This window comes from Georgenia sp. Z1491 (assembly GCF_049856175.1).
Classification (GTDB): domain Bacteria; phylum Actinomycetota; class Actinomycetes; order Actinomycetales; family Actinomycetaceae; genus JB111.
The window spans coordinates 1-40,614 of the sequence record NZ_JBNDNA010000021.1; the positions used below are offsets into that span (position 1 = coordinate 1).

The 40,614-nt window shown below is 72.9% G+C and carries 40 protein-coding genes, 2 tRNA genes and 1 pseudogene; 23 read left to right on the forward strand and 20 right to left on the reverse strand.

All coding sequences use genetic code 11. The annotated features are described in order from the left end of the window. From ACPYO4_RS15100 to ACPYO4_RS15110, 3 genes and pseudogenes are all read right to left on the reverse strand, one after another. Nucleotides 1–607, reverse strand: a pseudogene (locus tag ACPYO4_RS15100) (DUF3427 domain-containing protein); the annotation flags it as partial. A gap of 224 nt (nucleotides 608–831) precedes the next feature. Further along, complete coding sequence (locus ACPYO4_RS15105; protein ID WP_425710079.1) at nucleotides 832–1,533, reverse strand: response regulator; 702 nt, start codon at nucleotides 1,531–1,533, stop codon at nucleotides 832–834. After that, entirely contained in the window at nucleotides 1,530–3,218 is a 1,689-nt protein-coding gene (locus tag ACPYO4_RS15110; RefSeq protein WP_425710080.1) for an ATP-binding protein, read from the reverse strand. The genes ACPYO4_RS15105 and ACPYO4_RS15110 overlap by 4 nt, the downstream gene beginning before the upstream one ends. 165 nt (nucleotides 3,219–3,383) lie before the next feature. On the opposite strand from ACPYO4_RS15110, the gene ACPYO4_RS15115 reads away from it, so the two are divergent. From ACPYO4_RS15115 to ACPYO4_RS15130, 4 genes are read left to right on the forward strand one after another with little or no spacing between them, the layout of a single operon-like run. Further along, nucleotides 3,384–4,406 carry a Bug family tripartite tricarboxylate transporter substrate binding protein gene (locus ACPYO4_RS15115; protein ID WP_425710081.1) on the forward strand — a complete coding sequence of 341 codons (1,023 nt, stop codon included), beginning with the start codon at nucleotides 3,384–3,386 and terminating at the stop codon, nucleotides 4,404–4,406. A 1-nt stretch (nucleotide 4,407) separates the two neighbouring features. Then, nucleotides 4,408–4,956: a tripartite tricarboxylate transporter TctB family protein gene (locus tag ACPYO4_RS15120; RefSeq protein ID WP_425710082.1), complete on the forward strand. Its 549-nt coding sequence runs from the start codon at nucleotides 4,408–4,410 to the stop codon at nucleotides 4,954–4,956. Continuing rightward, a complete protein-coding gene (locus tag ACPYO4_RS15125) occupies nucleotides 4,949–6,568 on the forward strand; it encodes a tripartite tricarboxylate transporter permease (protein ID WP_425710083.1) in 1,620 nt (539 codons plus the stop codon). The genes ACPYO4_RS15120 and ACPYO4_RS15125 overlap by 8 nt, the downstream gene beginning before the upstream one ends. Beyond that, nucleotides 6,565–6,963: a universal stress protein gene (locus ACPYO4_RS15130; RefSeq protein WP_425710084.1), complete on the forward strand. Its 399-nt coding sequence runs from the start codon at nucleotides 6,565–6,567 to the stop codon at nucleotides 6,961–6,963. The genes ACPYO4_RS15125 and ACPYO4_RS15130 overlap by 4 nt, the downstream gene beginning before the upstream one ends. Before the next feature lie 98 nt (nucleotides 6,964–7,061). On the opposite strand, the gene ACPYO4_RS15135 is transcribed toward ACPYO4_RS15130, so the two are convergent. Together ACPYO4_RS15135 and ACPYO4_RS15140 are read right to left on the reverse strand one after the other, a co-directional pair. After that, entirely contained in the window at nucleotides 7,062–7,538 is a 477-nt protein-coding gene (locus ACPYO4_RS15135; protein WP_425710085.1) for an SIMPL domain-containing protein, read from the reverse strand. 10 nt (nucleotides 7,539–7,548) lie between these two features. Next, nucleotides 7,549–8,382: an NAD(P)H-binding protein gene (locus ACPYO4_RS15140; protein WP_425710086.1), complete on the reverse strand. Its 834-nt coding sequence runs from the start codon at nucleotides 8,380–8,382 to the stop codon at nucleotides 7,549–7,551. 80 nt (nucleotides 8,383–8,462) lie between these two features. Here ACPYO4_RS15140 and ACPYO4_RS15145 point away from each other — a divergent pair, with 80 nt between their 5' ends. Together ACPYO4_RS15145 and ACPYO4_RS15150 are read left to right on the forward strand one after the other, a co-directional pair. Next, nucleotides 8,463–8,693, forward strand: coding sequence for a FitA-like ribbon-helix-helix domain-containing protein (locus ACPYO4_RS15145; protein ID WP_425710087.1), 231 nt, complete (start codon nucleotides 8,463–8,465; stop codon nucleotides 8,691–8,693). Further along, nucleotides 8,690–9,076, forward strand: a complete 387-nt coding sequence (locus ACPYO4_RS15150) for a type II toxin-antitoxin system VapC family toxin (RefSeq protein WP_425710088.1) — start codon at nucleotides 8,690–8,692, stop codon at nucleotides 9,074–9,076. The genes ACPYO4_RS15145 and ACPYO4_RS15150 overlap by 4 nt, the downstream gene beginning before the upstream one ends. 33 nt (nucleotides 9,077–9,109) lie before the next feature. Here ACPYO4_RS15150 and ACPYO4_RS15155 read toward each other — a convergent pair whose 3' ends face one another. From ACPYO4_RS15155 to pgm, 7 genes are all read right to left on the reverse strand, one after another. Further along, the gene (locus ACPYO4_RS15155) at nucleotides 9,110–9,814 is read right to left on the reverse strand and encodes an MBL fold metallo-hydrolase (RefSeq protein ID WP_425710089.1); all 705 of its coding nucleotides are present in this window, start codon (nucleotides 9,812–9,814) and stop codon (nucleotides 9,110–9,112) included. Continuing rightward, complete coding sequence (locus ACPYO4_RS15160; protein ID WP_425710090.1) at nucleotides 9,811–10,932, reverse strand: S-(hydroxymethyl)mycothiol dehydrogenase; 1,122 nt, start codon at nucleotides 10,930–10,932, stop codon at nucleotides 9,811–9,813. Before ACPYO4_RS15160 ends, ACPYO4_RS15155 begins: the two co-directional genes overlap by 4 nt. Nucleotides 10,933–11,021: 89 nt before the next feature. Beyond that, nucleotides 11,022–12,233 carry an L-2-hydroxyglutarate oxidase gene (gene lhgO, locus ACPYO4_RS15165; protein WP_425710091.1) on the reverse strand — a complete coding sequence of 404 codons (1,212 nt, stop codon included), beginning with the start codon at nucleotides 12,231–12,233 and terminating at the stop codon, nucleotides 11,022–11,024. Between the two features lie 4 nt (nucleotides 12,234–12,237). After that, the gene (locus ACPYO4_RS15170) at nucleotides 12,238–12,657 is read right to left on the reverse strand and encodes a DUF1801 domain-containing protein (protein ID WP_425710092.1); all 420 of its coding nucleotides are present in this window, start codon (nucleotides 12,655–12,657) and stop codon (nucleotides 12,238–12,240) included. A gap of 65 nt (nucleotides 12,658–12,722) precedes the next feature. Next, the gene (locus ACPYO4_RS15175; protein ID WP_425710093.1) at nucleotides 12,723–13,976 is read right to left on the reverse strand and encodes an App1 family protein; all 1,254 of its coding nucleotides are present in this window, start codon (nucleotides 13,974–13,976) and stop codon (nucleotides 12,723–12,725) included. A gap of 98 nt (nucleotides 13,977–14,074) precedes the next feature. Then, nucleotides 14,075–14,326: a DUF6458 family protein gene (locus tag ACPYO4_RS15180; protein ID WP_425710094.1), complete on the reverse strand. Its 252-nt coding sequence runs from the start codon at nucleotides 14,324–14,326 to the stop codon at nucleotides 14,075–14,077. Nucleotides 14,327–14,443: 117 nt separating this feature from the next. Then, the gene (gene pgm / locus ACPYO4_RS15185) at nucleotides 14,444–16,126 is read right to left on the reverse strand and encodes a phosphoglucomutase (alpha-D-glucose-1,6-bisphosphate-dependent) (protein WP_425710095.1); all 1,683 of its coding nucleotides are present in this window, start codon (nucleotides 16,124–16,126) and stop codon (nucleotides 14,444–14,446) included. Nucleotides 16,127–16,247: 121 nt separating this feature from the next. On the opposite strand from pgm, the gene ACPYO4_RS15190 reads away from it, so the two are divergent. Together ACPYO4_RS15190 and ACPYO4_RS15195 are read left to right on the forward strand one after the other, a co-directional pair. Next, the gene (locus ACPYO4_RS15190) at nucleotides 16,248–16,730 is read left to right on the forward strand and encodes a hypothetical protein (RefSeq protein ID WP_425710096.1); all 483 of its coding nucleotides are present in this window, start codon (nucleotides 16,248–16,250) and stop codon (nucleotides 16,728–16,730) included. A 143-nt stretch (nucleotides 16,731–16,873) separates the two neighbouring features. Then, nucleotides 16,874–17,623, forward strand: a complete 750-nt coding sequence (locus ACPYO4_RS15195) for a hypothetical protein (RefSeq protein ID WP_425710097.1) — start codon at nucleotides 16,874–16,876, stop codon at nucleotides 17,621–17,623. A 25-nt stretch (nucleotides 17,624–17,648) separates the two neighbouring features. On the opposite strand, the gene ACPYO4_RS15200 is transcribed toward ACPYO4_RS15195, so the two are convergent. Beyond that, nucleotides 17,649–18,941, reverse strand: coding sequence for an MFS transporter (locus ACPYO4_RS15200; protein ID WP_425710098.1), 1,293 nt, complete (start codon nucleotides 18,939–18,941; stop codon nucleotides 17,649–17,651). Between the two features lie 54 nt (nucleotides 18,942–18,995). Here ACPYO4_RS15200 and ACPYO4_RS15205 point away from each other — a divergent pair, with 54 nt between their 5' ends. The 5 genes from ACPYO4_RS15205 to ACPYO4_RS15225 all read left to right on the forward strand — a co-directional run bounded on the left by ACPYO4_RS15205 (nucleotide 18,996) and on the right by ACPYO4_RS15225 (nucleotide 23,218). Continuing rightward, the gene (locus tag ACPYO4_RS15205; protein ID WP_425710099.1) at nucleotides 18,996–19,748 is read left to right on the forward strand and encodes an AraC family transcriptional regulator; all 753 of its coding nucleotides are present in this window, start codon (nucleotides 18,996–18,998) and stop codon (nucleotides 19,746–19,748) included. A 76-nt stretch (nucleotides 19,749–19,824) separates the two neighbouring features. Then, complete coding sequence (locus tag ACPYO4_RS15210; protein ID WP_425710100.1) at nucleotides 19,825–20,172, forward strand: rhodanese-like domain-containing protein; 348 nt, start codon at nucleotides 19,825–19,827, stop codon at nucleotides 20,170–20,172. Between the two features lie 56 nt (nucleotides 20,173–20,228). Continuing rightward, a complete protein-coding gene (locus tag ACPYO4_RS15215) occupies nucleotides 20,229–21,104 on the forward strand; it encodes a DUF5926 family protein (RefSeq protein WP_425710101.1) in 876 nt (291 codons plus the stop codon). A 159-nt stretch (nucleotides 21,105–21,263) separates the two neighbouring features. Further along, nucleotides 21,264–22,235 carry a glycosyltransferase gene (locus ACPYO4_RS15220; protein ID WP_425710102.1) on the forward strand — a complete coding sequence of 324 codons (972 nt, stop codon included), beginning with the start codon at nucleotides 21,264–21,266 and terminating at the stop codon, nucleotides 22,233–22,235. A gap of 116 nt (nucleotides 22,236–22,351) precedes the next feature. Further along, the gene (locus tag ACPYO4_RS15225; RefSeq protein ID WP_425710103.1) at nucleotides 22,352–23,218 is read left to right on the forward strand and encodes a sulfite exporter TauE/SafE family protein; all 867 of its coding nucleotides are present in this window, start codon (nucleotides 22,352–22,354) and stop codon (nucleotides 23,216–23,218) included. 56 nt (nucleotides 23,219–23,274) lie between these two features. Here ACPYO4_RS15225 and ACPYO4_RS15230 read toward each other — a convergent pair whose 3' ends face one another. Then, entirely contained in the window at nucleotides 23,275–25,629 is a 2,355-nt protein-coding gene (locus ACPYO4_RS15230; protein ID WP_425710104.1) for a hypothetical protein, read from the reverse strand. Between the two features lie 119 nt (nucleotides 25,630–25,748). Between ACPYO4_RS15230 and pheA the strand changes: the two genes are divergently transcribed. Beyond that, complete coding sequence (gene pheA, locus ACPYO4_RS15235; protein WP_425710105.1) at nucleotides 25,749–26,678, forward strand: prephenate dehydratase; 930 nt, start codon at nucleotides 25,749–25,751, stop codon at nucleotides 26,676–26,678. A gap of 75 nt (nucleotides 26,679–26,753) precedes the next feature. Here pheA and ACPYO4_RS15240 read toward each other — a convergent pair whose 3' ends face one another. After that, nucleotides 26,754–27,575, reverse strand: a complete 822-nt coding sequence (locus tag ACPYO4_RS15240; protein ID WP_425710106.1) for a ParA family protein — start codon at nucleotides 27,573–27,575, stop codon at nucleotides 26,754–26,756. A gap of 160 nt (nucleotides 27,576–27,735) precedes the next feature. Between ACPYO4_RS15240 and ACPYO4_RS15245 the strand changes: the two genes are divergently transcribed. After that, on the forward strand, nucleotides 27,736–28,143 hold the full coding sequence (locus ACPYO4_RS15245; RefSeq protein WP_425710107.1) for a TOBE domain-containing protein: 408 nt from the start codon (nucleotides 27,736–27,738) through the stop codon (nucleotides 28,141–28,143). A 24-nt stretch (nucleotides 28,144–28,167) separates the two neighbouring features. On the opposite strand, the gene ACPYO4_RS15250 is transcribed toward ACPYO4_RS15245, so the two are convergent. Continuing rightward, nucleotides 28,168–29,418 carry a diacylglycerol/lipid kinase family protein gene (locus tag ACPYO4_RS15250; RefSeq protein WP_425710108.1) on the reverse strand — a complete coding sequence of 417 codons (1,251 nt, stop codon included), beginning with the start codon at nucleotides 29,416–29,418 and terminating at the stop codon, nucleotides 28,168–28,170. 85 nt (nucleotides 29,419–29,503) lie between these two features. Continuing rightward, nucleotides 29,504–29,818, reverse strand: a complete 315-nt coding sequence (locus tag ACPYO4_RS15255; protein ID WP_425710109.1) for a YbjQ family protein — start codon at nucleotides 29,816–29,818, stop codon at nucleotides 29,504–29,506. A gap of 137 nt (nucleotides 29,819–29,955) precedes the next feature. Between ACPYO4_RS15255 and serS the strand changes: the two genes are divergently transcribed. The 6 genes from serS (at nucleotide 29,956) to ACPYO4_RS15285 (ending at nucleotide 38,160) form a co-directional block, all read left to right on the forward strand. Beyond that, a complete protein-coding gene (gene serS / locus ACPYO4_RS15260) occupies nucleotides 29,956–31,230 on the forward strand; it encodes a serine--tRNA ligase (protein WP_425710110.1) in 1,275 nt (424 codons plus the stop codon). After that, on the forward strand, nucleotides 31,227–32,552 hold the full coding sequence (locus tag ACPYO4_RS15265) for an HAD hydrolase family protein (protein ID WP_425710111.1): 1,326 nt from the start codon (nucleotides 31,227–31,229) through the stop codon (nucleotides 32,550–32,552). The genes serS and ACPYO4_RS15265 overlap by 4 nt, the downstream gene beginning before the upstream one ends. A 230-nt stretch (nucleotides 32,553–32,782) precedes the next feature. Further along, the gene (locus tag ACPYO4_RS15270; protein ID WP_425710112.1) at nucleotides 32,783–34,180 is read left to right on the forward strand and encodes an ABC transporter substrate-binding protein; all 1,398 of its coding nucleotides are present in this window, start codon (nucleotides 32,783–32,785) and stop codon (nucleotides 34,178–34,180) included. 4 nt (nucleotides 34,181–34,184) lie between these two features. Beyond that, nucleotides 34,185–35,546 (forward strand): ABC transporter permease subunit, encoded by a 1,362-nt coding sequence (locus ACPYO4_RS15275; protein ID WP_425710113.1) that lies wholly within the window; start codon nucleotides 34,185–34,187, stop codon nucleotides 35,544–35,546. Beyond that, nucleotides 35,543–36,550 (forward strand): carbohydrate ABC transporter permease, encoded by a 1,008-nt coding sequence (locus ACPYO4_RS15280; protein ID WP_425710114.1) that lies wholly within the window; start codon nucleotides 35,543–35,545, stop codon nucleotides 36,548–36,550. The genes ACPYO4_RS15275 and ACPYO4_RS15280 overlap by 4 nt, the downstream gene beginning before the upstream one ends. A 149-nt stretch (nucleotides 36,551–36,699) precedes the next feature. Beyond that, complete coding sequence (locus tag ACPYO4_RS15285) at nucleotides 36,700–38,160, forward strand: ABC transporter substrate-binding protein (RefSeq protein ID WP_425710115.1); 1,461 nt, start codon at nucleotides 36,700–36,702, stop codon at nucleotides 38,158–38,160. A gap of 93 nt (nucleotides 38,161–38,253) precedes the next feature. On the opposite strand, the gene ACPYO4_RS15290 is transcribed toward ACPYO4_RS15285, so the two are convergent. Next, nucleotides 38,254–39,222, reverse strand: a complete 969-nt coding sequence (locus tag ACPYO4_RS15290; protein ID WP_425710116.1) for an NAD(P)H-quinone oxidoreductase — start codon at nucleotides 39,220–39,222, stop codon at nucleotides 38,254–38,256. A gap of 113 nt (nucleotides 39,223–39,335) precedes the next feature. On the opposite strand from ACPYO4_RS15290, the gene ACPYO4_RS15295 reads away from it, so the two are divergent. Together ACPYO4_RS15295 and ACPYO4_RS15300 are read left to right on the forward strand one after the other, a co-directional pair. Then, nucleotides 39,336–39,418: transfer RNA gene (locus tag ACPYO4_RS15295), tRNA-Ser, on the forward strand. Between the two features lie 86 nt (nucleotides 39,419–39,504). After that, nucleotides 39,505–39,593, forward strand: a tRNA-Ser gene (locus ACPYO4_RS15300). 227 nt (nucleotides 39,594–39,820) lie between these two features. Here the strand turns inward: ACPYO4_RS15300 and ACPYO4_RS15305 are convergent. Both ACPYO4_RS15305 and ACPYO4_RS15310 read right to left on the reverse strand, forming a co-directional pair. Then, the gene (locus ACPYO4_RS15305; protein WP_425710117.1) at nucleotides 39,821–39,991 is read right to left on the reverse strand and encodes a helix-turn-helix domain-containing protein; all 171 of its coding nucleotides are present in this window, start codon (nucleotides 39,989–39,991) and stop codon (nucleotides 39,821–39,823) included. Nucleotides 39,992–40,349: 358 nt separating this feature from the next. Next, nucleotides 40,350–40,586, reverse strand: coding sequence for a SemiSWEET family sugar transporter (locus tag ACPYO4_RS15310; RefSeq protein ID WP_425710118.1), 237 nt, complete (start codon nucleotides 40,584–40,586; stop codon nucleotides 40,350–40,352). Nucleotides 40,587–40,614: the final 28 nt, after the last annotated feature.

Below are 40,614 nucleotides of genomic sequence, written 5' to 3' on the forward strand. Positions count from 1 at the left end.
GGAGCCGGGTCTTTGCTTCGTCAAAGTGGATTCGGACCTCGGCGCCGAAGTGTTCCACGAGACGATCGATCGCTCGTCGTTCGGTGGCCCCCATATAGGTCGTTGTGATGACTCGAAACCTCACCCCCCGGTCCCGTAGTTCACGGAGGTGGTCCTCGATGACGCGGAGTCCGTGCCATTTGACGAATGCGCAGAGCAGGTCGACTTGATCGGCCGAAGCCAGCTCAGCTCGCAACTCCGCGCCGAGGCTCGGCTCGCCGCGCACATTAGTGAGAAGTGCGGCATCGCTGAGCGGTGTCGTCGGGCGAGATGGGGTGGCGGGACTCGTGTGAGCCTGGAACCGCTGGAGGTAATGGAGTTGGCGCGGAGGATCGTCCACGATTTCGCTCGGGTCAATCGCCTCAATGAGTCGGTTGGCCAGCTTGTTGCGCTCGTCACCCCTCGCAGACCGTAGGGCGTGCTCGACCAGCGCACCGAGGTGTCGAGCAAGTACCTGCGGCCGTTCCGCTTCCTCAACGTCCTCCCACGTGACATGCGCTGCGTCCAGGTGCGCAATTTCGTCGCGAAGTCGACGGGTACCGAGCGATTCGTAGAGTCCGTCCTCCATGTCAAGAGTCTGACATTCCGCGTGCGTGCGATGTTCCGTTCGCTCAGATGTGGACTGTGCGATCTTGGTTGGTTGGTCATACACCGGCCTCGTGCGGTCCTCCACCTGCTGGTGTGTAGCCTCATCGATCCGCGGTCACTGAATGATCAAGTGGACTGCAGATGGACCGCACAGGTTGCAGCAGTGGCTGAGTTGAGAGTTCACGCCATCAATTCTGTGGCTGGTCACCCCGTCGCCTCATACAGATGCTGCGGCCGCCCGGACCCACCGAACCTCGGTCGTACCTCGGCCTGCTCCGTCGCCACGAGGTGCTCGAGGTACCTGCGCGCCGACACCCGGGACATCCCGACCCGGTCGGCCAGCTCCTCGGCGGACAGCGGCTCGTCGCTCGCCCGCAGGGCCTCGGTGACCATCTCCATCGTCCGTGCGGCGAGGCCCTTCGGCAGGACCGCCCGATCACCCGCGCGCGTCCGCGCGGACCGCGTCCCGCCCAGCAACCGGTCGACCTGCTCCTGGCTCAGCGGTTCCGAGGGCTGCTCGCTGACCATGCGGCGTCGGCGGAGGTAGTCGTCGAGCCGAGCCGCGAGGTCCGCCCGCGTGAATGGCTTGATGAGGTAGTGCAGCACCCCGCCGGACATCGCCGACCGCACGGTTTCGACCTCGCGCGCCGCCGTGATGACCACGACGTCGACCTCCTGCTGAGCCCGCAGCCGCCGCAGCACCTCGAGCCCGGTGATGTCCGGCAGGTAGATGTCGAGCAGCACGAGATCGGGTGCCAGCCGCTCGGCCTCCATCAGCGCCTCGGCGCCGGTGGCCGCCACGCCGGCGACCTCGAAGCCGGGCGTCGACTCGACGAAGCTGCGGTGCAGGCCGGCGACGGCGAAGTCGTCATCCACCACGAGCACGCGCACGTTCTCCACGTTCACCTGGCGGCTCCTGCCTCGGCCCGGCCCGCCATCGTTGCGGACTGCGTCTCAGAGACTGCCACCCCGGCCAGGTGCGTGCTGGTGCCAGGGAGCTTCTCCGCAGACTGCACGCCCGGCGATTCCTCGGCCGAGAACCGCGCCGCGGGAAGCTCCACCTCGACAGATGCGCCCCCGGTCTCGGAGTCGCCCACCTGGATCGTCCCGCCGCGCCGGTCGACGACCTGCCGCACGAGCGTGAGGCCAATACCGCGCGAGCGTGCCCCGTCCTTGGTCGAGACCCCGGCCTCGAACACGTGCTGGCGTCGCTCGACCGGGATGCCCGGCCCGTCGTCGCCAACCGTCAGCACGGCCCGCCCGTCCACGCGGCGTGCAGAGACCTCGACGGTCCCGCCGCTGCCTGCGGCGTCGATCGCGTTGTCGATGAGGTTGCCGAGGATGGTGACGACGTCCGTGGTGCCGTCCGGCTCGATCCGCGCCTCGGGATCGGTCCGCACGCTCACCCCTCGTTCGTGGGCGATCGCGGTCTTGGCCAGGAGGAGCGCCCCGACCGCCGGGTCCGTGACGCCGGGCAGCGAGCCGAACATGCCGACGACGCCCGAGCGGCCGGTCCGAGCGATGAACTCGACCGCCTCGTCCTCGCGCCCGAGCTCGATGAGGCCGGAGACCACGTGCATGTGGTTGGCGAACTCGTGGGCCTGCGCCCGCAGTGCCTGCGTGAGGTCCCGCGCGCCGTCGAGGTCCCGAACGAGCGCGTAGATCTCCGTCCGGTCGCGCAGGAGCAGCACCGAGCCCACCTGCCGGTCATCTACCTCCGCGCGGTCCACCCGGACGAACAGGATCTGCTCGCCCACCAGCACGAGCGTGTCCCGCACCTCGTCAGGCCCGGCGAGGATCTCCGTCAGCGCCGGTGCGAGCACGTCGCCCGCCGGCTTCCCGATGCAGTCCTCGGGCAGGTCGAGCATCCGCCGCGCCTGGTCGTTGGCCAGCGCGATCCGGTCATGCTCGTCGACCGCGACCATGCCCTCGCCCAGGCCGTGGAGCATGGCCTCGCGGACATCGCGCAGGGAGGCGATCTCCTCGGGCTCCATCCGGTAGATGCGCCGCCACACCAACCGGGAGATGTAGACCGCCCCCAGCGTGCCGACGAGTCCCGCGCCGAGCAGCCAGCCGAACAGGGGCGGCAGGTCGTCCATGAGCTCGGCGCGCAGCGTCTCCTCCAGGGTGCCGACGGACACCGAGCCGATGACCTCGCCACCGGCCCAGATCGGGACCTTCACCCGCCACGACTCGCCCATCGTGCCGGTCTGCGTGCCCACGTACACGCGGCCGGACAAAGGCTCGCTCGGGTCGGTGGACACCATCTGCCCGATGTTCTCGACGTTGGGATGCGAGTACCGGATGCCCTCGGCGTCGGTGACGACCACGTACGTCACGCCCGACGCCTCACGGATGAGCTCCGCGATCGGCTGGATGACCGCCGACGGGTCCGGGTCCTCGTAGGCCTCGACGACGGACGGCAGCGTCGCGACCGACTGGGCCACGCCGACCATCCGTTGCTCGTAGGAGTCCCGGATCTGGGACTCCTGCATGCGCATCGCGACCAGCCCCACGGTGCCGATCGTGATCACCACGATCGCCGCCTGGAGCAGGAGGAGCTGTCGCCGCAGCGACATCGGCCGGCGCATGCGCCCAGCGTGCCACGCCCGCCGCGCCGCACCCCCCGCCATGAGCGTGACCGAAACGACCGGAACGACCGCAACGACCTCTGCGACCACTACGGCCGAAGACTTCTCCGGCCCGGGACCAAGGTCCTAACTTCGCGGCACCTGATCAGCTCAAGGAGGAGCCTCATGTCCGCACGCCCCACCGCGCGTCGATCCGCGCGACGTACGACCACCGCCCTGGCCGTCGGCGCCGCCGCCGCGCTCGTTCTCACCGCCTGCTCGGACAGCGAGGGCTCCGAGGACGGGGAGGTCTCGATCGACAGCGTCGAGATCATCGTCCCCGCCGACCCGGGTGGTGGCTGGGACCAGACCGGCCGCACCATGCAGTCCGAGCTGCAGGACAACGACATCGTCGGCGACGCCCAGGTCGTCAACGTCGGCGGTGCCGGCGGGACCGTCGGCCTCGCCCAGCTCGCCACCGCCACGAACCCGGACACCCTCATGGTGATGGGCTACGTCATGGTCGGCGCGATCGAGACCAACCAGTCACAGACCACCCTCGACGACGTCACCCCGATCGCGCGGTTGACCGAGGAGCCGCTCGTCGTCGTGGTCCCGGCGGAGTCCGAGTACGAGACGATCCAGGACCTCACCGACGACATCATCGCCAACGGCCAGGACGTGTCGGTGACCGGCGGGTCCGCCGGCGGTGTCGACCACATCCTCGCGGCCCAGCTGCTCACCGAGGCTGGGATGGACCCCGCCGACGTGGCGAGCTCGCTCAACTACATCCCCTACTCCGGCGGCGGGGAGTCCCTCGCGGCGCTGCTCGGCAACAACGTCGACGCCGGCATCTCCGGGGTCGCCGAGTACGCCGAGCAGGTCAACGCCGGCACCCTGAGGGCGCTCGCGGTCTCCAGCGAGGAACCCTCGCCCGCCCTGCCGGACACGCCCACCCTCACCGACCAGGACGTCGACCTCGTGCTGACCAACTGGCGCGGCGTGGTCGCGCCCGGCAACATCGAGGACGACCAGGCCGAGGCGCTCACCCAGCTCGTCACCGAGATGCACGGCTCCGAGTCGTGGGCCTCGGCGCTCGAGGCCAACAACTGGGACGACGCCTTCCTCGCCGGCGACGAGTTCGCCGCCTTCCTCGAGGAGGACATCGAGTCGGTCCGGCAGACGCTCGAGGACATCGGGCTCGTCTGACATGACGGCGCCCACCACACCCGCCGCCGCCGGCACGAAGCCGGCGGCGGCCCGGCGTGCGCCCGTCGGCGAGCTCGTCTTCGCCGTCGCGGTCGTGGCCCTGGGCGGGTACGTCCTGCTCGACGCCGGCAACATCAACGTCCCGATCACCTCGGGCGCCATGGGGCCGCGGACCATGCCCTACCTCGTGGGCGGGCTGCTCGTCCTGGCCGGCCTCGGCGTCCTGGCGACCCTCCTGCGCGGCAGGCGCGGCGACACCGAGGACAGCGAGGACATCGACCCCACGTCCGGCACCGACTGGCTGACGGTCGGCATCCTCGTGGCCGTCGTCGTCGTGCACATCCTGCTCATCTCGCCGCTCGGCTGGCCGATCGCCGCGACCATGCTGTTCGCCGGCACGGCCATCACGCTCGGCAGCCGGCCGATCTGGCGGGCCATCCTCACCGGCCTCGCGATGGCGCTCATCATCCAGATCGCCATGGCCGGCGGGCTGGGCATCTCGCTGCCCGCGGGCCCGCTCCTGGAGGAGGTGGCGATCTTCCGTGGATAACCTCGCGCTGCTCATCGAGGGCTTCGGGGCTGCGATGCAGCCCATCTTCCTGCTCTACGCGCTGCTCGGCGTGTTCGTCGGGACCGCCGTCGGCGTCCTGCCGGGCATCGGCCCCGCGATGACCGTCGCGCTGCTGCTCCCGCTCACCTACACGCTCGAGCCGACCGCCGCGTTCATCATGTTCGCCGGCATCTACTACGGCGGCATGTACGGCGGGTCGACCACGTCGATCCTGCTCAACACACCGGGGGAGTCGGCCTCGATCGTCACCGCCCTGGAGGGCCACAAGATGGCCAGGGCCGGCCGGGGCGCCGCCGCCCTCGCGACGGCCGCCATCGGCTCCTTCATCGCGGGAACCGTCGCCACCGTCGGCCTCACTTTCGTCGCGCCCGTCGCGGCCCGCTTCGCGGTCAAGCTCTCCTCCGCGGACTACGTCGCGCTCATGGTGCTCGCCTTCCTCACCGTCGGCGCGCTGCTGGGCTCCTCGGTCACGCGCGGCATGGTCTCGCTCGGCCTGGGCCTGTTCATCGGGCTCATCGGCGTCGACGCGATCTCCGCGCAGCAGCGGTACACGCTCGGCATCCCCGAGCTCGTCGACGGCATCGACGTCGTGCTCGTCGCCGTCGGGCTCTTCGCCGTCGGCGAGGCCTTCCACGTGGCCTCCCGCCTGCGGAAGGGCCCGGTCGAGGTCATCCCCGTGACCGGTGGCTGGCGCAGCTGGATGTCGAGGGGCGACTGGCGCAGATCCTGGAAGCCCTGGCTGCGGGGCACCGCCATCGGGTTCCCCATCGGGACCATCCCCGCGGGCGGCGCCGACGTCGCGACGTTCCTCTCCTACGCGAGCGAGCGCCGCCTGGCCAAGGGGGAGCGGAAGAAGGCCTTCGGCACGGGCGCCATCGAGGGCGTCGCCGGCCCGGAGTCCGCGAACAACGCCGCCGCCGCGGGCGTGCTCGTCCCGCTGCTCACCCTCGGGCTCCCGACGACGGCGACCGCCGCCATCATCCTCGCCGCCTTCCAGCGCTACCAGATCCAGCCCGGCCCGCTGCTGTTCGAGAACCAGTCGGCTCTGGTGTGGACGCTCATCGCGTCGCTGTACATCGGCAACCTCATGCTGCTCGTGCTCAACCTGCCGCTCGTGGGCATGTGGGTGAAGATCCTGCAGATCCCCAGGCCCTACCTGTACGCCGGGATCATCACGTTCGCCGGGCTCGGCGCCTTCGCCGTGAACTTCACGCCCGCCGACGTGCTCCTGCTGCTCATCATCGGCCTGCTCGGGTTCTTCATGCGGCGCTACGGCTACCCCGTGGCACCCATGGTCGTCGGGCTCATCCTCGGCCCGATGTTCGAGGCACACCTGCGCCGCGCGCTGTCGATCTCCCAGGGCGACCCGGTCGCGCTCGTCCAGTCCGGGTTCGCGCTGTTCGTGTACGTGGCGCTGCTGGTGATCTTCGCGCTGTCGTTCTGGCTCAAGAGACGCCAGCAGCGCCTCGAGGCGGTGGTCGAGGCGGAGGCGATGTCCGGCGAGACTGCGCCGGTCGCCGCCGACCAGGCGGCTCCTGCCGCCGGCGAGTCGGCACCCGTTGCCGAACCCTCCGAAGGAGAGAACCGATGACCGTCGTGCTCGGGTACATCCCCACGCCGCCGGGGGAGGCAGCGCTCGCCGCCGCCCTGGAGGAGGCGCGGCTGCGCGGCGAGCGCCTCGTGGTCCTCAACACCACTCGAGGCGACCGCCTCTCCGACCCGCGCTACGCGCACGACGCCGACATGACCCGCCTGACGGAGGCGCTCGCGAGCTCCGGGGTCGAGCACGAGGTGCGGCACGGCACCTCGGACGGGCTCGCGGGCGACGACCTGGTGAAGCTCGCGGTTGAGCTTGAGGCCACGATGATCGTCATCGGGCTGCGCCCCCGGTCCCCGGTCGGCAAGCTCGTGCTCGGCTCGGCGGCCCACGCCGTCCTCCACGACGCCCCGTGCCCCGTCCTCGCGGTCAAGGCCGCGGCGGACTGAGCGCGGTCGGGCTCGGACGGTCGAGCCCGACCTGGGGCGTTGGCCGACCGACCCCGACCTGGGGGCCACCGACAGGAGCCGATCCCGAACGGACCCGCTCACCCGCCCGACGCCACGAACCGCGCGTCCACCTTCGCGGTGATCTCGATGTCCTCGGGGACGAGCCTGAGGTCGGGCTCGCCCGCGCTGCCGAGCGCGGCGGCGCGGGCGAAGGGTACGGCATCCTCGTTCTCGGCGCGGCGGTCGTCGCCGAGCATCCCCGCGTCGGCGACCTCGAGCGGCGTGACGGTGGCCAGGCCGAGGGCGGCGGCGTAGGCGCCCGCCTTGTCCCGGGCGTTCGTCACGGCCCCCACCCGGGCCTCGCGCACGAGCTCCGCCTTGCGCACCTCGGTGAGGGACCAGGCCACGCGGTCGACGACGAACCCCGTCACCGTCGACATCTCTCGGAGCCAGGCGCTCAGCCGGTCGAAGTCGCGGAACTTCACCTGGAGGTCCGCCCGCGCGTGGACGGTGCCGCGCTCGGCGGGGTGGAACCGGCGGTGCGACCCGCGCACGGTGATCTCGACGTCGCTCACGGCGCCCACGCTAGTGGGCGACCCCGCCCCAGACCCCGCGCTTCGCCGCGTCCGAGGCGTAGTCCTCGAACGCCAGGGCCGGCCTCCCGAGCACCCGCTCGACCGTGCCCGTCGGCGTCGTGTCCCCCGCGGCCCGCAGGGGCGCGAGCTGCGCCACGATCCCGTCGACCACCGGCTCCGGCAGGCCGGCCACCGCCATCGCCTCGCGGTACTCGGCCGGCTCCCCGACGTACGTCACGTTCCGACCGGTCGCGCGCCCGATCGCCGCCGCGGCCTCGCCGAACGAGAGCGCCTCCGGCCCGGTCAGCTCGAGCACCTCGCCGAGGTGGTCGTCGGTGACCAGCGCGCGGACCGCGACCGCCGCGATGTCCTCCGCGTCGACGAAGCCCTGGCGGCCGTCACCGACCGGGAGCGCCACCCGGCCCGCGAGCACGTCGTCCCGGAGGAACGTCTCGAAGTTCTGGTCGAACCAGTCCGGACGCAGGATCGTCCATTCCAGGCCCGAGCCCCGTACCGCGGCCTCCGCACGCTGCAGCCGCTCGACGGACATCACGTCGACGCCGCGGTCGGAGTGCAGGACCACCCGCCGCACGCCGGCGGCCGACGCGCGCTCGAGGAATCCGCCGGGGAGCTCGCCGTCGTCGGGCAGGAGGAGGTAGAGCCGGTGCACCCCGTCCAGCGCCGCGTCCCACGTCCCCGGGTCGCCCCAGTCGAACGGCGGGTCGGTTCCGCGCGTCACCGGCCGCGCCACCACGCCCGTGGCACGCAGCTGTTCGACGACGCGCGCACCGACCGTGCCGGTGCCGCCGAGGACGAGGATCGGACGGTCGCTCGCGATGCCCATGCCGCATGGTCCCGCGCACCACCGACACGTCCGGTCGGCCTGGCGTTGGACATCGCTACGGATGGATGCACAATGGATGTATGTCATCCATACTGATTCAGGTGCGTGGGGTCGACCCCCGGGCGCGCGACGAGCTGGCGGCGCGCGCTGCACGGAGCGGTCAGAGCCTGTCGGCCTATCTCCGAGACCTCATCGAGCGCGAGGCAGCGACGCCCGAGCTCGCGGATGTGCTCGCCCGTGTCGACGCCAGGTCGGAGTCGAGCACCGTCTCGACCGTGGATCTCGTCCGGGACGACCGCGACCGTCGATGATCGTCGTCGACACGTCCGTCATCGCCGACGCCCTCGTTCAGCAACCACTCGCTGACCTGCGCCGGCGCCTGGCCGGCGAGGTCCTCCACGCCCCGGACCTCATCGACCACGAGATCGTCGGTGCACTTCGCGGACTTGCCCTCGGCCGCCACATCAGCGCGGCTCGCGCCCAGGACGCGCTCACGGACTATGACGACCTGGCGATCCGGCGGCACGCCAGCACACCCGGACTGCGGGCGAGCGTCTGGATGCTCCGGGACACCATGACGAGCTACGACGCGGCGTTCGTCGTCGTCGCCGATCGGCTCGGCTGCCCGCTCTGGACCCGGGATCGACGGCTCGCGTCGGCTGCCCGCCGGCACGTCGATGTCGAGGTCGTCTGACCGACCTCGGCCCCGACCGGCGGCCCGCGTCGCTCAGTGCCCGCGCGCGATCCACTCCTCGAGCTGCGGCGCCTCGGCACCGATCGTCGTGGAGTCCCCGTGCCCGGTGAGTACCCGCGTCTCGGCCGGCAGCGTGAGCAGCCGGTCCCGGATCGAGTCGATGATCGTGGGGAAGTCGGAGTAGCTGCGGCCGGTCGCTCCCGGCCCGCCCTGGAACAGGGTGTCCCCGGTGAGCACCACGCCGAGCTCGGGCACGTGGAAGCAGCACGAGCCGGGGGAGTGGCCCGGCGTGTGGATCACGGTGACCCGGGCGCGATCGGGGCCACCTGCTCCACCGGCGCCGGCCGAGCCGGCACCCGAGCTCGAACCCGAGCCGGAGCCTGCCCCGCCAACCCCCAGCTCCATGCCGTCGACGAGCTGCTCGTCCGGCGGGAGGTCCGGGTTCGTCACGTCCCACAGCATCCGGTCCGCCGGGTGCAGGTAGGTGGGCGCCGCCGTCGCCTCGCGCAGGGCGGCGACCGCGTGCAGGTGGTCGTCGTGCCCGTGGGTGAGCAGGATCGCCGTCACCTTCCGGCCGGCGACCGCCGCGATCACCGGCGCCGCGTCGTGCGCGGCGTCGATGATCACGCACGAGGCGTCGTCGCCGATGACGTACACGTTGTTGTCGACGTCGAACGTCTCGCCGTCGAGGGTGAACGTCCCCGACGTCACCACCGTCTCGATCCGCAGCTCGCTCATGCCGTGACCTCCTCGTTCGTCGAACCGGCCCCGCCGAGGACCACCACCGACCGGAGGACGTCCCCGGCAGCCATCGTGTCGAACGCCGCCCCGACGTCGTCGATGCCGATCGTCTCCGTGACGAACGCGTCGAGGTCGAACCGCCCCTGCAGGTACAGGTCGATGAGCATCGGGAAGTCCCGCTCCGGCAAGCAGTCGCCGTACCAGGCGGACATCAGCGACCCGCCCCGGCCGAACACCTGGTCCAGCGGCAGCGTGATCTCCGTACCCGGGTCGGGCACGCCCACGAGCACCACGCGGCCCGCCAGGTCGCGGGCCTCGAACGCCTGCCGGTAGGTCGCGGCCACGCCCGCGGCGTCGACGACGAGGTCCGCGCCGAACCCGCCGGTCAGCTCCCGGATGCGCTCGACGACGTCCTCGCTGCCGGCGTCGATCGTGTGGGTCGCACCCAGCTCGCTCGCCCACCTCAGCTTCTTCTCCTGGAGGTCGACGGCGATGATCGTCGTCGCCCCCGCCAGCCTCGCGGCCGCCACCGCGGCCGCCCCGACGCCACCGCAGCCGATGACGGCGACCGACTCGCCCCGCCGCAGCTTCCCCGTGTTGAGCACGGCGCCGGCGCCGGCCATGACGCCGCAGCCCACGAGCCCGGCGGCCTCCGGCCGGGCGGCGGGGTCGACCTTGGTGCACTGGCCCTGCGCCACGAGCGTCTTGTCCGCGAACGCCCCGATGCCGAGCGCCGGGGTGAGCTCGGTGCCGTCCTCGAGCGTCATCTTCGTCGTGGCGTTGTGGGTGGCGAAGCAGTACCAGGGCTCGCCCCGGTCGCACGCGCGGCAGTCCCCGCACACGGCCCGCCAGTTGAGGACGACATAGTCGCCGACCTCGACGTGCGTGACGCCCTCGCCGACCTGCGAGACCGTCCCGGCGGCCTCGTGGCCGAGGAGGAAGGGGAAGTCGTCGGACACGCCGCCGACCACGTAGTGGTGGTCGGTCTGGCACACCCCGCAGGCGGCGACGTCGACGACCACCTCGCCCGGCCCCGGGTCGGGCACGACGATCGTCACCACCTCGACGGGAGCGTCCTTCGAACGGGAGACGACGGCCTGGACCTTGTGCGGCATGGATGGACCTCCGGCAGCGGTGACGAGGGGACCCCACCAGCCTGGCTCACGACGGCCGCGGCGGCAACGCGGTCCGTCACCGCCGGCCGTCATTCCCAGACGCGGCCCACGAGCTCCTCGCCGATGGGGATGGCCGCCGTCGCGGCGGGGGAGGGCGCGTTGAGCATGTGCACCTGGCGCGGGGTCGAGGCGATCTCGAAGTCGTCCACGAGCGTGCCGTCCGGCCGGAGGGCCTGCGCCCGCACGCCCGTCCGGTAGCCCACGAGGTCGGTCGAGCGCAGCGACGGGCAGTACTTCGACACCTCGGACAGGTAGCCGTCCGGGACGAGCGAGTTCCACAGCTCCTTCGCGCCGGTGCGCCAGTGCTTCTGGCCGAGCTTCCACAGCCCGCCGAAGCTCACGGCGTCCCGCACGTCGTCGGCGTCGAACCCGAAGCGCGTGTTCTTCTCCCGCGACATCGCGAGCACGGCGTTCGGGCCGAGCAGGATCCGCCCGTCGACCGTCGGCGTGATGTGCACGCCGAGGAACGGCAGCCCCTCGCCGGGCACGGGGTAGATGAGCCGCTCGACGAGCCCTTCCCGGTGGCCCGGCAGCGTGTAGTACTCGCCCTTGAACGGCACGATCCTCACGTCCGTCCGCACGTGCGCGCTTGCCGCGACCCGGTCCGCCTGCAGCCCGGCGCACGCGACGAGCCGCAGCGCCCGCAGCCGCTCCCCGTGCTCGAGCGACACGTCGACGCCGGTCTCGGACTCGGCGATCCGGTCGACCTCGGATCGCACGCGCACCTCGCCGCCGAGCTCGGTCACCTCGTCGGCCAAGGCCCGGGCGACCTCCCCGAAGTCGACGACGGCCGAGCGTGGCGAGTGCAGCGCCGCCACCCCCGTGACGTTCGGTTCCATCTCGCGCAGCTCGGCGACGTCGATGTCGCGCACGTCGATGCCGTTCTCGCGCGCGCCGGCAGCCAGCGCGTCCAGCCGCGCCCTCTCGTCGTGGTCGGTGGCCACGACCAGCTTGCCGATCTCCTTGACCTCGATGCCGTGCTCGCGGCAGAACTCCTTGGTGGCCCGCTCGCCGGCGCGGCACAGGCGCGCCTTGAGCGACCCGGGCCGGTAGTACAGGCCCGCGTGGATCACCCCGGAGTTGTGGCCGGTCTGCCCGACGCCGACGTCGTCGGCCTTCTCGAGCACCACCACGCGCGAGCCGGGTCGCGCACGGAGCAGCGCGCGGGCGGTCGCGAGCCCGACGATGCCCCCTCCCACGACGACGACGTCGTACGAGTCCTGGCCTGCGGCGTCGGGCATGGTCCTACCCCTTGATCCTCTGATAAGTCTCGATGAAGGTCCGCGGCGGCGTGGCCGCGACGGTCTCGGCGAGCAGCTTCTCGTCGACCTGCTCGTCCTTCTTCAGCCGCAGGCACGACTTGCCCATGTCGAGGTGCCCGGTCGAGTCCGCCCACGCCCGTCGGAACGCCTCGGCCTCCTCGGCTCGGGAGTACACGCCCATGAGGTAGACGCTCACGTAGCCCTTCTGGCCCTTGAGGGCGACGTACTGGAGCGGCTCGCCGTTGTACGTGTCCGGGTACACCGACAGCGGGATCGACCAGGTGACGAACCCGCGGTCGACCGAGCGCTCGTAGCCGTCCGGCATGGCCCCCTCGAGGATCCGGTACAGCCGCTCGGTCAGCCCCTGGAAGCGGGCCGGGGCGGCGTCGATCGCGTCGGCCACGTCGGGTGGAAGATCCTGCCGGGCGTCGGGGGAAAGGCCCGCCCCGACGTCGGGACCCGGGCCGCTCATGCCGGCCCGCCAAACGTCGCGGCGGCGTGGTCCGTGCCGGGTGTGTCTGCGACGGCCGCGCCGGCCGCAGCCTGGTCCGGGGAGGTGCCGGCCTCGACCTGCTCCCGCCGCTCGCGCCGCCGGCGCTGGGAGGTGAGCACGTCGGGCAGCTCGTCCGCCAGCGCGTAGCCGTCGTTGCCGTGGACGGTCGGCACGCCGTGCTCGGTCGCCGCCGATCGCCCCCGGATCGGCAGCTCGGCGGACTCCATCGTGCCGTGCGCGAGGACCTGCTCGGTGGGGGTCAGGCGGCGGATGGCGATCGCCCACACGTTGCGGGGGTGCTCACGGGCCACGTCGTCGTAGATCATCGGATCGTGCTGCCCGTCGTCGCCGACGAGCAGCCAGGAGATCTGGGGGAACGTGATCATGAGGTTCCGCAGCTGGACCCGCTTGTGCTCCTTGCCGGAGCGGAACAGCCCGGTCGGAGTCGGCCCCCAGTCCGTCATGAGCATCGGCCCCACCGGCAGCCCGTGGCGGAGCATGAACCGCTTGAGGGTCGGCACCACGTTCCACGCGCCCGTGGACAGGTAGAACATCGGCGCGTCGGGGTGGACGTCGAGGACCTTGGCATAGAGCTCGGCCATCCCCGGCACCGGCTTGCGCGTGTTCGTGTGCCGGACGAACGAGTTCCACGCGGCCAGAGCGGCGCGCGGCAGCATCGTCACCATCACCGTGTCGTCGATGTCGGAGACGATCCCGACCCTCGTGGTAGGGGCGACGACGAGCGCGTCCGTGACGACCGGCTCCGCCGCCTTCGCCTCGAGCGTCACCGGGTGCCACCCCGGCGCCAGCCCGTGGTCGGAGACCATGACGTCGATGTAGCCGGAGCGGTCCGTGGTGGTCGCGAACTCCCGGCCGTCGACCCGCACCGTCACCGGGAGGTGGCCGACCTGCGCCGTGAAGAACTGCCGCCACCCGCGGCGCGCCTCCTGCGCGGTCCGGGCGAGGAACTCACCGGCGTTGTCGCTGAGCGCGGGGTACCGCGCGGGGCGCGAGCCGGGGCCCTCGCCGTGCACGTCGACCCACGGGTCGGACTCCGGGGTGGCGTCGGGGTCGCCCATGATGACGCGGCCCATGACGTGCAGGGAGTGCACGGAGCCGTACCCGGTCAGACCGATGGTCCGCGGGCGCCAGCCCCGTCGCTTGAGCATGTCGACCGACCGCTTGTTGATGCCGTCCTCGAACGCCATGCCGAGGTTCGCGAGGGACATACCGCCAGCCTATGCGCACGAGCGGCCGCGGTCGTCGGGCGACGGCAGGCGGGCGCCCCCGACGCCGGGTGTGCGCCCGCTCGCCGGCGCTGCGGTCGTCAGACGCGCGGGTCCCGGGGATCGCGCGGGTCGCGGACCTCGACGTCCGGCGGGCCCGTGCGCTCGACCCGGGTGACGTGCTCCGTGCGACGCCGCGACACGATCTGGATGATCCCGATGATGACGGCGACGACGCCGACGCCCATGAGGATGTAGCCGACCATCGTGAGGTCGACCTCCGCGATCGAGTCCTGGACCGCGAAGGACAGGATCGCACCGACCGCGATGAGGATGATGCCGAGGGCAGCCATCGCGCCTCCTCGTTCGTCGGGGGCCCGCCGGTCGGGCCCCGGTGGCCCCAGGATGGCAGGACATCGGTGATCGCGCGCGGGGTGGGCGGCGCGCGTCGACCGGGACCGCGCGGAAGGCTAGGCGCCGAGCGCGCTCCCGACGACGGCGCGCGCCTCCTCCTGTACGCGGGCGAGGTGCTCCTCGCCGAGGAAGGACTCGGCGTAGATCTTGTACACGTCCTCGGTGCCCGAGGGGCGCGCGGCGAACCAGGCGTTCTCGGTGGTCACCTTGAGCCCGCCGATGGCCTCGCCGTTGCCGGGCGCGTCGACCAGGCGGGACGTGATCGCCTCGCCCGCGAGCTCGGTGGCGGTGACGTCGTCGGGGGCGAGCTTCCTCAGGCGGTCCTTCTGCTCGGGCGTCGCGGGGGCGTCGATGCGCGCGTAGGCGCTCGCGCCGAACCGCTCGACGAGCTCGGCGTGCCGCCGGCTCGGCGAGGAGCCGGTGACGGCCGTGATCTCCGAGGCGAGCAGCGCGAGGAGGATGCCGTCCTTGTCGGTCGTCCACACGGTGCCGTCGGTCCGCAGGAACGAGGCGCCCGCGGACTCCTCGCCGCCGAAGCCGACCGAGCCGTCGAGCAGGCCCGGGACGAAGTGCTTGAACCCGACCGGCACCTCGATGAGCCGACGGCCCAGCGAGTCGGCCACGCGGTCGATGAGCGAGGACGAGACGAGGGTCTTTCCGATCGCCGCGTCGGCCCGCCAGCTCTCGCGGTGGGAGAAGAGGTAGTCGATCGCGACGGCGAGGAAGTGGTTGGGGTTCATCAGGCCGCCGTCGGGGGTGACGATGCCGTGCCGGTCGGCGTCGGCGTCGTTCCCGGTGGCGATGTCGAAGGGTGCCGCGGCGCCGCCGGTGGTCGCCATGGCCTCGCGCAGGGACGCCATGGCCGACGGCGAGGAGCAGTCCATCCGGATCTTGCCGTCCCAGTCCAGGGTCATGAACCGCCAGGTCGGGTCGACGTCGGGGTTGACCACCGTGAGGTCGAGGCCGTATCGCTCACCGATCTCGCCCCAGTACGCGACCGCCGCACCGCCGAGCGGGTCCGCGCCGATGCGTACGCCGGCCGCCCGGATCGCGTCGAGGTCGAGGACGTTGGCCAGGTCGTCCACGTAGGCGGACATGAAGTCGTGGGTCCGGGTGGACTCGGCCGCGAGCGCCCGCTCCACCGGGAGGCGCTCGATCTGGCCGACCCCGCTCCCGAGCAGCTCGTTGGCGCGGTCCGCGATGGCCGACGTCGCCGCCGAGTCCGCCGGGCCGCCGTGCGGGGGGTTGTACTTGAAGCCCCCGTCGCGCGGCGGGTTGTGGCTGGGGGTGATGACGATGCCGTCGGCCAGACCGGGCCCGTCGAGGCGGAGCCCGCCGGTGGTGCCCGCGCCGTTGGCCCGCAGGATCGCGTGGGACAGCGCCGGTGTGGGGGTGTACCCGTCGCGGGCGTCGACCCGCAGCTCGACGCCGGCCGCCGCCAGGACCTCGACCGCGGTGGTCCACGCCGGGTCGGACAGTGCGTGCGTGTCCCTGGCGAGGTACAGCGGGCCGTCGACCCCGGCCGACCGGCGGTGCTCGACGATCGCCTGCGTGATGGCGACGATGTGCGCCTCGTTGAACGCGGTGTCCAGGCTCGAGCCGCGGTGGCCGGAGGTCCCGAACGCTACGCGCTGCGCCGGATCCTCGGGGTCGGGCGTGCGGTCGTAGTAGGCGCCGCGCACCTCGTCGACGTCGATGAGGTCGTCAGGCTGTGCAGGCGTGCCGGCGCGGGGGTCCATGGACTGATCCTGCCAGCAGCGGGCCCGTTCTTCGAGGGGGTGGTCACAAGCGTCGCCCGCCGACGACGGACGGGCAGAGGTACCGATGGGCGTCCGGTCTCCCGCCTGCCAGGATCGGCCCGTGACCGTTCCCCACCCGAGCAACCCGTACGCGTCGCCGCCCACCGGTGGCCACCCGGCACCGCGCCGTCCGGGTTGGATCGTCGCAGCCTCGATCCTCGTGTGGGTCATCGCCCCGTGGCCGCTCCTCTACGGCCTGTTCGCCACGTTCATCGGCGGGCTCGGACGGATGCTCGACGCCGGCGGTTCCCGCGTGTTCGGTACGCCCGGGCCCGCGACGGAGACGCTGATCATCGGGATTGCCTGCGTGGCCGTCTCGAGCCTCGCGATCGTGCTTGCCGCCCTGCTCTGGCAGGGCCGCAACGGCGCACGTATCGGGCTCACGGCGACCGCCCTGGTCGCGGCCGTCGCGCTCGTCGTGCGACTCCCGGAGGCCGAGGGCAGCCCGATCCTCGGGCTCGCGCTCGCGGTGTTCGTCGTCGTCGCGATGTGGCTCCCGGCCAGCTCTCGGTACATCCGGATGCGCCGCGCGCTGCGGCCGTGAGCCGGTCCGCGGGGACGCGTACGACGAGGGCGGACCCGGTCGGCCGACCGGGACGGACGCGCGGCGTCGTCCGGGGCACGTCTGCCCGGTGGGCGCTCGTCACACTTCGGTCCCGACGGGCGGGAAACTGCCAGACTTGACGCATGTCGAACAGCTACGGGCAGGACGGGTGGGGCCCGGCGCCCCAGCAGGGTGACCCCTGGGGCCAGAACCAGCAGGGCGGCTTCGGCCAGCAGACCCCGTACGGGCAGAGCCCGGCGGACCCGGGCGTGCCCGAGGCCCCGCGCTATGGCGCCTACGCCCAGCCCGGCGAGCCGCAGTTCGGCGCCTACGCCCAGCCAGGGGACCCGCAGTACGGGCAGAACGCTCAGTACGGCCAGAACGCTCAGTACGGGCAGCAGCAGGGTGGCCTGCCCGCCTACCAGGGCCAGGACACCAATCCCTTCGCCGCGCCGCAGCCCTACGGCGCGACGCCGATGCACGGGGGGCCCGTGCGCCGACCGGGCATGCTCAGCGCCGCCTGCATCATCCTGTGGGTGATCTCCGGGTTCGCGCTGCTCGGCGGGATCGGGGTGATGGCCATGCAGCCGTCGGAGCTCGGGTTGAGCAGCCAGGACAGCGGCGTCCAACAGACCGTCGGCGTCGTCATCATGGTCATGGCCGCGCTCTACGCACTTCTCACCGTGTTCGTCTGGAAGGGCTCCAACGTCGCCCGCATCATCCTCACCGTGCTCCTCGGTCTCTCGCTCCTCGGCAGCCTCGCCCAGCTCGGCCAGGGCGTCGATGCCGGGGCCACCGTCATCGGACTGATCCTCGTCATCCTCGTACTCGTCTTCATGTGGCAGCGCACGAGCACGGACTACATGAAGTACCGCGCGGCTACCAAGAGGTAGTCGCGCCTGCGCCGCCGCGCACGGGTCAGGCGCGTGCGTCGGCACGTCCCGGCGGGGCCCCGGTGTCCGCTCCGGCGTCGTCCGGTGACCTGCCTGTGCCGTCCGCCGATGGCGGACCCCCGTCGCCTCCCGGTGCCCGGCCTCCGGCGTCGCCGGCCGTCGCCGACCGGGGATCCCGCAGTCTGACGAGGGCGAGCGCGGCGATCGCCGGGAGGGCGATCATCGGCAGCAGCGCCTGCTGAAGGCCGACCCGGTCCGCGAGGGCGCCGATCGCGGGGGAGGCGAGCCCGCCGATCGACACGGCCAGCCCGAGCGTGACCCCATTGGCCGTCCCCATGTGGCGGGGCAGGTAGTCCTGACCGAGGCTCACGTGCAGGGAGAACGGCACGTACAGCGCCACGGACACGAGCGGGACGAGCAGGAACGCTGCCGGGCCCGGGACGAGGAGCAGCCCGGCGAGCAGGGGCACGGCCGCGAGGTACGCCCCGCGCAGGATCGAGGTGCGTGGCCATCGGCGGGCGAGGTGGCCGCCGATGGCTGTCCCGAACGCACCGCCGGCGTAGAACACGAACAACGACGCCGCCGCGGCCGCCTCACCCACCCCCTCGTGCCGCCCCATGAACAGCACGAGGAACGAGCCGAGCCCGACGAACACGATCGAGCGGCAGACGATGGCGACCGACAGGCGTCCGAACGCCGACCAGTCGTCCCGCCCACGGGGCCGCGTGGACGCCGCACCGCCGACCGCGGACGGCCGGGCGCGTCGTCGCCCGGCGAGCGCGACCGCCACGACGCCGGTGAGCGCAGGGACCACCAGGAGCGGGCTCGCGGCCAGGCCGAGGAGCCCGATCGTCGGAGCCACGACCAGCGGCCCCGCGGCGAAGCCGATGTTCCCGCCGAGCGAGAACCACGCCATCACCACGTGGTCGTCCCGCGCCAGCTCCCGGGCCCGCCCGGCAGCCGCCGGGTGGAAGGCGGCCACCCCGACGCCGGACACCCCCACCACGGTCGCCGTGACCCAGAAGTACTCCGAGACCGACACGGCCCCGATGCCCAGGCCGGCCAGCAGGATGCTCACCGGGATCAGCCACGGCATCCGCCACCGGTCGCCCAGCGCCCCGAAGATCGGCTGCACCACGGAGGAGGACAGCGAGAAGGCGAGCACGATGCCGGCCGACGCCGCGTAGCTGTAGCCGCGCTCGAGCACGAGGAAGGGCACCAGGGCGGCGACGGCCCCCTGGTAGAGGTCGACCGTCGCGTGGGAGTAGGCGAGGAGGCGGGCCGAGCGGCGCGCCCGGGTCGGGACGACGGAGGTCATGCCCCCACCCTGAGGCGCGTACGGCATTGCGCACCTTCGCTAGTGTGCCAACTTGTGTCGAGAATCCGCCATCACCCGGAGGCGCCCACCGAGGTGCGGCACCTGCCCGGCGGCGCGGGCGTCGACCTCCACCGCCACGACGGCCCGCAGCTCATCAGCGCGAGCACCGGCGTGCTGGAGGTGCTCACCGCAGAGGGCACGTGGTTCACGCCGCCCACCCGCGCCGTCCTGGTCCCCGGCGGGACCGCGCACACCTGGCGGGTCCACGGGGCCACCACCGTGCGGATGGTCGGCATGCCGACGCCGACGCAGACGTCCGTGAACCACCCCGACGACCCCGCCCCGTCCCTCGTGGTCGTCACGCCGCTCGTGCGCGAGCTCCTCGTCGCCTGCTCGGAGCAGGGGCGCGCCGAGACACCGGCCGAGCGCCGGCTGCTGTCCGTCCTCGCGGACCAGGTCCTGCCGGCCCGGGAGGCCCCCACCGTGGTCCCAGTCCTCCGCGACGAGCGGCTCCGGCGGGTCGCGCAGGTCGTCGAGGAGCGGCTGGCGGAGGGCCCGAGCCTGTCCGACGTCGCGCGAGAGGTCGGTGCCGGCGAGCGCACGCTCTCGAGGCTCTTTAGCAGCGAGCTCGGGATGAGCTTCACGACCTGGCGCCACCAGGTGCGCCTGCACCGGGCGAACCTCCTGCTCGCCCAGGGGCGCTCCGTCACCCGGGTGGCGGCCGACTGCGGCTACGCGACGCCGAGCGCGTTCATCACGGTCTTCCGGGCCGCTCTTGGCCGCACCCCGGGATCGGTCTACCGGTAGGTGCGCCCCCGCCGGCCGGTTCACCTCCGCGCGGACAGCACTGGACGGACGGCGCAGGGCCAGGAAGGCTGGAGACATGCCCATCCCCGACGCACCCAGCACCATCACGATCGCCGACCTTCCCGGCCAGACCATCCCGGAGGGCTACACGCTCCTCGACGTCCGGGAGGACGACGAGTGGGAGGCCGGCCACGCCCCCGGCGCGGTCCACATCCCGCTCGGCGAGCTCACCGAGCGGGCGGACGAGCTCGGCGACGACGACATCCTCGTCATCTGCCGCACCGGCGGACGCTCAGCCCGCGCCGCGCAGTGGCTCAACCAGTCCGGCTACGACGCCTGGAACGTCGACGGCGGGATGACCGGTTGGGCCGCCGCCGGCCGTGAGATCGTCGCCTCCGACGGCTCCGTGCCCGAGATCATGTGACGCTGCGCCGCGGCCCGGGCGCACCCCTGGCCGCGGCGCAACTAGGCTTGCCTGTCATGGGTAAGGCATCGAGGCGCCGCGCGCGCCAGCAGGAGCGGCCGACGCGGGTGCGCCCGCCGAAGGCGGAGTACGTCGAGCGGCCCTTCGAGGGGCTGGCCGCGGAGACCGACCTCGTGGCGATGCGCGAGATCGTCCCCGCCGCGACGATCCCCGTCCGCACGACCGCCGACCACGGCGGGGCGGACGTCCTCATCGCCAGCCTGCTGCCGGACCTCGCCCCGGCCCTGCGCCGCGAGGACGGCACGATCCTCGTCGGCATGCAGACCGCGAGCAGCTCCGGGGACGCCTCCCGGGACGTGGCGCACGCGCTCCTGCGGGCCCTCGAGCTCGAGCCCGGCCAGCCCCTGCCCGTCGGCGGACTGCCGGAGCCCGGCCCGCGCCTGCAGGACATCCTCGACCCGGGCGTCGAGCCCGTGGTCACCGTCCACGAGGACTTCGCGTACTGGCTCTCCGACGAGCAGCGCGGCGAGGCCGACGTGGCCCAGGCCGTCAAGGACAGCGCCGAGCAGATCGTGCCCACCGTGCACATCGACTCCGCGGGCTCGGCCTACTGGTGCCGGATGGGCCGCGAGTTCGTCCGGTGGGTCCGCCCCGAGGACCCCGAGGCCGTCTTCGACGCCCTCGCCCGCCTGCACGCCGCGCGCGAGTCCGCGATCGAGGAGGGCACCCGGTTCGTCGGCGCCTTCCGCACGTGCGGGCTGCTCGTGCCCGTGTGGGAGCTCGCCGAGGGCACCGAGGCGGACCAGATCGCCCGCCCGCTGGCCGACCTCGGCGCGCGCCTCGACGCCGCGCTCGCGATCGAGGAGCCGCTCGACCCCGACGCGCGTCGCGCCCGGGCCGGCCTCGTCAGCCGCCAGGTCTCCCTGCGCTGACGCACCGCCGGGGACACCGCCGACCGGTCACCTGCACGACGAGCAGACATACCGTCGGCGCCCCTTGCGCGGGGGCCCCGCCTCCCCGCACGGCTCGCCGGGCCGCCCGTTCGCGGACAGGTCACGGACCGTGGCGTGCAACCTGGTTAGGCTAAGGCTGTGGCGCAGGACTCCAGGCGGGTGGCGGTGGTCGTCCCTGCCAAGGACGAGGGCACACACATCGCTGCCACCATCCGTGCCTGCCGGGCGATCCCGCACGTCGATCTCGTCCTCGTCGTCGACGACGGGTCGACGGACGACACCCAGCACGTGGCACGCGCGGCCGGCGCCGTCGTGGTCCGCCACTCCGTCAACCGCGGCAAGGCGTCCGCGATGGAGACGGGTGCATCGGTCGTGTCGATGCGGGACCTGCCCGACGCCCCGGCCCGGGCGCTGCTCTTCGTCGATGCCGACCTGCAGGACTCCGCCGTCGGGCTGTCCCCGCTCGTCGAGGCCGTCCTCGCCGGCGAGACGGACCTGGCGGTCGCCGTCCTGCCGCCCCAGAAAGGCTCCGGCGGCCGCGGTCGCGTGGTGCGGATGGCGCGCGCCGCCATCGAGTCCGCCACCGGGTTCGTCAGCGCCCAGCCGCTGTCCGGGCAGCGGTGCCTCACCCGCCGCGCCTACGAGACCGCGCAGCCGCTCGCGCGCGGCTGGGGCGTCGAGGTGGGCATGACGATCGACCTGCTCGTCGCCGGGCTCACCGTCCAGGAGATCCCCTGCGACGTCAGCCACCGCCCCACCGGGCGGGACATCGCCGGGCGCATGCACCGCATGCGCCAGTACCGCGACGTCGCGATGGCCGTCGCCGGTCGCGTCTCCCGGAGGCACAACGTGCCGATGAGCCGGCGCAGCGCCGAGGCGGACGACCAGCAGCCCGGCGAGCCCTACCGCGCGTGGGCACCCCGGCGTCCCGACGAGCCCCCCGACGACGCCACGCCCGTGGACGCGGGGCGGGTCGACGCCCGGGAGGCCGGCGGGAAGCGCGGCGACGCGGCGCTCACCGGACCGGCGGCGCAGGATCCGGCAGGCGAGCCCACGGCGGAGACCCCCGAGTCGCCCGACTCCGCGGGGTCGGCCCACTCGCCCGCGTGACCCCGGGCCGCGTTGTCTGCCGCGGCGGGGTCCGGTGCGGCGGGTCGCGCAGCGAGCTCCGCGGCCGCGCGGGTCGCGGCCGCGGGCCTCGCGCGACGCTCCGATAGGGGACGCCCGTGGAGACCCTCGTCCTCGCGGCGGCGATCGGTGTGCTCGTCGGCGTCGTCGTCGGCACGCTGGGGGCCGGCGGGGGAGTGCTCACGGTCCCGGCGCTGGTCTACCTCGTCGGGTTCGACCCGCACGCGGCGGCGACCGCCTCGCTCGTCATCGTCGGGGCCACCTCCCTGGTCACGCTCGTCCCGCACGCGCGGCGCGGCCACGTGCGGCTGCGCGGCGGGCTCGTCTTCGGGGCCGTCGGCGCGGTCGCGGCCGTGGGTGGTGCGTGGCTCGCCCACCTCGTCGACGGCCCCGTCCTCATGGCCGCGTTCTCGGTGCTGCTCCTCGGCGTCGCCGTCCTCATGGCCCGCCGCGCGACGACGGAGCGTCGTTCGGCATCCCCGGAGGAAGCCTCGGAGGCGGCCCCCGAGGCGGCTCCCGAGCTGGCCACCGAGGCGGCCACCGGGGCGGTCGCCGGGGCGGTCGCCGGGGCCGAGGGGGTGCGGCGAGGAGTCCTCGTGCTCGTCGGGCTCGCGGCGCTCGTCGGCCTGCTCACGGGGCTCTTCGGCGTCGGCGGGGGTTTTGCGGCGATCCCCGCCCTGGTGCTCGCTCTCGGCTATCCGGTGCGTGACGCCGTCGGGACCTCGCTGCTCGTCATCACCGTCAACTCGGCGGCCGGCCTGATCGCCCGCGTCCCGCAGGGCATCGAGCTCGACTGGCCGCCGGTCCTCGCGTTCGCCCTCGCCTCGACGATCGCCGGCCAGCTCGGCGCCCGGCTCTCGACCCGGGCCTCCACCACCGTGCTCACGGGGATCTTCGCGGCGCTGCTCGCCGTGGTCGCGGTGCTCACGGCCTCGCGCGCGCTGCCCGCGCTGCTCACCGGCTGACGCGAGCGGTCCGCCCGGGCAGGACCTCAGGCGGTGGCGCTCACCCGGGCAGGACCTCAGGTGGTGGCGCTCACCCGGGCCGGCTCCTCGGGCAGGGGGCCGTGCCGGGGCCGCTCGAGCAGCCAGGACGTGAGCAGCACGAGCGTGAGCGGCACGACGAGCGCGATGCCCAGTGCCGGGATGACGATCCCGGAGTCGTTGACGGCGAACCCGATCACCCACAGGATCACCAGCGACACCGCGGCCGGTCGCAGCACGAGGGCCGCCTCCGGCAGGGCGCGCGCGTCGGCCGCGGGGCGGTCGCCGACCGCGGGCTCGGCCGGGCGGCGCACGAGCCACCCGTAGTCCGAGGTCGCCGCCGTGTCCGGTCGCCGCAGCGGACGGGCCACGAGCACGACGACGACGATCGCCCCCACCGCGGCCATCACCGTGAAGGGCGAGGACACCAGGATCTCGAGGTTGCGGCCGAGCTTGCGCCAGATGACGTCGAACGCACCGCCGTCGAGGACGGTGGCGAAGAAGCGGCCCAGGTGCGAGCGCTCGTCCGGGGGGCGCAGCCAGTCCAGCAGCGAGACGCCCCCGACCACCACGACCGTCACCACACCGATGACCAGGATCCGCGGCCAGGTCAGCCGGACGCGCGCCACGAGCAGCGCGAGCACGACGAACGCGGGGATCATCGCGGGAGGCCCGCCGAAGTCGGCGCCGATCGCCGGCCAGCCGTCGATCACCGTGGCGACCGCGCCGATCACCAGCGCCGAGACGGCCGCGACCCGTATCCGCCCGCGGGCGACGAGCGCCTGCGCGAGGGTCGCCGCGAGCACGAGCGAGGCGGTCGCGAACAGGGTGAAGTAGTGGTTCGACATGCCGTAGTAGCGCGCGCCGATCTGCGGCTGGGTCCCCAGCACGGACCCGAGGAACAGGTGCGAGCCGCCGATGACGTCGGCGGCGATGACGACCGCCGTCGCCCCGGACACGACCGCCAGGGGGCCCACGATCGATCGCCGCCACGGCCCGGCGCCGGCGACCACGGCGAGCAGGACGGCGCCACCCAGGGTCGCGCCCGCGAGCGCCAGGCCCGGCTCGCCGGCGCGCCACCACGGCAGCACGGAGGAGGCGATGAGGGCGAACGGAAGGGAGGCCACGACCAGTGCCGCGCTGCGCAGGACCCGCAGGACCGTGCGCCTCGCCCGCTCCGTGCCACCCAGCGCTGCCAGGACCCGGCGGTTGAGCCCGACGAGGGCCGCCGCGCCCAGGGCGATGTTGAGCCCGACCAGCCACAGCACCGCCGGCGAGACCAGCGGCGCGACCGCGGCTGCCCGCAGTCCCACGTCGCGCAGGCCGTCCGCCCGCGCCTCCGGGTCGTCCTCGACCTGGCGGGTGACGATCGGGGAGCCCACGAGCCCGCCCGGTCGTTCGACGTCGAGCAGGGACAGGACGGTCGGCAGGAGGTCGGGGGCCTGGACCATGCCGTCGGTCCGGGTGGCCGGGGAGGTGGCGAGGCCGGAGCCGTCGTCCGCGCCGGCGATCGTCAGTGCCTGGAGACTGGAGCTGCGCGTGCCGTCGTAGAGGGAGGCGAGCAGGACCGTCGGGTCTGTGCCGCTCTCCTCGATCGCGTCGACGACGGCGCCCACGCGGCGGTCGAGCGCAGGGGTGGGGAGGCCGAAGTAGTCGCGTTCGCCGTCCGGGACGCGGCCGGTCGCCTCGGCGGGGTCGAGGTCGACGACGACGACGTCCGCGCCGTCCGCGAGAGCGGCGGCCACCTCCTCTGCGAGCGCGTCGTCGTCCTCGGGTGCGGGGCGCGCGTCGGCGACCGAGCCGTCCGGCTCGGCGAGGGCCACGGCAGCACCTGGGCCGATCGCGACCGGGCTGCGGCCCGCCTCGGCGAGGGCTGCGCCCAGCGTGCCGGGGACGGCGTCGAAGCGATCTGCCCGCGCGTTGTCCACGTAGTCCGACCAGCCGACCACGGACCAGTCCTGGCCGGAGCCGGCCGGGACCTCGGCCGGCGGGACGCAGTCGCCGCCGTCGCGCTCGCCGGACGCCCGCTGCCCCGCAGAGACGGCGAGCCAGCCGTCGGTCCGGCACGTCGTCGAGCCGACGGAGCGCACCACGAGGTTGGCCGAGTACCCCTCGGCGACGAGCTCGGCGATCCGCGGCGTGCCCTCGGCGTCGATGTTCCGCCAGGTGAGCCCGCCGGTGCCGAGGAGGACCACCGGGGCGTCGTCGTCGGGCCCGGCCGTGCGGGGGTCGCCGACCGCGGTCGTGGTCGCGGACCCGGCCGGAGCGCCGGTGGCGCCGTTGGCCAGCAGAGGCAGGATGAACGGGCTGACCATCGCGATCATCACGAGGACGCCGAGCACCAGCATGACCGTGCGGCGCCGGTCGGAGCGCCTCCGGTCGTCGCGCCTCACGCGAGGACCGGCCGTGGGTGGATCGGGCCGGAAGACATGCGTCCGAGGGTACGTGCCGTCGGCCGTCCGGCAGGTGCGGGACCCGTCACGCGGGGGTCGGTCGCGGATAGGCTCGGCCGGTGCGCTACACCTACCTGGGCCCCGAGGGCACGTTCACCGAGGAGGCCCTCAACCAGATCCTCGACCCGGCCGACGTCGCCGAGCCGAGCACCGACGTCCCCGGCGCGCTCACCGCGGTGCGCGAGGGCCGGTTCGACCGGGCGGTCGTGCCGATCGAGAACTCCGTCGAGGGCGGCGTGAACGCGACCATCGACTCGCTGGTGGCGGGCGAGGAGCCGCTCGTCGTCGTCGCGGAGATGCTCGTGCCGATCCAGTTCGACCTGATCGCGCGCGAGGGGACCGAGCTGGCCGACGTGCGCCGGATCGCCACCCACCCGCATGCGTGGGCGCAGTGCCGCGGCTGGGTCGCCGAGCACCTGCCCGGCGCGGTGCACGTCCCCGCGACCTCCACGGCTGCCGCCGCGGGGATGCTCGCGGACGAGGGCGAGCCCGGTTTCGACGCGGGCATCGTCTCCCCGCTGGCCGGCCGTCGGTACGAGGTGCCGGTGCTCGCCCACGACGTCGGGGACAACCGCCAGGCCGTCACCCGCTTCATCGCCGTCTCCCGCCTCGTCGCGCCGCCCCCGCCGACCGGCGCCGACAAGACGACCCTGCTCGTCCACCTGCCCGACGACGAGGCCGGCGCCCTGCTCACCATGCTCGAGCAGTTCGCCGCGCGCGGGGTCAACCTCTCCCGCATCGAGTCGCGCCCGATCCGGGACGCCATCGGCCGGTACGCCTTCTCCATCGACGCCGAGGGGCACGTGACCGACGAGCGGGTCAAGGCCGCGCTGCTCGGCCTGCGCCGCGTCTGCCCCGTGGTGCGCTTCCTCGGCTCCTACCCGCGCGCCGACCAGCGCCGCCCGGTGCTCGCCCGCGGCACGTCGGACCAGGAGTTCCACGAGGCGCGGGCCTGGGTGTCGGCCCTCGCGGACGGCACCGCCTTCTGACCCATTTGGCGAGTGAGCCGACTTCTGCCTGTCCGACGTGGCGAGTGAGCGGACTTCTGCCTGCCGGGTGAGCGTCTACTCGGCTTGCGGATGGGCGTCGATCAGCTGAGCGGCCAGCCGTGAGTAGTGCCGCGCGAGCTCGCTGTCCGCCTTCCAGATGCCGAACGGGCGCTGCCGGCTCGAGGGAGTCCCGTCCTCGGTCGGGAGCGCCGGGACGACGGGAGACAGCGCGAGCTCCGACCAGCCGGTGGCGGCCGCGAGGTCGGCGACCGTCGACGCGTCGGGTCCGGAGCCGCGAACCGGCGCGCCCACCACGACCCCACGCAGGCGCACCAGGTCCGGTCCGGCGTCGTCCCCGACGAGCGTCTGGTACCTGTCCACGCTCGTGAGGATGTCGCCGACCTCGGCAACGTCGCCGGGGGAGCCCGACGTCGTGACGATGACGTCCGTGGCAGCGTTCAGCGCCGCGACGAACCGCGCGCCCGACCGGATCCGGCCGCAGTCGATGACGACGACGTCGAACTCGTCGGCCGTCGTCAGGGCGTGGCGCAGCTGCGGACCGGCCCCGGCGCGGGGCTCCCTCGAGGGCCCCGACGACGCCGGGAGCAGCTTGAGCCCGGCGTGGTCGCGGGTGGGGACCGAGAGCGAGCGGGCCCACCCGAGCGGGTAGCGGTCGTCGAGGATCGCGCCGACGTCCTGTCCCTTCTCCCAGGGGGCGGCCTGGAGCCAGCGCGTGGCCTCGCCGTCGGGGGAGAGGTCCACGAGGAGGACGGTGAGGTCGGAGCGGGCGGCCTCGAGCGCGAGCGCGACCGCCGTCGTCGCGCCGAAGGAGGTCGTGCCCGAGTGAGACACGGCCAGGACCTGGCGGCCTGACCTGGGGGTCGTCGTCGCCGTCATGGAGTCACGCTATCGACCGCGCGGGCGGCGCGAGTCCCCCGGCGGGGGGACAGGAGCTCACCCATGGGGAGGAATCTCGGTCAGTCGTCGGGCAGGAGTCCGCTCACTCGTCGATGATGATCCCCGAAGTTTCCGCAGGTGCGCGAACTAGCATCTGCTCATGCCGCACATCCGGATCCGCGCCGTGGCCGATCTTCTCGGGGTCTCCGACGACACCGTGCGTCGCTGGGTCGACCAGGGTCGCCTCGAGGTCGTCGACGACGGCGGCAGGCGCTCCGTCGACGGCGCGTCGGTCGCCGCCCTTGCGCAGGAGCTCGCGAGCGAGAAGTCCGTGGACTCCCTCGACGACGGTATCGACCGCCGGTCGTCCCGGAACCACCTCACGGGCATCGTCACGCGCGTCGTCTCCGACCAGGTGATGAGCCAGGTCGAGCTTCAGTGCGGCGCCTACCGGGTCGTGTCCCTCCTCTCGACCGAGGCCGTCGATCAGCTCGGGCTCGTGGTGGGCTCCCCCGCGACCGCGGTCGTCAAGGCCACCAACGTCTCCATCGAGGGCACGGGCACCTGAGGCCTGAGCCGGGCAGGAACCCGCTCACTCGTCGAGCTTCTCGGGGTGTCGTTCGGCCGGCTCGCCCGGCACGTGCTCTCCCTCGCGCGTCTGCAGGCGGTCGGCCGGGACCGGGTAGCGCATCTGCAGCGCCCCCTGCTCGACCCGCACCTCGATCGCCCCCGAGGTGCTCAGCAGGTCGCCGTCGAGCTGGACGTGTGCGGTGTCCTGGGCCGCGACCCGGATGCGACGCGCGGGCTTGAACAGCAGCTCGCTGCCGGGCAGGTCGCCCGTCCGCCGCCGGCCGGCCCGCTGGGCGAGGACCGACAGGCCGAGGTTCGCCCAGCCGACGAGGCCGAAGCGCGTGTCGACCGTCACGACCTCGAGCACTCCGTCGTCGAAGCGCGAGTCCGGGGAGAGGACGAGGTTGCCGGGCAGCAGCCCGCAGTTGGCGAGCATGACGGTGCGGACCTTGAGGTCCTCGGGCGCGGCGTCGTCGACCGTGACCGAGACCTTCAGGCGCGACTTCACCATGTTCTTCACGCCGCCCACGAAGTAGGCGGCCCAGCCGATCCGCGACTTCAGCTCGTCGCCGGTCTCGCGGACCATGTCGGCGTCGAACCCGAGCCCCGCGATGACGGTGAACGCGTGCCAGCCGTCGCGGCCGGCGTCCGCCTCGTCTGCAAGGATCCCCTCGGCGTCGCCCGAGCGGTCCCGCCCCGCGTCCTCGACCCGCAGCCAGCCGACGTCGACCGGGCGCGGCTCCTCCGAGGTCGCGATCCGCACGAGCTGGTCGGTGTCCTCCAGCGGCAGGCCGAGGTTGCGGGCGAGCAGGTTGCCCGTGCCGAGCGGGATCACGCCCATCGGGGTGCCGGTGCCGGCGAGGATCTCCGCGACCGCCCGGACGGTCCCGTCACCGCCTGCGGCGACGATCGTGCTCGCCCCGGCGCGCAACGCCTCGGTGGCCTGGCCGCGTCCCGGGTCGTCGGCGGTCGTCTCGTACCAGAGAGGCTCGGCACGCCCCTCGCGCCGGGCGGCCTCCTGGAAGTGCCGGCGCAGCTCGTCGGGATCGACGTTCTTCGAGGGGTTGACGACGACGGCGACCGGCGGCGGGACGGGGCGGCCGGCCCTCGCCGCGGCCTCCTCCCGGGCGGCCCGCTCCTCGTCCAGCAGCCGAGCTGCCTCCGCGTTCGCGGCGGCCGACTCCCGCTCGAGCGCGCCGCGCCTGCGCGCGACGGAGACCGTGACGAGGAGGGTGGGCAGCGCGACGACGAGCGCGACGACCAGGACGATCAACCATTCCGAGGGCACACCTCACGGTAGCCCGGAGCGCACGGTGCGGCGCGGCGGTGGGCGCGTGCCTCCCGTCGCCCGACGAGGATCAGGCGATGCGCACGGCGGTCCCGGAGGCGGTCACCATCATCATCCCCTGGCCGACCGACTCGTAGTCGATGTCGACACCGACGACCCCGTTCGCGCCGAGCTCGATCGCACGCTGGACCATCTCCCCGAGCGCGGACTCGCGGGCGCCACCGATCTCGCGCTCGTAGCCCTCGGAGCGGCCGCCCACGAGGTTGCGGAACCCGGCCCCGATGTCCTTGAACATGTTGATGCCGACGACCGTCTCCCCGGCGACGACGCGGATGTACTCCGCGATGTTCGCGTTCTGGATGGTCGCTGTGGTGGTGACGATCATGGGACACCCCTCGTGCCTCGGTGGGACGGATGGACGGACGGGCCGCACGCGGTCCGCCGGACATCCTGGCACCGCTCGCGACACCACGGCAGGGTCCAGGGCGGGGAGGTGTTCCCGGTCCGGCATAGGCTCGGGGCATGATCGATGTGCGTGCCCTGCGCGAGGACCCCCAGACCGCGCGCGACAGCCAGGTGTCCCGAGGTGCGGATCCGGGTCTCGTCGACCGGATCCTCGAGGCGGACCAGGCGCGTCGCAGCACGCTCGGTGAGTTCGAGTCGATGCGCGCGGAGCACAAGGAGTTCTCCCGGGGCGTCGGGAAGGCCTCGCCCGAGGAGCGGCCCGCGATCCTGGCGCGCGCCAAGGAGATGGCCGCGGAGGTCTCCGCCGCGCAGGAGCGCGCCGACGCCGCCGCTGCCGCCGCGGACGAGCTCCTGTGGCAGATGCCGAACATCGTGGCGCCGGGCGTGCCCGCCGGCGGCGAGGACGACTACGAGGTCCTCGAGCACGTGGGCACCCCGCGGGACCTGGCCGCCGAGGGCGTGACCGTGCGCGACCACCTCGACATCGGGGAGTCGCTGCGCGCGATCGACGTGCGTCGCGGCACCAAGGTGTCCGGCGCGCGGTTCTACTACCTCACGGGCATCGGTGCGCGCCTCGAGCTCGCGCTCCTCACCCGCGCGGCGGACCGCGCCGAGGAGGCCGGCTTCACGCTCATGACCACGCCGACGCTGGTCGGCCCGCAGATCATGGCCGGCACCGGATTCCTCGGTGCCCACGCCGACGAGATCTACCACCTGCCCGCGGACGACCTGTACCTGACGGGCACCTCCGAGGTGGCGCTGGCCGGCTACCACGCGGACGAGATCGTCGACGTCTCCGCGGGCCCGCTGAGGTACGCGGGCTGGTCGACCTGCTACCGCCGGGAGGCCGGCTCCTACGGCAAGGACACCCGGGGCATCATCCGGGTCCACCAGTTCAACAAGCTCGAGATGTTCTCCTACGTCCACGCCGAGGACGCCGCCGAGGAGCACGCCGCGCTGCTCGAGCTCGAGCGGGAGATGCTCGACGCCGTGGAGCTGCCCTACCGGATCATCGACACCGCGGCCGGGGACCTCGGGCAGTCCGCTGCCCGCAAGTTCGACTGCGAGGCGTGGCTGCCCAGCCAGGAGCGCTGGATGGAGGTCACGTCGACGTCGAACTGCACGACCTTCCAGGCCCGCCGCCTGGGTACCCGCGAGCGCGGGGAGACGGGCACGACGCCGGTCGCCACCCTCAACGGCACCCTCGCCACGACCCGGTGGATCGTCGCTCTGCTGGAGAACCACCAGCAGGCCGACGGCTCGGTCCACGTGCCCGCGGCGCTGCGTCCCTACCTCGGGGGTCGCGAGGTCCTCACGCCGGTGGCTGCGTGACTCCCCGCGACGACGAGGCCCTCGTCGCCACGCCCGCCGGGGACCACGCGATCCTCGACGCCGGGGCGGACACGCTGCCGGTCGAGCAGGACCAGGCAGGAGGTACCCGGACCGACGGCGAGACCCGGGCCGACGGCGTCACCCGGGCCGACGGCGGGAGCGACCTCGGGCCGGCCGGCGCCACGGTGGTCGACGAGGAGGCCGACGCCGACCTCGTCGACGGCGAGGAGGACCTCGACGGCACGGACCTCGACGTCGACGAGGCCGACCTCGAGCCCGACGCGCACGAGGCCGGGCCCGCGGACCCCGACCTCGAGAACGGGACCGACGTCCCCGACGAGGCCCCCGACGACGATCCTGCCGTCGGTGGTGAGCGCCGTCCGGGAGGTCGGACCGCCCCCGCCGTCGGGGCCGCGCTGACCAGGGCCGCCTCCTGGGCGCGGTCGGTGGTGCGTCGACGCCCGCGCCCCCACCCGCTGGTCGAGGCCGTGTCCGCGCTGCCCGAGGCGGGGCCGGAGCTCCTCGTGGCGCTCGACATCGACGGGACGATCCTCCACCACGACACGACCCTGTCCCCGCGCGTCGCCGAGTCCGTCGCGGCGCTGCAGGACACCGGCACCCACGTCATGCTGGCGACCGGACGCTCGGTGTTCGCGACCGTCCCCGTGGCCCGCCAGCTGCGCCTCAACAGCCGGTACGCGATCTCCTCCAACGGCGCCGTCACGGTGCGGCTCGACGAGGACGCGCCCGACGGGTACGAGCTCGACCACGTCGTCACGTTCGACCCGGAGCCGGCCCTGCGCGCCCTGCACCGGGCGATCCCGGACGGGGTGTTCGCCGTCGAGGACGTCGGCACGGGCTTTCGCCTGTCCTCGCCCTTCCCACCCGGCGAGCTCGGCGGGGAGTGGGAGCTCGTCGACTTCGAGGACCTGTGCTCGCGCGAGGTCACCCGGCTCACGGTGCGGGCCGCGCACCTCGACGCGCAGACGTTCCAGGAGGCCGTCCACTCGGCCGGCATGCAGTCGGTGACCTACGCGATCGGCTGGTCGTCGTGGGTCGACGTCGCCCCGGAGGGCATCTCCAAGGCGACCGCTCTCGAACGCGTCCGCGACCTCCTCGAGGTCGAGACCACGGCGACGGTCGGCGCGGGGGACGGTTCGAACGACGTCGAGATGCTCTCCTGGGCCGGGCTCGGGGTCGCGATGGGCGGGGCCCGCGCCGAGGTCAAGTCCTACGCCCGGGCCGAGGTCGGCCCGGTCGAGGCCGACGGGCTCGCCGACCTGCTGGACCTCCTCGCCCGACCCCGCCGCTCCTCCCGCTGACGTCGGTCCGCCGGACCTGCGCACCGCCCGCTGACCTCGGTCCGTCGCCCCCGGCGCACCGCCCGCTGACTCCGGTCCCTCGGACCTGCCGGCGCCCCCTCGGGCGCTCCCCGCGACCTCCCCGGGCCGTGACTGGTTCGAGACATCGAGATGGCCTCCGATGCAGCGCCCGAGGCCTACGCTGACCGGGATCATGGTGTGCATCACCGGTTGGCCAAGGAGGGCGAACAATGGCACGAGGCATGGGGCGACGCCGCAGCATGGCGGTCGTCGCGGGTCTGACCGCGGCAGCGATGCTCGCGGCCTGCGGTGGCGGTGCGGACGACGACTCGGAGGACACCGGCGACGACGGGTCGTCCGAGAACGGCTCCGACGGCGGTGACAGCGGTGACGGCGGCGGCGCCGAGCTGCCCGAGCTCGAGGGCTACGCGGACCTCGGCGGCGAGACGCTCGTCGTGGCGTCGGACTGGTCCGGCGCGGAGCAGGAGAACTTCGAGATCGTCCTGGACGCCTTCGAGGAGGCGACCGGCGCCGAGGTCACCTACGAGTCCTACGGCAACAACGTGGCGACGACGATCGGCACCCGGGTCGAGGGCGGCAACCCGCCGAACCTCGCGCTCATCCCGCAGCCCGGGCTCATGGACCAGCTCGCTGCCGACGGCAACATCGTGCCGCTGTCGGAGGACACGCTCGCCGCCGTCGAGGAGAACTACGCGGAGACGTGGATCGACCTCGGCTCGGTCGACGGCGAGGTCTACGGCGTCTGGTTCAAGGCCGCCAACAAGTCGACCATCTGGTACAACACGCAGGTCTACGAGGATGCGGGCGCCGAGGTGCCCGAGACCTGGGAGGACTTCGTCTCCACCCTCCAGCTCGTGTCGGACTCCGGCGTGCCGGGCCTGTCCGTGGGCGCCGACGTCGGCTGGCCGCTGACCGACTGGTTCGAGAACGTCTACCTGCGCACCGCGGGCCCGGAGATGTACGACCAGCTCGCCGACCACGAGATCCCCTGGACGGACCCCAGCGTCGTCGAGGCGCTGGAGACCCTCGCCGAGGTGTGGAGCAACGACGCGCTCCTGCTCGAGGGCGGCGGCCAGCGGTCGTTCCCCGACTCGGTCACCTCGGTGTTCTCCGACCCGCCGGAGGCCGGCACCGTCTTCGAGGGAGACTTCGTGGCCGGCAACATCGCCGACCAGACCGAGGCCGTCGTCGGCGAGGACGCCCTGTTCTACCCCTGGCCGACGATGAACGACTCCGCCCCGTCCGTCATGGGCGCCGGCAACGTCGCGGTCGCGTTCGACGAGAACGAGGCCACGTCCGAGCTCATGCGCTACCTCGCCTCCCCGGAGGCCGCGAACATCTGGATCGAGCTCGGCGGCTTCACCTCGCCGAACCAGAACGCGGACCTCGACCTCTACCCGGACGAGATCTCCCTGGAGATCGCGCAGAACCTCGTCGACGCCGAGGTGTTCCGGTTCGACCTGTCCGACCTCGCGCCGTCCGCCTTCGGCGGTACCGAGGGCGAGGGCATGTGGCAGATCCTCATCGAGTTCTACACCGACCCGTCGGACCCGGAGGCCACGGCCCAGGCCCTCGAGGACGCAGCGGCCGCCGCGTACGGCGGCTGACGACGTGACCTCGGCCGAGACCACCGCGGCCGAACCTCGCGGGGGGCGCGCACGGCGCGCCCCCCGTTCGGGGTCCCGGCAGTGGCTGGTCCTTGTCATCCTGCTCGGGCCGGCGGTCCTCGTCCTGGGGGCCCTGGTCGCCTACCCCATCGTCTACTCGATCACCCGGGGCCTGTTCGACGCCTCCGGCGACACCTTCGTCGGCCTGGGCAACTACGTCGACATGTTCACCGACCCGCAGACCTTCCGGGCGCTGCGCAACAACGCGATCTGGGTGCTCGTCGCGCCGGCGGTGTGCACGGTGCTCGGCCTCGTCTTCGCGGTGCTCATGGAGCGCATCCGCTGGCAGACGGCGTTCAAGCTCATCATCTTCATGCCGATGGCGATCTCCATGCTCGCCGCCGGCGTCATCTTCCGCTCGGTCTTCCAGCAGAACCCGGACATCGGCCTGGCCAACGCCGTCATCGTCTCCGTGCAGGAGATGGTCGGCGCCGAGTCCACGTCCTACCCCGATGCGCGGCCGCGGCCCGAGGGCCCGGTCGCGCTCGAGGAGACCGGTGAGATGACCTCGACCGAGGAGATCGCCGCGGGGTCCGTCGTCGAGGTCCCACTTGTCGGCATCTCCGAGGAGAGCCGGCCCGACGACGCCGTCGACGCCGTGACGGCACCCGCCCCGGGCGCGGACCAGGTCACCGGAACGATCTGGTTCGACTTCATCGTCGGCGGCGGCGGGACGAACGGCGAGGTCGGCGACGGCAAGCCGGGCCTCGGCGGCATCGACGTGGTGCTCACCGACGCCTCCGGGGCCGAGGTCGGCACCGCGGTCACCCAGGACGACGGGACCTTCGTCGTCGAGGGCCTCGATCCCGGGGCTGAGTACACGCTCACGCTCCCGGCCACGAGCTTCGCCCCCGGCGCCGCCGGCATCGACTGGCTCGGTCCGGGCCTCATCACGCCGGTGACGATCCTCGCCTACGTGTGGATCTGGGCCGGGTTCGCCATGGTGATGATCGCGTCCGGGCTGTCCTCGGTCGACCGCTCCCTGCTCGAGGCCGCCCGCACCGACGGCGCCAACGAGTGGCAGGTCTTCCGCAAGATCACCGTGCCGCAGCTGGCGCCGGTGCTCATGGTCGTCATGGTCACGCTCGTCATCAACGTGCTGAAGATCTTCGACCTCGTCTACGTCATCCCGCCCGGGGTGTCGAAACCCGCAGCCGACGTCATCGCCACGCGCATGTGGACCGTGTCCTTCGGCGGCGGCAACAACCAGGGGCTCGGCTCGGCGCTCGCGATCTTCCTGCTGCTGCTCGTGCTGCCCGCGATCCTGCTCAACATCCGCAACTTCCGCCGAGGAGGTCAGGCATGACGGCCGTCGTCGGCACCACGCCGCCCGTGGACGGTCCGGACCGCGACGACCGTGCCGACGTGGGCGGACCCGGCAGCGGTTCCGGCGGAAGCGGCGGTGCCCCCGGGAGCGGCGGCGGCGCCCCGCTGCCGCCCGCCACCCCGCCCGGATCACGTCCCGGCGGGGGCTCGCGCGTCACGCGGTTCCTGGGCCGCGGCATCGTCAACGTGGTCCTCGTCGTCGTGGCGCTGGTCTGGCTCGTGCCGACCGTGGGCCTGTTCTTCTCCTCGCTGCGCAGCTCGCAGGCCAACGCCCAGTCCGGCTGGTGGGCGGGGTTCCTCGACCTGTCCCAGTTCTCGATCGACAACTACCGGGGCCTGCTCCAGGCCGACTGGATCATGTCGTCCCTGTGGAACACGGTGCTCATCGTGGTCCCGTCCACCCTGCTCGTGGTGGGCCTGGGCGCGATGGCGGGCTACGCGCTCGCGTGGGTGCGGTTCCCGGGGCGGGACTGGCTGCTCATCGTCATCATCGCGTTCATGGCGGTGCCGCTGCAGGTGGCGTTCATCCCGCTGGCCCGCCTGTTCGGCGACATCGGGATCTTCGGCTCCGTCACGGCCGTAGTCCTGTTCCACACCGCCTTCGGGCTGCCGTTCGCGGTGTTCCTGCTGCGCAACTTCTTCATGCAGATCCCCAACGAGATGCTCGAGGCCGCACGGATCGACGGGGCGAGCGAGATGCGGATCTTCGTGCGCATCGCCCTGCCGCTGGCGATGCCGTCGATCGCCTCGCTCGCGATCTTCCAGTTCCTGTGGTCCTGGAACGACATGCTCGTCGCCCTGCTGTTCGCCTCCCCGCAGAGCCAGCCCATCACCGTGGCCCTGCAGTCCCAGCTGCGGCAGTTCTCGTCGAACATGGACGTGCTCTCCGCGGGCGCTTTCCTGTCGATGATCGTGCCGCTCATCGTGTTCTTCGCCTTCCAGCGGTACTTCGTCAGCGCGCTCATGGCGGGGTCCCAGAAGTAGCGGCCGCTCCGGCTCCGTGCCCCGGGGGCGGCGGACGCGTCGTGACGTTCCGCGCCCCGGGGCGGTCGGACGCGTCGTCGGCCTCGTGCCCGGCTCGCCCTACGATGGCGTGGCGCTCCCGGGAGAGGGGGCGCGCGGAAGGGCGGACGATGGCACGGAGCACGAGGCGACGTCGAGGTGCGGCGCTCGCCGCGGGACTGGCCGCGGCGACGCTGCTGGCGGCGTGCGGCGGGAGTGCCGACGACGCCGAGGACACCTCCGAGGAGCAGGGCACCGCGGAGGACCCAGGCACGGCCGACGAGCCGGACGCGGCGGGCCCCGCCGAGGCCCCGTCGTCGGGCCCGCCGGAGGCCGGCTCGGACGGCCCGCCGGTCCCCGAGGACGTCGAGCTGCCCGAGCTCGAGGGGTACGCCGACCTGTCCGGACAGACCGTCGAGGTCGCGACCCCCTGGACCGGCCACGAGCGCGACCGCTTCGACGAGGTCGTCGTCGCGTTCGAGGAGGCCACCGGGGCCCGCGTCGACCAGCTGGGCCTCGGCGGCAACCCGGTTCTCGCGATCACCGAGAGCCTGGACAACGGCAGGCCGCCGAACATCTCGTTCGTCGGCGACCGGGGGCTCGTCGAGGCGCTGGCCGAGGACGGCAGCATCGTGCCGCTGCGCGAGGAGACGCTCGCGAGCGTCGAGGAGAGCTACGCGCAGACGTGGATCGACCTGGGCTCCGTCGACGACGAGGTCTACGCCGTCTGGCTCGAGGCCTCGACGAACTCCCTGTTCTGGTACGACACCGCCGCCTATGCCGAGGCCGGCGTCGAGGCTCCCGAGACGTGGGAGGAGCTCGGCGAGGCGCTGCGAACGGTCTCCGGGACGGGCGTCGCGGGGCTGGCGGTCGCCGTCGACCTCGGCTGGACGCTGACGGACTGGTTCGAGAACGCGTACCTCCGGGTGGCCGGCCCGGAGGCCTACGACCAGCTGGTGGCGCGGGAGATCCCGTGGACCGACCCGAGCGTGGTCGACACCCTCGAGCTCCTCGGCGAGCTGTGGAGCGACGAGGAGATCGTGCTCGAGGGCGGCGCCGACCGCACCTACCCGGACAGCGTGGAGAACGTCTTCGGCGACGAGCCGAGCGCCGCCACGCTGGTCGGCGGGGAGATCGTGGCCGACTCGATCGTCGGGCAGACCGACGCGGTGGTCGGCGAGGACGCCCGGTTCTACCCCTGGCCCGCGATCGAAGGCTCGGCCCCGTCGGTCGTGGGGGACGCGGCCGGTGCGGTCGCGTTCGACGAGGAGCAGGGGACGGCCGAGCTCATGCGCTACCTCGCCTCGCCCGAGGCGGCGAACACCTGGATCGAGCTCGGCGGTTCGCCCGCACCGAACCGGCAGGCAGACCTCGACCTCTACGACGACGACGTGTCGCGAGAGCTCGCCCAACAGATCGTCGACGCCGAGGTGTTCCGCCTCGACATGTCCGGCCTCATGGCGCCCGACTTCGGGTCGAACCAGCTCGAGGGGCTGTGGCCGATCCTGTCCGACTTCTACGACGACCCCTCCGACCCGGAGGCCACCGCACAGGCGCTGGAGGACGCGGCCCTCGACGTCTACGGGTACTGACGCGGGCGCGGGGGCGCCCAGACGCCGCCGTCCGTCGTCGTCGGGCCGTGCGTGTCCCGGTCCCGTGCGGCGTGGCGCCGTCCTACCGCCCGGTCAGACGGTGAGCAGGATCTTCCCGAACGCGCCGCCGGCCGCCATCACCTCGTGGGCGCGCCCGGCCTCGGCGAGCGGGATCCGCTCGGCGATCACGGGCACGACCCGGCCGTCGGCGACCCATGGCCACACGCGCTCGCGGACGTCGTCGATGAGTGCCGCCTTCGACGCGCGGGAGCGGGTGCGCAGCTTGAGGGCGCTGATCGTGCCGGACCGGGCGAGCAGCGCGCCGAGGTCGATGGGCCCGGTCGCGCCGTCGAGGACGCCGATGACCATGATGCGCCCGCGCTCGGCGAGGACCGAGATGTTGAGCTCGAGGCCGCCGGCACCCAGGACGTCGAGCACGACATCGACCCCGCGGCCGTCGGTCGCGCCCAGGATCTGGTCCGCCACGTCGTCGGAGCGGTGGTCGACGGCGACGTCCGCGCCGAGCTCAATGCAGCGGGCCGTCCGCTCCGGCCCGCCCGCGGTGGTGACGACGCGCGAGCCGTAGGTGTGGGCGAGCTGGATGGCGATCGTGCCGACGCCGCCCGACCCACCGTGCACGAGCACGGTCTGCGACGGCGCGAGGTGGCCCTGCTCGACCATGTTGGTCCAGGCCGTGCACACCGACTCGGGCAGCGCGGCCGCGTCGACGAGGTCGACGGAGTCGGGGACCCTGAGCAGCTGCCCCACCGGCAAGACCGCCTTCGTCCCGTAGCCGCCGCCGGCGAGCAGCGCGCACACCCGGTCCCCGACCTGCCAGCCCTCGACGTGGTCGCCGAGCACGCTGATCGTGCCCGAGCACTCGAGGCCGAGCACGTCGGACTCGCCCTCGGGCGGCTGGTGGCCGCCCCGCACCTGGAGGAGGTCGGCGCGGTTGACGCCGGCGGCGACGACGTCGACGAGGACCTCGCCCGCACCGGGGACCGGGTCGGGGGTGTCGACGAGCTCGAGCCGGCCGTCGTCGGTGACAGTGATGGCGTCCATCCGCCCATCGTGCCCCAGGCGCTCACGAGATGTGGCGGAACCGGATCGACCGGATCGTAGGATGGTCCGCGGCCCGCTCGGGGGCGGGCCGCAGGCCCGGCGGTGCCGGGCGAGGAGGGTTGACAGAGCGGCCGAATGTGACGGTCTTGAAAACCGTTGTGGGAAACCACCAAGGGTTCGAATCCCTTACCCTCCGCGGCGGTGGTGACGAGTCTCGCGCGTCCGGCGTGCCCTCTGCTTTGGAACGGTCGCGGGTGTCCGGGTACCCTGGACGCTGCATCTGGAGACGTCGCATAGTCAGGCCTAGTGCGCATCCCTGCTAAGGATGTAACGGGGTAACCCGTTCGTGGGTTCAAATCCCACCGTCTCCGCGTGTGTGATGTCCCAGGACATCGAGAACGGCTGAACCCCCGGTGTCGGGGGTTCAGCCGTTTTTTCGTTGGTGGCCGGTGGCCGGCCGCGGCTGAAGCCCGGGGGTGAGCTCTGCGAGGGCCGCGGCGCCCCGTTATTGCTGCGCGAGGCGTGTCGAGAGGGCGCCGAAGTGCATCCGGACGGCCTGTCAGATGAACAGTGGCGCCCTCTCGACGACTCGGCGCGCTCAGGTGCGTGGTCGGCGTGAGCGGGGCTGGTAGGCGGCCTCGCCCTCGGTGAGCCAGCGGTGGTGGAGTTTGTGGACGAGGGACTTCGACACCCCGTAGCGGGCAGCGACCTGCCCGTAGGAGAGCTTCTGGACGGTGACCGCTTTGATGAGGACCTCGTACTTCGCCACCGTTCACGATGTCGTGGGACATCCGATCCCGACAGGGGGCAGTCGTTCACGATGTCTGGGGACACCCGTTCACGATGTCCTGGAACCAGACACCCCTAGCTCCACTCGAGGAACTCGTGAGACAGCGACTCGTGAACGGCTGGATCCCCGGATGCGGGGGTCCGGCCGTTTCTCCGTCGGTAGGAGTGCGCGGGCGTCAGGGCGGTTGAGCTCGGACATTGATCTCGCTCCCGTCCGGAGCCTGCCAGGCTGTCGCGCGTCTGGCAGAGGAGGTCGCGCCGATTCTGATCCGCATGGTCAATCGCTTCGGGCCGACCGGACTGCCCTGCCGGGTCCGTTCGCGGTCGAGAGGTGCGACTCAGACGTCCGGTTCGGCTTGCGCGCTGCTCCTCTTGAGTTGGGCCGCAACGGCGATGGTCACGAGTGCCACGGCCGTGGCTACCGTGTTGGGGATGACGAGCGGCCAGTCGTGCCGGGCCAGTCCGTAGAAGGCCCACAGCAGGAAGCCCGGGATGAGCAGGGCGAAATAGCCGAGTGATACATCGTCGGCGGACCGAGTTCGCAGCATCCTGTGAATCTGCAGAGTCGGGGCGATCGGAGCCTGTCAAGTTGTCTGTGTAAGG

What these genes read in the sequence shown, in the direction of transcription:
- ACPYO4_RS15110 (WP_425710080.1), bottom strand. Translation starts at nt 3,218, where the DNA reads ATGCGCCGGCCGATGTCGCTGCGGCGACAGCTCCTCCTGCTCCAGGCG.
- ACPYO4_RS15115 (WP_425710081.1), top strand. Translation starts at nt 3,384, where the DNA reads ATGTCCGCACGCCCCACCGCGCGTCGATCCGCGCGACGTACGACCACC.
- ACPYO4_RS15120 (WP_425710082.1), top strand. Translation starts at nt 4,408, where the DNA reads ATGACGGCGCCCACCACACCCGCCGCCGCCGGCACGAAGCCGGCGGCG.
- ACPYO4_RS15130 (WP_425710084.1), top strand. Translation starts at nt 6,565, where the DNA reads ATGACCGTCGTGCTCGGGTACATCCCCACGCCGCCGGGGGAGGCAGCG.
- ACPYO4_RS15140 (WP_425710086.1), bottom strand. Translation starts at nt 8,382, where the DNA reads ATGGGCATCGCGAGCGACCGTCCGATCCTCGTCCTCGGCGGCACCGGC.
- ACPYO4_RS15145 (WP_425710087.1), top strand. Translation starts at nt 8,463, where the DNA reads ATGTCATCCATACTGATTCAGGTGCGTGGGGTCGACCCCCGGGCGCGC.
- ACPYO4_RS15150 (WP_425710088.1), top strand. Translation starts at nt 8,690, where the DNA reads ATGATCGTCGTCGACACGTCCGTCATCGCCGACGCCCTCGTTCAGCAA.
- ACPYO4_RS15155 (WP_425710089.1), bottom strand. Translation starts at nt 9,814, where the DNA reads ATGAGCGAGCTGCGGATCGAGACGGTGGTGACGTCGGGGACGTTCACC.
- ACPYO4_RS15160 (WP_425710090.1), bottom strand. Translation starts at nt 10,932, where the DNA reads ATGCCGCACAAGGTCCAGGCCGTCGTCTCCCGTTCGAAGGACGCTCCC.
- lhgO (WP_425710091.1), bottom strand. Translation starts at nt 12,233, where the DNA reads ATGCCCGACGCCGCAGGCCAGGACTCGTACGACGTCGTCGTCGTGGGA.
- ACPYO4_RS15175 (WP_425710093.1), bottom strand. Translation starts at nt 13,976, where the DNA reads ATGTCCCTCGCGAACCTCGGCATGGCGTTCGAGGACGGCATCAACAAG.
- ACPYO4_RS15180 (WP_425710094.1), bottom strand. Translation starts at nt 14,326, where the DNA reads ATGGCTGCCCTCGGCATCATCCTCATCGCGGTCGGTGCGATCCTGTCC.
- pgm (WP_425710095.1), bottom strand. Translation starts at nt 16,126, where the DNA reads ATGGACCCCCGCGCCGGCACGCCTGCACAGCCTGACGACCTCATCGAC.
- ACPYO4_RS15195 (WP_425710097.1), top strand. Translation starts at nt 16,874, where the DNA reads ATGTCGAACAGCTACGGGCAGGACGGGTGGGGCCCGGCGCCCCAGCAG.
- ACPYO4_RS15200 (WP_425710098.1), bottom strand. Translation starts at nt 18,941, where the DNA reads ATGACCTCCGTCGTCCCGACCCGGGCGCGCCGCTCGGCCCGCCTCCTC.
- ACPYO4_RS15210 (WP_425710100.1), top strand. Translation starts at nt 19,825, where the DNA reads ATGCCCATCCCCGACGCACCCAGCACCATCACGATCGCCGACCTTCCC.
- ACPYO4_RS15215 (WP_425710101.1), top strand. Translation starts at nt 20,229, where the DNA reads ATGGGTAAGGCATCGAGGCGCCGCGCGCGCCAGCAGGAGCGGCCGACG.
- ACPYO4_RS15240 (WP_425710106.1), bottom strand. Translation starts at nt 27,575, where the DNA reads ATGACGGCGACGACGACCCCCAGGTCAGGCCGCCAGGTCCTGGCCGTG.
- ACPYO4_RS15245 (WP_425710107.1), top strand. Translation starts at nt 27,736, where the DNA reads ATGCCGCACATCCGGATCCGCGCCGTGGCCGATCTTCTCGGGGTCTCC.
- ACPYO4_RS15255 (WP_425710109.1), bottom strand. Translation starts at nt 29,818, where the DNA reads ATGATCGTCACCACCACAGCGACCATCCAGAACGCGAACATCGCGGAG.
- serS (WP_425710110.1), top strand. Translation starts at nt 29,956, where the DNA reads ATGATCGATGTGCGTGCCCTGCGCGAGGACCCCCAGACCGCGCGCGAC.
- ACPYO4_RS15270 (WP_425710112.1), top strand. Translation starts at nt 32,783, where the DNA reads ATGGCACGAGGCATGGGGCGACGCCGCAGCATGGCGGTCGTCGCGGGT.
- ACPYO4_RS15280 (WP_425710114.1), top strand. Translation starts at nt 35,543, where the DNA reads ATGACGGCCGTCGTCGGCACCACGCCGCCCGTGGACGGTCCGGACCGC.
- ACPYO4_RS15285 (WP_425710115.1), top strand. Translation starts at nt 36,700, where the DNA reads ATGGCACGGAGCACGAGGCGACGTCGAGGTGCGGCGCTCGCCGCGGGA.
- ACPYO4_RS15290 (WP_425710116.1), bottom strand. Translation starts at nt 39,222, where the DNA reads ATGGACGCCATCACTGTCACCGACGACGGCCGGCTCGAGCTCGTCGAC.